General features: G+C 60.4%; 46 protein-coding genes, 1 other RNA gene and 1 pseudogene (2 of these 48 only partly in view). 26 read left to right on the top strand and 22 right to left on the bottom strand.

Annotated features, from left to right (window positions below):
• From fadA to WHX55_RS09145, 3 genes are all read right to left on the bottom strand, one after another.
• A protein-coding gene (gene fadA, locus WHX55_RS09155; RefSeq protein WP_007974051.1) for an acetyl-CoA C-acyltransferase FadA crosses the window boundary here: on the bottom strand, positions 1–951 show its 5' portion. It extends 225 nt beyond the left edge of the window; the window shows 951 of its 1176 coding nt (coding positions 1–951); its start codon is at positions 949–951; its stop codon lies beyond the left edge, outside the window.
• Positions 952–980: 29 nt separating this feature from the next.
• A complete protein-coding gene (fadB, locus tag WHX55_RS09150; protein ID WP_150724700.1) occupies positions 981–3128 on the bottom strand; it encodes a fatty acid oxidation complex subunit alpha FadB in 2148 nt (715 codons plus the stop codon).
• A gap of 606 nt (positions 3129–3734) precedes the next feature.
• Positions 3735–4172 (bottom strand): hypothetical protein, encoded by a 438-nt coding sequence (locus WHX55_RS09145; protein WP_223441998.1) that lies wholly within the window; start codon positions 4170–4172, stop codon positions 3735–3737.
• A gap of 104 nt (positions 4173–4276) precedes the next feature.
• Here WHX55_RS09145 and WHX55_RS09140 point away from each other — a divergent pair, with 104 nt between their 5' ends.
• Positions 4277–4717 (top strand): universal stress protein, encoded by a 441-nt coding sequence (locus tag WHX55_RS09140; RefSeq protein WP_150724698.1) that lies wholly within the window; start codon positions 4277–4279, stop codon positions 4715–4717.
• A gap of 193 nt (positions 4718–4910) precedes the next feature.
• Here WHX55_RS09140 and WHX55_RS09135 read toward each other — a convergent pair whose 3' ends face one another.
• Positions 4911–6830, bottom strand: a complete 1920-nt coding sequence (locus WHX55_RS09135) for an ATP-binding cassette domain-containing protein (RefSeq protein ID WP_150724697.1) — start codon at positions 6828–6830, stop codon at positions 4911–4913.
• Positions 6831–7045: 215 nt separating this feature from the next.
• Between WHX55_RS09135 and WHX55_RS09130 the strand changes: the two genes are divergently transcribed.
• Complete coding sequence (locus WHX55_RS09130) at positions 7046–8974, top strand: transglycosylase SLT domain-containing protein (RefSeq protein WP_150758846.1); 1929 nt, start codon at positions 7046–7048, stop codon at positions 8972–8974.
• Positions 8975–9028: 54 nt separating this feature from the next.
• Here the strand turns inward: WHX55_RS09130 and WHX55_RS09125 are convergent, their stop codons facing one another.
• On the bottom strand, positions 9029–10072 hold the full coding sequence (locus tag WHX55_RS09125) for a Fic family protein (RefSeq protein WP_353742427.1): 1044 nt from the start codon (positions 10070–10072) through the stop codon (positions 9029–9031).
• A gap of 68 nt (positions 10073–10140) precedes the next feature.
• Positions 10141–11916 (bottom strand): ABC transporter transmembrane domain-containing protein, encoded by a 1776-nt coding sequence (locus tag WHX55_RS09120; RefSeq protein WP_353743029.1) that lies wholly within the window; start codon positions 11914–11916, stop codon positions 10141–10143.
• A 251-nt stretch (positions 11917–12167) separates the two neighbouring features.
• Here WHX55_RS09120 and WHX55_RS09115 point away from each other — a divergent pair, with 251 nt between their 5' ends.
• Positions 12168–12347, top strand: a complete 180-nt coding sequence (locus WHX55_RS09115) for a PA1571 family protein (RefSeq protein WP_007987263.1) — start codon at positions 12168–12170, stop codon at positions 12345–12347.
• A 192-nt stretch (positions 12348–12539) separates the two neighbouring features.
• Here WHX55_RS09115 and pdxB read toward each other — a convergent pair whose 3' ends face one another.
• Positions 12540–13682, bottom strand: coding sequence for a 4-phosphoerythronate dehydrogenase PdxB (pdxB, locus tag WHX55_RS09110; RefSeq protein WP_150758849.1), 1143 nt, complete (start codon positions 13680–13682; stop codon positions 12540–12542).
• Between the two features lie 203 nt (positions 13683–13885).
• On the opposite strand from pdxB, the gene WHX55_RS09105 reads away from it, so the two are divergent.
• On the top strand, positions 13886–15295 hold the full coding sequence (locus WHX55_RS09105) for an MATE family efflux transporter (protein WP_150758850.1): 1410 nt from the start codon (positions 13886–13888) through the stop codon (positions 15293–15295).
• Between the two features lie 47 nt (positions 15296–15342).
• Here WHX55_RS09105 and tusA read toward each other — a convergent pair whose 3' ends face one another.
• Together tusA and rlmM are read right to left on the bottom strand one after the other, a co-directional pair.
• Positions 15343–15594: a sulfurtransferase TusA gene (tusA, locus tag WHX55_RS09100; protein ID WP_015095965.1), complete on the bottom strand. Its 252-nt coding sequence runs from the start codon at positions 15592–15594 to the stop codon at positions 15343–15345.
• A gap of 168 nt (positions 15595–15762) precedes the next feature.
• A complete protein-coding gene (gene rlmM / locus WHX55_RS09095; protein ID WP_150724691.1) occupies positions 15763–16836 on the bottom strand; it encodes a 23S rRNA (cytidine(2498)-2'-O)-methyltransferase RlmM in 1074 nt (357 codons plus the stop codon).
• Positions 16837–17058: 222 nt separating this feature from the next.
• Here rlmM and acnA point away from each other — a divergent pair, with 222 nt between their 5' ends.
• The 3 genes from acnA to WHX55_RS09080 all read left to right on the top strand — a co-directional run bounded on the left by acnA (position 17059) and on the right by WHX55_RS09080 (position 22454).
• Complete coding sequence (acnA, locus tag WHX55_RS09090) at positions 17059–19800, top strand: aconitate hydratase AcnA (protein ID WP_353742426.1); 2742 nt, start codon at positions 17059–17061, stop codon at positions 19798–19800.
• 191 nt (positions 19801–19991) lie between these two features.
• Positions 19992–20783 carry a CPBP family intramembrane glutamic endopeptidase gene (locus tag WHX55_RS09085; RefSeq protein WP_150724689.1) on the top strand — a complete coding sequence of 264 codons (792 nt, stop codon included), beginning with the start codon at positions 19992–19994 and terminating at the stop codon, positions 20781–20783.
• Positions 20784–20888: 105 nt separating this feature from the next.
• Positions 20889–22454, top strand: a complete 1566-nt coding sequence (locus WHX55_RS09080; protein ID WP_353742425.1) for a PAS domain-containing methyl-accepting chemotaxis protein — start codon at positions 20889–20891, stop codon at positions 22452–22454.
• 185 nt (positions 22455–22639) lie between these two features.
• Here WHX55_RS09080 and WHX55_RS09075 read toward each other — a convergent pair whose 3' ends face one another.
• The gene (locus WHX55_RS09075; RefSeq protein WP_151213269.1) at positions 22640–23317 is read right to left on the bottom strand and encodes an alpha/beta family hydrolase; all 678 of its coding nucleotides are present in this window, start codon (positions 23315–23317) and stop codon (positions 22640–22642) included.
• A 95-nt stretch (positions 23318–23412) separates the two neighbouring features.
• Here WHX55_RS09075 and ccoN (WHX55_RS09070) point away from each other — a divergent pair, with 95 nt between their 5' ends.
• From ccoN (WHX55_RS09070) to ccoP (WHX55_RS09035), 8 genes are all read left to right on the top strand, one after another.
• Positions 23413–24837, top strand: a complete 1425-nt coding sequence (ccoN, locus tag WHX55_RS09070) for a cytochrome-c oxidase, cbb3-type subunit I (protein WP_150724686.1) — start codon at positions 23413–23415, stop codon at positions 24835–24837.
• Between the two features lie 10 nt (positions 24838–24847).
• Positions 24848–25456, top strand: coding sequence for a cytochrome-c oxidase, cbb3-type subunit II (ccoO, locus tag WHX55_RS09065; RefSeq protein WP_353742424.1), 609 nt, complete (start codon positions 24848–24850; stop codon positions 25454–25456).
• A gap of 3 nt (positions 25457–25459) precedes the next feature.
• A complete protein-coding gene (locus WHX55_RS09060; protein ID WP_353742423.1) occupies positions 25460–25654 on the top strand; it encodes a CcoQ/FixQ family Cbb3-type cytochrome c oxidase assembly chaperone in 195 nt (64 codons plus the stop codon).
• Positions 25651–26604 (top strand): cytochrome-c oxidase, cbb3-type subunit III, encoded by a 954-nt coding sequence (ccoP, locus tag WHX55_RS09055; RefSeq protein ID WP_150724685.1) that lies wholly within the window; start codon positions 25651–25653, stop codon positions 26602–26604. The genes WHX55_RS09060 and ccoP (WHX55_RS09055) overlap by 4 nt, the downstream gene beginning before the upstream one ends.
• Positions 26605–27086: 482 nt before the next feature.
• On the top strand, positions 27087–28529 hold the full coding sequence (gene ccoN, locus WHX55_RS09050; protein WP_008050393.1) for a cytochrome-c oxidase, cbb3-type subunit I: 1443 nt from the start codon (positions 27087–27089) through the stop codon (positions 28527–28529).
• On the top strand, positions 28529–29137 hold the full coding sequence (gene ccoO / locus WHX55_RS09045) for a cytochrome-c oxidase, cbb3-type subunit II (protein WP_009042961.1): 609 nt from the start codon (positions 28529–28531) through the stop codon (positions 29135–29137). Before ccoN (WHX55_RS09050) ends, ccoO (WHX55_RS09045) begins: the two co-directional genes overlap by 1 nt.
• Positions 29138–29142: 5 nt before the next feature.
• On the top strand, positions 29143–29328 hold the full coding sequence (locus tag WHX55_RS09040) for a CcoQ/FixQ family Cbb3-type cytochrome c oxidase assembly chaperone (RefSeq protein WP_003175465.1): 186 nt from the start codon (positions 29143–29145) through the stop codon (positions 29326–29328).
• The gene (gene ccoP, locus WHX55_RS09035) at positions 29325–30302 is read left to right on the top strand and encodes a cytochrome-c oxidase, cbb3-type subunit III (protein ID WP_150758857.1); all 978 of its coding nucleotides are present in this window, start codon (positions 29325–29327) and stop codon (positions 30300–30302) included. Before WHX55_RS09040 ends, ccoP (WHX55_RS09035) begins: the two co-directional genes overlap by 4 nt.
• A 70-nt stretch (positions 30303–30372) precedes the next feature.
• Here the strand turns inward: ccoP (WHX55_RS09035) and WHX55_RS09030 are convergent, their stop codons facing one another.
• Positions 30373–31377 (bottom strand): metallophosphoesterase, encoded by a 1005-nt coding sequence (locus WHX55_RS09030; RefSeq protein WP_151213270.1) that lies wholly within the window; start codon positions 31375–31377, stop codon positions 30373–30375.
• A gap of 241 nt (positions 31378–31618) precedes the next feature.
• On the opposite strand from WHX55_RS09030, the gene WHX55_RS09025 reads away from it, so the two are divergent.
• The 9 genes from WHX55_RS09025 to WHX55_RS08985 all read left to right on the top strand — a co-directional run bounded on the left by WHX55_RS09025 (position 31619) and on the right by WHX55_RS08985 (position 41385).
• Positions 31619–32617 carry a metallophosphoesterase gene (locus WHX55_RS09025; RefSeq protein ID WP_151213443.1) on the top strand — a complete coding sequence of 333 codons (999 nt, stop codon included), beginning with the start codon at positions 31619–31621 and terminating at the stop codon, positions 32615–32617.
• A gap of 255 nt (positions 32618–32872) precedes the next feature.
• A complete protein-coding gene (ccoG, locus tag WHX55_RS09020) occupies positions 32873–34288 on the top strand; it encodes a cytochrome c oxidase accessory protein CcoG (RefSeq protein ID WP_353742422.1) in 1416 nt (471 codons plus the stop codon).
• Between the two features lie 11 nt (positions 34289–34299).
• The gene (locus tag WHX55_RS09015) at positions 34300–34839 is read left to right on the top strand and encodes a FixH family protein (RefSeq protein ID WP_151213272.1); all 540 of its coding nucleotides are present in this window, start codon (positions 34300–34302) and stop codon (positions 34837–34839) included.
• Between the two features lie 144 nt (positions 34840–34983).
• Positions 34984–37434, top strand: coding sequence for a heavy metal translocating P-type ATPase (locus WHX55_RS09010; RefSeq protein ID WP_353742421.1), 2451 nt, complete (start codon positions 34984–34986; stop codon positions 37432–37434).
• Between the two features lie 22 nt (positions 37435–37456).
• Positions 37457–37675 (top strand): cbb3-type cytochrome oxidase assembly protein CcoS, encoded by a 219-nt coding sequence (gene ccoS, locus WHX55_RS09005; protein ID WP_056721958.1) that lies wholly within the window; start codon positions 37457–37459, stop codon positions 37673–37675.
• Complete coding sequence (locus tag WHX55_RS09000) at positions 37668–38351, top strand: sulfite exporter TauE/SafE family protein (RefSeq protein WP_353742420.1); 684 nt, start codon at positions 37668–37670, stop codon at positions 38349–38351. The genes ccoS and WHX55_RS09000 overlap by 8 nt, the downstream gene beginning before the upstream one ends.
• Before the next feature lie 197 nt (positions 38352–38548).
• Positions 38549–39931, top strand: coding sequence for an oxygen-independent coproporphyrinogen III oxidase (gene hemN / locus WHX55_RS08995; protein WP_150724801.1), 1383 nt, complete (start codon positions 38549–38551; stop codon positions 39929–39931).
• A 90-nt stretch (positions 39932–40021) separates the two neighbouring features.
• On the top strand, positions 40022–40756 hold the full coding sequence (gene fnr, locus WHX55_RS08990) for a fumarate/nitrate reduction transcriptional regulator Fnr (protein WP_046041331.1): 735 nt from the start codon (positions 40022–40024) through the stop codon (positions 40754–40756).
• An 80-nt stretch (positions 40757–40836) separates the two neighbouring features.
• The gene (locus tag WHX55_RS08985) at positions 40837–41385 is read left to right on the top strand and encodes an adenine phosphoribosyltransferase (RefSeq protein ID WP_008050206.1); all 549 of its coding nucleotides are present in this window, start codon (positions 40837–40839) and stop codon (positions 41383–41385) included.
• A 142-nt stretch (positions 41386–41527) separates the two neighbouring features.
• On the opposite strand, the gene WHX55_RS08980 is transcribed toward WHX55_RS08985, so the two are convergent.
• The 5 genes from WHX55_RS08980 to dnaX all read right to left on the bottom strand — a co-directional run bounded on the left by WHX55_RS08980 (position 41528) and on the right by dnaX (position 47359).
• Entirely contained in the window at positions 41528–42676 is a 1149-nt protein-coding gene (locus WHX55_RS08980) for an acyl-CoA dehydrogenase family protein (RefSeq protein WP_353742419.1), read from the bottom strand.
• Positions 42677–42867: 191 nt separating this feature from the next.
• Positions 42868–43470, bottom strand: coding sequence for a recombination mediator RecR (recR, locus tag WHX55_RS08975; RefSeq protein WP_150724677.1), 603 nt, complete (start codon positions 43468–43470; stop codon positions 42868–42870).
• A gap of 79 nt (positions 43471–43549) precedes the next feature.
• Positions 43550–44581 (bottom strand): NADP-dependent oxidoreductase, encoded by a 1032-nt coding sequence (locus WHX55_RS08970; protein WP_150724676.1) that lies wholly within the window; start codon positions 44579–44581, stop codon positions 43550–43552.
• 272 nt (positions 44582–44853) lie between these two features.
• Positions 44854–45192: a YbaB/EbfC family nucleoid-associated protein gene (locus WHX55_RS08965; protein WP_007971455.1), complete on the bottom strand. Its 339-nt coding sequence runs from the start codon at positions 45190–45192 to the stop codon at positions 44854–44856.
• 67 nt (positions 45193–45259) lie between these two features.
• Positions 45260–47359, bottom strand: coding sequence for a DNA polymerase III subunit gamma/tau (gene dnaX / locus WHX55_RS08960; protein WP_353742418.1), 2100 nt, complete (start codon positions 47357–47359; stop codon positions 45260–45262).
• A gap of 269 nt (positions 47360–47628) precedes the next feature.
• On the opposite strand from dnaX, the pseudogene WHX55_RS08955 reads away from it, so the two are divergent.
• Positions 47629–47800, top strand: a pseudogene (locus WHX55_RS08955) (amino acid ABC transporter substrate-binding protein); the annotation flags it as partial.
• A 60-nt stretch (positions 47801–47860) separates the two neighbouring features.
• Here WHX55_RS08955 and ffs read toward each other — a convergent pair.
• The 6 genes from ffs to WHX55_RS08925 all read right to left on the bottom strand — a co-directional run bounded on the left by ffs (position 47861) and on the right by WHX55_RS08925 (position 57112).
• Positions 47861–47957: signal recognition particle sRNA small type (gene ffs, locus WHX55_RS08950), an RNA gene on the bottom strand.
• 111 nt (positions 47958–48068) lie between these two features.
• Positions 48069–49235, bottom strand: a complete 1167-nt coding sequence (locus WHX55_RS08945) for a putative zinc-binding metallopeptidase (protein ID WP_150724674.1) — start codon at positions 49233–49235, stop codon at positions 48069–48071.
• 158 nt (positions 49236–49393) lie between these two features.
• Positions 49394–51751 carry an NAD-dependent DNA ligase LigA gene (gene ligA / locus WHX55_RS08940; RefSeq protein WP_353742417.1) on the bottom strand — a complete coding sequence of 786 codons (2358 nt, stop codon included), beginning with the start codon at positions 51749–51751 and terminating at the stop codon, positions 49394–49396.
• A 91-nt stretch (positions 51752–51842) separates the two neighbouring features.
• Complete coding sequence (zipA, locus tag WHX55_RS08935) at positions 51843–52703, bottom strand: cell division protein ZipA (protein ID WP_150724672.1); 861 nt, start codon at positions 52701–52703, stop codon at positions 51843–51845.
• 258 nt (positions 52704–52961) lie between these two features.
• On the bottom strand, positions 52962–56450 hold the full coding sequence (smc, locus tag WHX55_RS08930; protein ID WP_150724671.1) for a chromosome segregation protein SMC: 3489 nt from the start codon (positions 56448–56450) through the stop codon (positions 52962–52964).
• Positions 56451–56452: 2 nt separating this feature from the next.
• Positions 56453–57112, bottom strand: coding sequence for a GntR family transcriptional regulator (locus WHX55_RS08925; RefSeq protein WP_103394962.1), 660 nt, complete (start codon positions 57110–57112; stop codon positions 56453–56455).
• A 278-nt stretch (positions 57113–57390) separates the two neighbouring features.
• Between WHX55_RS08925 and xdhA the strand changes: the two genes are divergently transcribed.
• Positions 57391–57671, top strand: the 5' portion of a protein-coding gene (xdhA, locus tag WHX55_RS08920) for a xanthine dehydrogenase small subunit (protein WP_150724670.1). Its footprint extends 1174 nt past the window's final position; 281 of the gene's 1455 nt are visible here — the first part of the coding sequence; the start codon lies at positions 57391–57393; its stop codon lies off the right edge, out of view.

Here is a 57671-nt window from a genome sequence, read left to right as displayed (position 1 = left end):
TGCGGCGAAAGCTTCGTTGAGCTCGAAGAAGTCGATGTCGGAGATGCCCAGACCCGCGCGCTTCAATGCTTTTTGTGTGGCCGGTACTGGACCATAGCCCATGATTGCCGGATCCACACCTGCCACTGCCATCGAGCGAATCACCGCCATAGGCTGAATGCCCAGGTCCTGTGCGCGTTGCGCCGACATCACGATCATGCATGAGGCACCATCGGTGATCTGCGACGAGGTACCGGCTGTCACGGTGCCGCCCTTTGGATTGAACGCCGGCTTCAGAGCCGCCAGGCTTTCCAGGGTGGTTTCCGGACGAATGGTTTCGTCGTAGTCGAAGGTTTTCAGGAAACCGTTCTCGTCGTAGCCCTGCATCGGGATGATTTCGTCCTTGAACTTGCCTTCCACGGTCGCCTTGTGGGCGAGTTGGTGGGAGCGCACGCCGAAAGCGTCCTGTTGCTCGCGAGTGATGCCGTGCATCTTGCCCAGCATTTCCGCGGTCAGGCCCATCATGCCCGAGGCTTTCGCCGCGTACAGCGACATGTGCGGGTTCGGATCGACACCGTGCATCATGCTCACGTGGCCCATATGCTCGACGCCACCAACCACGAAGACGTCACCATTACCGGTCATGATCGCTTGCGCAGCAGTGTGCAGAGCGCTCATGGACGAGCCACACAGGCGGCTGACGGTCTGGCCGGCCGAGGTGTGCGGGATCTGGGTCATCAGCGACGCCATGCGCGCGATGTTCCAGCCCTGCTCCAGGGTCTGGTTCACACAGCCCCAGATCACGTCTTCGACTTCGCTCGGGTCGACCTTGACGTTACGTTCCAGCAGTTTGCTGATCAGGTGCGCCGACATGTCTTCGGCGCGGGTGTTGCGGTGCATGCCGCCCTTGGAGCGGCCCATCGGAGTACGACCGAAGTCGACAATCACGACGTCTCTAGGATTCAAGCTCATAAGTTCACTCTCACTCTAGTTGGGGGCGCTTAACCGAAGAAGCTCTGGCCGTTCTTGGCCATTTCGCGCAGCTTCGCGGTCGGGTGGTACAGCGCGCCCAAATCAGCGTACTGGTCAGCCAGGGCAACGAACTCTGCCACACCGAGCGAGTCGATGTAACGCAGCGCACCGCCACGGAATGGAGGGAAACCAATACCGTAGACCAGACCCATGTCGGCTTCGGCAGCGGTTTCGACGATGCCGTCTTCCAGGCAACGCACGGTTTCCAGGCACAGCGGGATCATCATCCAGTTGATGATGTCTTCGTCGGTGACTTCGCGCTGCTCGTAAACGATCGGCTTGAGCACTTCCAGTACCGAAGGATCGGCCACTTTCTTCTGCTTGCCGCGCTTGTCGGTCTCGTAGGCGTAGAAGCCCTTGCCATTCTTCTGGCCCAGGCGCTTGGCTTCGTAGAGCACGTCGACGGCCGAGCGACGGTCGTCTTTCATGCGGTCCGGGAAGCCTTCAGCCATCACGTCACGGCCGTGGTGACCGGTGTCGATGCCGACCACGTCCATCAGGTAGGCCGGGCCCATTGGCCAGCCGAATTTTTCCATGATCTTGTCGATACGGACGAAGTCCACACCGGCGCTGACCAGCTTGGCGAAACCGCCGAAGTACGGGAACAGGACGCGGTTGACCAGGAAGCCCGGGCAGTCATTGACCACGATCGGGTTCTTGCCCATTTTCTTGGCGTAGGCAACGGTGGTGGCAACCGCCAGCTCGCTGGACTTCTCGCCACGGATCACTTCCACCAGCGGCATCATGTGCACTGGGTTGAAGAAGTGCATGCCGACGAAGTTTTCCGGACGCTTGAGGGCCTTGGCCAGCAAGGTGATGGAAATGGTCGAGGTGTTGGACGCGAGGATGGTGTCCTCTTTGACCTGGTCTTCAACTTCGGCCAGTACGGCTTGCTTGACCTTCGGGTTCTCGACGACCGCTTCCACCACCAGGTCCACGTGACCGAAGTCGCCGTAAGACAGGGTTGGACGAATGCCGTTGAGTACTTCAGCCATTTTCGCAGCGGTCATGCGACCTTTATCAACGCGGCCAACCAGCAGTTTGGCGGCTTCGGCCAGACCCTGCTCGATACCGTGCTCGTTGATGTCCTTCATCAGGATCGGCGTGCCTTTGGAAGCCGACTGATAGGCGATACCGCCACCCATGATGCCGGCGCCCAGTACGGCGGCCTGCTTCACGTCCTTGGCGATTTCGTCGTAGGCCTTGGCCTTTTTCTTCAGTTCCTGATCGTTCAGGAACAAGCCGATCAAGCTCTGCGCGGCAGAGGTCTTGGCCAGCTTGACGAAACCGGCAGCTTCAATTTCCAGCGCCTTGTCGCGACCGAAGTTCGCGGCTTTCTGGATGGTCTTGATCGCCTCAACCGGCGCCGGGTAGTTCGGGCCAGCCTGACCGGCCACGAAACCCTTGGCGGTTTCGAAAGCCATCATTTGTTCGATGGCGTTCAGCTTGAGCTTTTCCAGCTTCGGCTGGCGCTTGGCCTTGTAGTCGAACTCGCCGGAGATGGCGCGCTTGACCAGTTCCAGCGCAGCATCCTGCAGCTGCTCTGGAGCAACCACTGCGTCGACGGCGCCGACTTTCAGCGCGTCTTCAGGACGGTTTTCCTTGCCGGCGGCAATCCACTCGATGGCGTTGTCGGCACCGATCAGGCGCGGCAGGCGCACGGTACCGCCGAAGCCCGGGTAGATGCCCAGCTTGACTTCCGGCAGACCGATCTTGGCCTTGGTGGACATGACGCGGTAGTCCGCCGCCAGGCACATTTCCAGACCGCCACCCAACGCGATGCCGTTGATCGCGGCTACGGTCGGGACGTTGAGGTCTTCGAAATCGCTGAAAATCTTGTTGGCTTCGAGGTTGCCAGCAACAAGTTCTGCATCCGGCAGCTTGAAGTTGTCGACAAATTCGGTGATGTCGGCGCCGACGATGAAGACGTCCTTGCCACTGCTGACGATCACGCCCTTGATCGAAGCATCTGCCTTGATGGTGTCTACGGCCTGACGCAGTTCGTTCAGGGTTAGACGGTTGAACTTGTTGACGGACTCACCCTTGAGGTCGAACTTCAGTTCGACGATGCCACTTTCAAGAGCCTTAACCGTGATGGCTTTACCTTCGTAAATCATCAACTGATCTCCACGATATGGAAGCTGAACAGTACACGTCGGACGCAGGCGAATGGCTTGGCAGGGACGTTGATCGTCAATGCTACGCCCATTCCCCCGGCACACCCGCCAACGCGATAGTCGGGATTCTGTAGGAGCGATCTGAAATACAAACGCTCAATTCATACGCCCGTTTGATTTGGGTACGTCACCTTCACGGAATTTCCGACAATTGTCAATCGCCTGAAAAACGGGTTGAAACGCGACTTTCCGGTCATTTCCGTACTGCGAAGACCTTAAACACGCCGAAGCATGCAAGGTCATTCATAGAATCAATTGTTAGAAAAGTCGCCCTAATTCGCTGCAGCCCGTGTTTAACAAGCTACGCTGGCGAAACTAGGGGAAAAAGTTGAACGCTTTGGCGAATGCCCAGCGTAAGATCAGCCCACACCGTTTTACCGGCCTGCCTGGCCAACCCCGCCCGATGATTTTGTCGGGCTTTTTATTGCCTGCATGAAAACCTGTAGGAGCGAGCCTGCTCGCGATGAACGTCAACGATGACGCTGTTAGCCTGACACCCAGCGGCGCCCTCAGGTTCATCGCGAGCGGGCTCGCTCCTACAGGGGTTCAGGCGAGGGCTTTGAGGGTGGCATCGATCTGTTGCAACACCTCGGCCTCGCCCTTTTCGCCCCAATACAAGGCGATTATTTGCTTGTCGGCCTCGACCTTGAAGACATTGCCTGGCAATTTTTCGAAATGATCGAGCAGCGGCCGATCTTCACAGATTTCCTGCCATTGATTGACCCAGACACCCGGTGATTTTTGCCAGTAACTCCAGCACGCCGGCTGGCTGCCACGCCGCGGACGATGATACTGGGCGCAGGGGCTCGGCGGCTCCTGGCTGAGCCAGTGCGGCCACTCCTGAGGTGCCAGTTGCATGGCCAGCCCGATGCGCCGGGCCTCCATCCGCAAGGCAATGCGCCCGCTCTGAACTCGCGACGGCCGCAACCATGCCAGCGGGCTCAGCACCACCAACAGGATTGACACCACTATCCAGACCGTCATATCTGTACTCCCGAATTTGAATGAGCCCATTGTGTCACTTTGGAACCAATGCGCTTGAAACCAGCCATACTTACCAATATTGCATCCCTCAGGAGGAGCACCTCATGCCCTACAACCATATTCTGGTCGCTGTAGATCTGACCGAAGAGTGCGACCCTGTCATCCACCGCGCTCGCGAACTGTCGGTGAGCAATGGCGCGAAATTGTCGCTGGTGCACATTGTCGAGCCGATGGCGATGGCCTTCGGCGGCGACGTGCCTATGGACCTGTCACAACTGCAACAGCAGCAGTTCGATCAGGCCAAGGAGCGCCTTGACCGCCTGAAGCACAAATACTCAGAGCTTGAGAGCTCCAATTGCCACCTCACCTACGGCCAGCCACGCCAGGAAATCCATCACTTCGCCAAGGAACAGCAATGCGATCTGATCGTGGTCGGCAGCCATGGCCGGCACGGCCTGGCACTGCTGCTGGGCTCCACCGCCAATGACGTGCTGCATGGCGCGCCTTGCGATGTGCTGGCGGTGCGTCTGCAGAACAAATCCTGACAACACCTGACCCCTGTGGGAGCGAGCCTGCTCGCGATAGCGATCTGACATTCAACATCTTCATCGATTGTCAGTCCGTCATCGCGAGCAGGCTCGCTCCCACATTGGATCTGCAACAGCCCGCAGATCGCATTGCATATGAAAAGCCCGGCATTCACACAAGTGAGCCGGGCTTTTTTTATTGCGGGGTCAATCAGGCATCCAGCTCAGCCCAACGCTCGACCATGATGTCGAGCTCAGCCTGCAACTGCTCCAGCTGAGCAATCACCGCAGCGGTTTCCGCAGCTGGACGCTGATAGAAGCCCGCATCGGCCATCTGCGCCTCAACGGCGGCAATCTGTTGTTCCATGGCTTCGATCTGCCCCGGCAACGCTTCCAGCTCGCGCTGCAACTTGTAGCTGAGCTTTTTCTTCGCCACTGGCACTTCGACGACCGCCGCAACCGGCGCAGGCTCGGCCTTCACTACAGCGGAGTTCAGGTCAGCCTTGCCGGACTTGCTCTCGGTCACACCCAGCAGGCGCGGCGAGCCGCCCTGGCGCAGCCAGTCCTGGTAGCCACCGACGTACTCGCGAACCTTGCCTTCACCTTCGAAGACCAGGGTGCTGGTGACCACGTTGTCGAGGAATGCCCGGTCGTGGCTGACCATCAGTACGGTGCCGTTGAAGGTCAGCAAGACCTCTTCGAGCAGTTCGAGGGTTTCGACGTCGAGGTCGTTGGTCGGTTCGTCGAGTACCAGCAGGTTCGCCGGCTTGCTGAACAGCTTGGCCAGCAACAGACGGGCACGCTCACCACCGGACAGTGCCTTGACCGGCGTGCGGGCACGCTGCGGGCTGAACAGGAAGTCGCCGAGGTAGCTCAGCACGTGGCGGCTCTGGCCGTCGATATCGATGAAGTCGCGACCTTCGGCCACGTTGTCGATCACGGTTTTTTCCAGGTCCAACTGATGGCGCAACTGGTCGAAGTAGGCAACATCGATCCTGGTGCCCTCTTCCACTTTGCCGCTGGTCGGTTGCAGACCGCTGAGCATCAACTTCAGCAACGTGGTCTTGCCGGTACCGTTGGCGCCGAGCAGACCGATACGGTCGCCACGCTGCAGCACCATGGAGAAGTCCTTGATCAGGAACGGCCCGCCCGGGTGAGCGAAGCTCACATTCTCGAGCACCATGACCTGCTTACCGGACTTGTCGGCGGTATCCAACTGAATGTTGGCCTTGCCGGTACGCTCACGACGCTCGCTACGCTCGACGCGCAAGGCTTTCAGTGCACGGACACGACCTTCGTTACGGGTACGACGGGCCTTGATGCCCTGGCGAATCCACACTTCTTCCTGGGCCAGGCGCTTGTCGAACAGCGCGTTAGCAGTGGCTTCGGCAGCGAGTTCAGCTTCCTTGTGCACCAGGAAACTGGCGTAGTCGCCGTTCCAGTCGATCAGGCCGCCGCGATCCAGTTCGAGGATGCGGGTTGCCAGGTTCTGCAGGAAAGAACGGTCGTGCGTGATGAACAGCACGGCGCCCTGGAAATCCTTCAGCGCTTCTTCAAGCCAGGCGATGGCACCGATGTCCAGGTGGTTGGTCGGTTCGTCGAGCAGCAGCAGGTCCGGCTCGGACACCAGGGCCTGGGCCAGCAGGACGCGACGACGCCAGCCGCCGGACAACTCGGCGAGGGTCTTGTCGGCCGGCAGCTGCAGGCGGCTCAGGGTGCTGTCGACCAGGGTCTGCAAGCGCCAGCCGTCACGGGCTTCGAGGTCGTGTTGGACGTGCATCAGTTTGTCCAGATCGGCGTCGGTGACGCAGTTCTGGCTCAGGTGGTGATATTCGGCGAGCAAGGCGCCAACGCCGTCCAGGCCTTCGGCCACCACGTCGAACACTGTCCGCTCGTCGGCCACCGGCAATTCTTGCGGCAATTCGCCGATCTTGAGTCCTGGTGCGCGCCAAACGGAGCCGTCATCGGGCTTCTGGTCGCCCTTGACGAGCTTCATCATGCTGGACTTGCCAGTGCCATTGCGGCCGATGATGCACACCCGCTCACCACGGGCGATCTGCCAGGACACCTTGTCCAACAACGGCATAGCGCCGAAAGCAAGGGACACATCGCTGAATTTGAGCAGGGTCATGAGCTTCTCCAAAAACCGGGCGCGCATTCTACCTGACTTGAGGCTTCAGAAGGCCGGCAATTTCACTCTCGTAGCACTCTGCATGACAAATGTTGCGAACTGACGCGGGAAGACCCGCAAAGCTTTCACCGGCTGCTGGCAAAAGGCTAAGCTACAGACAATTCAGCGCGGGCCTGGCCCGCGCTTGTCATGATTTTTCTCTGCCCGGACGTCTCATGCGCAGTCGCCTTTTCAATCTTTTATCTGCATTTTTACTGTCTGCCGCTGCCGTTCAATCCGCCCAGGCGGTGGACCTGTCCACCCAACGCCAGTATTACGATGAAGCCAAACGCGCTCTGGCCAAGGGCGATAGCGGCCCGTATTTCCGTTACAGCCAGGCCCTCGCCGATTATCCGCTGGAACCCTACCTGGCGTACGACGAGCTGACCGCGCGCCTGAAAACCGCGAGCAACACCGAAATCGAGAAATTCCTCGCCGAACACGGCGACCTGCCCCAGGCCAACTGGATGAAACTGCGCTGGTTGCGCTGGCTGGCGGACCGGGGTGACTGGGCGACCTTCGTCAAGTATTACGACCCGAAAATGAACTTCACCGAACTGGACTGCCTGAATGCGCAGTACCAGATCAGCCACAACCTCAAAGCCGAAGGTTATGCCAACACCGAAAAGCTCTGGCTGACCGGTAAATCCCAGCCCGAAGCCTGCGATGCCCTGTTCGGCATGTGGGCCGCCGATGGCCAGCTGACCGAGCAAAAACGCTGGGAACGCGCGAAACTCGCCGCCCAGGCGCGCAACTACCCGCTGGCCAACAGCCTGGTCAACGGCATGACCACTCTCACCCCGCGCGGTCGCTTGCTGATCGACGTGGCGCAGAAACCGGAACTGCTCAACCAGCCGTCACGCTTCACTCCGGCCGATGAAGCCATGTCCGACGTGGTCAGCCTCGGCCTGCGCCGCCTGGCTCGCCAGGACCCGGACAGGGCCATGAATCTGCTCGACGGTTACGCCAGCAGCATGCATTTCTCCCGGGATGAAAAAGTCGCAATCGCCCGGGAAATTGGCTTGACCCTCGCCAAACGTTTCGACGGTCGAGCCCTGGACGTCATGACCAAATACGATCCGGAACTGCGCGACAACACGGTTTCCGAATGGCGCTTGCGCCTGCTCCTGCGCCTGGCGCGCTGGGACGATGCCTATCAGTTGACCCGCCGCCTGCCCCAGGACCTGGCCAATACCAACCGCTGGCGTTACTGGCAGGCCCGCAGCCTGGAGCTGGCGCAACCGCAGAATCCGGAAGCGCTGACACTCTATAAAAACCTGGCCCGCGAACGCGACTTCTATGGCTTCCTCGCCGCCGATCGCTCGCAGTCACCCTATTCGCTGAACAACAAGCCGCTGGTGATGAGCCAGGCGCTGATCAACAAAGTGCGCAACACCCCCGGCATACGTCGCGCCCTGGAGTTCCACGCTCGCGGGCAAATCGTCGACGGTCGCCGCGAGTGGTACCACGTCAGCCGCCACTTCAGCCGTGACGAGATGGTTGCCCAGGCCAAACTGGCTTACGACCTGAAATGGTATTTCCCGGCCATTCGCACCATCAGCCAGGCGCAGTATTGGGATGACCTGGATATCCGTTTCCCGATGGCCCACCGCAACACGCTGGTGCGTGAAGCGAAGAATCGCGGCCTGCATCCGAGCTGGGCGTTCGCCATCACTCGCCAGGAAAGCGCCTTCATGGAAGATGCCCGCTCCGGGGTCGGCGCCTCGGGCCTGATGCAACTGATGCCCGCCACCGCCAAGGAAACCGCACGCAAGTTCAGCATTCCCTATAGCTCGCCACAGCAACTGTTCAACCCGGACAAGAACATCCAGCTCGGTGCCGCGTACCTGAGCCAGGTGCACAGCCAGTTCAACGGCAACCGTGTCCTCGCCTCCGCCGCCTACAACGCCGGCCCTGGCCGCGTTCGCCAGTGGCTGCGCGGTGCGGATCACTTGAGTTTCGACGTATGGGTGGAAAGCATCCCGTTCGACGAAACCCGCCAGTACGTGCAAAACGTGCTGTCGTATTCGGTGATCTATGGCGAGAAGCTCAACTCACCGCAGCCGATCGTGGATTGGCATGAGCGGTATTTCGACGATCAATGATTCAAATCGACCCGCAAAAAAAGCCCGCATCACAGCTGCGGGCTTTTTTATTGTTCAGAATTTCTTTGCCGACTTGAGCCGTGCGAAGACCTGTTTTCCAAGCTGGGTCAGGCGATACTTTTGTGCCGGACTACTTGGCGACTCAGGATGGGTCATCTCTATCCATTCGACCGCTAATGCAGGCCTGAGATAGTTAGCCCGAAAGGTCGCCTTGTGCACCAATCCGATGTCAGCCATCAATTCGCTGATCTTTCGCGGACCGTTAAGATGCAGTACAGAAAGCAACTTCTCTACTGGGTCGCTTACTGGGTCGGTTACTAGGTCGATTTCTGGCTCACCCCGTACCGCCTCCGATAGTGCAAGGCTCATGGCTTGCAACATGAACTCTACGAAAGGCGTTGATTCGGCCAAATGATCAGCCGCCGACAATGCCGCGTAGTACGCCTCCTGCTGATCCCGAATCACGGCCTCAACCGGCAAATAAGATAATACCGGGCGCCACTGACTGAGTATCAGGGTTTGCCAAAGGCGCCCCATACGTCCGTTACCGTCAGCGAAGGGATGGATGAACTCAAATTCATAATGAAAGACGCAGCTGGTAATCAGGGGATGCCAGTCCGAGGCACCAAGCCACGCCAACAAGTCATCAATCAAGTGCACAACGCGACTCGGCGGCGGCGCCATATGGATCAACTTATCGCCACGATAGATACCCACGCCGGTTCGACGAAACTGCTCGTGTTCATCAATCAATCCGCCCATCAGCAATTCATGGGCACGCAGTAAATCGGTCCGGCTGCTTGGCTGCCAATCAGGCATGGCTTCGTAAGCAGCAAACGCATTTCGTACTTCCTGGATTTCCCGAGGCAACCCCAGCACACGCTGCCCTGCCAGAACGGCAGTCACCTGCTCGATGCTCAGCGTATTGTTTTCGATGGCCAAAGAAGCCTGAATCGTTCGAATCCGATTGCCACGACGTAACTGAGGTGTCTGCAGGCGTTCGTCCATAGCCGTAAGCTGACCGATCTGTTCGCTGATATCGGCGATCAGCGACAACATTTTCGTCTTCAAGGTCAACGGTGGTTGATAACGGCTCATATCCTCATCCGGGCTCATAACAGAGGACGACATAATGCCCGAACCGGGCGTCATTCATCGGTAGTCATTCATGCCGCTTCATGTCCATCACTAAACTGCAACGCCGCCAACCGCGCATACAACGCATTGCTGGCGATAAGCTCCTGATGCGTGCCCACCGCTACCAGCTTCCCCTGATCCATCACCGCGATGCGGTCGGCGTTTTTCACCGTAGCCAGGCGATGGGCAATCACCAGGGTGGTACGGTTTTTCATCAGGCTCGGCAGCGCCTGCTGGATCAGGTGTTCGCTCTGGGCGTCGAGGGCGCTGGTGGCTTCGTCCAGGAGCAGGATCGGCGCGTCCACCAGCAACGCGCGGGCGATGGCCAGGCGTTGGCGCTGGCCGCCGGACAAGCCGAGACCAGCGTCACCCAGATGAGTCTGGTAGCCATTGGGCATGGCTTCGATAAAGTCATGGGCGTAAGCGATTTTTGCCGCTTCCTGTACCTCGGCCAAGGTCGCCTGCGGATTGCCATAGCGAATGTTTTCTTCAATGCTTCCGAAAAACAGCGCCGGGGTTTGCGACACCAGGGCGAAACAGCGGCGCAGGTCCAGCGGATCGAGTTGAGTCAACGGCACGCCATCGAGCAGGATGCGTCCCTCGGCCGGGTCGTAAAAACGCAACAGCAAGTCATACACCGTGGATTTACCGGCCCCCGATGGCCCGACCAGCGCCAGCGTCTCACCGGCATTGACGGTCAGGCTCAACCCGTCGACGGCATAGTTTTGCGGCCGCGACGGGTAGGAAAAGCGCACATTGTGCAGCTGCAGGTGGCCGTCGACCCGTTCCGGCAGTTTCACCGCGCCAGCCACCGGCGCCAGGATGAAGTTTTCCGAACGCAGCAACTCGGCAATCCGCTCGGCCGCGCCGGCTGCCCGCTGCAATTCGCCAATCACTTCGCTCAACGTACCAAACGCGCTGCCGACGATCAGGCTGTAGAACACGAACGCCGCCAGCTCGCCGGCGGAAATTCGCCCGGCGATGACGTCCATGCCGCCGACCCAGAGCATCACCCCGACCGCACCCAGGACCAACACGATCACCAGGGTAATCAGCCAGGCCCGCTGGAAGATGCGCTTGCGTGCGGTGTTGAACGCCTCTTCCACAGTCACGGCAAACCGGCGCTCGTCCTGAGCCTGATGGTTGTAGGCCTGCACGGTCTTGATCTGGCCCAGAGTTTCGGACACATAGCTGCCGATATCGGCAATCCGGTCCTGACTCAGGCGTGAGAGGTTACGCACCCGGCGACCGAAGATCAGGATCGGCGCGATCACCAGGGGCAAGGCAACCACCACGATGCTGGTGAGCTTGGGGTTGGTGACAAACAACAGAACGATCCCGCCGATCACCATCAGCAGATTGCGCAGGAACAACGACAGCGAAGAACCGATGACCGATTGCAGGAGCGTGGTATCGGCGGTCAGGCGGGACTGGATTTCCGAGCTGCGATTGTCTTCGTAAAACCCCGGGTGCAGGTAAATCAGATGATTGAACACGTTGCGCCGGATATCGGCGACGCAGCGCTCGCCAATCCACGACACCAGGTAAAACCGTGCAAAAGTACCGATCGCCAGCCCCATCACCAGCAACATGAACAACGTGATGGACTGATTGAGCAGGTGCGGCGACTGGGTCATGAACCCCTTGTCCACCAGCAGGCGGATGCCCTGCCCCATGGACAAGGTGATGCCCGCGGTGGCGATCAACGCCAGCAAGGCGCCAAAGGCCTGCCAGCGATACGGCGCGATGAAACGGCTGGCCAGGCGAATGGCACGGCGGTGACGGGCAGAGAGCATCGTAATCATCCTGGACAAGGCAGTCATTAGGGTCAGCCTACACCGCTCAATGAGGTGGCTCGCTGCAAATCACAATGAGTCAGGTTAATTATGTCCACCAACACTAGAGGCTAGACGCTATTGGTCTAAAGTTCGGGTAGCCATGCGGAGGCATTTCTGCTGGACTGTTTCTGTCCCCCCGGAAAGATCGCAGGGAGTTGTCATAGCCCGGTCACCTGGCGGTTCTACAGTAAGCAAACAACCTGATGAGGAGACAGGCCATGTCCTTGCAACACAGCAGCGATGACAAGATTCAAGTGATCCGCACGCAACCAGACCAGTCTCTGGGTTGCTCGATTATTGACGAGCAGGGTCGCGAAGTACCGATCACTGAAAAAATGATCCAGAAAGCTTGCAGCGAACTGGAAAAGCGATTGGTCAAACCTGCCGAACAAAAGTGATATAGCCACCGTCTTCTTGACCCGGCCCTTTGTTGGCCGGGTTTTTTATGCCTGCTTATCCAATCCGGGACTGTGGTACGCCCATCGCGAGCAGGCTCGCTCCCACAGGGGATCCGGGTCGTACACAACATTTGTATCCAATAGCGGCTCCTGTGGGAGCGAGCCTGCTCGCGATAGGGCCGCCACGGTCTATCAGACTGCCGTCGCCCCCAACGCCGCCACAATCCTCCGCAACTCAGGCGCATCCCCCTCGATCCGCACCTGCAATCCGTCGATCTCACGGCGCGATGGGTATTGCTTGCGCAGCACATCGAATGCCGCACGCTGCTCGCTGACACTGCCGACAAGGCTGCGACGGAAATCCGCATCGTCACGACGCGGGTCATACACGCCACGGCACAGCATGGCCAACGCCCAGGCCGGGTCGCTTTGCGCATTGAGGGTCACGTGCGACAGCCACGGTGCCGGCAGCAAATCGCTCAAGCTGACGCGGGCCGGCTGCCCGAGGAAATCGCAATACGCCTGATAAATCTGCGCAGTCCCCCGCTGCTTGCCGTCGAGGCTGTAGCCGGCAATGTGTGGCGTTGCCAGCACGCACAGTTCGGCCAGCGCCACGTCGACTTCAGGCTCGCCTTCCCAGACATCGAGCACCGCTTGCAGGTCTTCGCGCTCCAGCAGCACATCGCGCAGGGCCGCGTTGTTGACCACCGGCCCGCGACTGGCATTGATCAGCCAGGTGCCGGACCTGAGCTGGTTCAGACGTTTTTCATCGAACAAGTGCCAGGTCGATTGCTGACCCTGTTTCGTCAATGGCGTGTGCAGGCTGATGACGTCGCACTCGTCGATGATCTGCTCGAGGCTGACGTAGTCTCCACCTTCAGCAGCTTGCCGTGGCGGATCGCACACCAGCACCTTCCAGCCCAGGCCTTGCAGGACCTTGACCAGTCGGCCACCCACTTCGCCGGCACCGACCACACCGTAGGTACGCCGGGTCAGGTCGACACCTTCGATTTCGGCCAGGGTCAGCAGACTGCCGAGCACATAGTCGACCACACCGCGGGCATTGCAGCCCGGCGCGCTGGACCACTTGATGCCGGTCTGCTGCAAGTAATTCAGGTCCAGATGATCGGTGCCGATGGTGCACGTACCGACAAAGCGCACCTTGCTGCCCTCGAGCAGCGCGCGATTGACGTTGGTCACCGAACGCACCAACAGCACATCGGCCTGCTCGACCGTGGCACGGTCGATGGCGCGACCCGGTACCCGGCGGATTTCACCGAAACCTTCGAAGAAGGCATCGAGCAGGGGGATATTTTCGTCGGCAACAATCAGCATGGCAGGCTCCTTTGGCGGATCGGCAGTGTAGGCGTAGATGCTGGTGAACGGCCAGCGGGAAGCAACATCATTTGCCTTGTAGCGAGGGGACAGGTTCACGCTCAAACTTTGATTACAAATCCACAACACGGGTCTTTTCCTGACTGCCGCGTCAACGCGTAGAATGCGCGACTGCTCTTCGCAAACTTTTGGACGTTTCGCCCTTGAATTCCGTAACTGACCGCCCTGCTGCCCTCACCCTCTCCCGCCCGGCCCGGGTTCGCCTGGAGCTCAAGACGCTGCTTGGCCTGGCGCTGCCGATCATGATCGCGCAGCTCGCTACTACGGCGATGGGTTTCGTCGATGCGGTGATGGCGGGCCGATTCAGTCCTCGCGACCTCGCGGCGGTTGCCTTGGGCAACTCGATCTGGGTGCCGGTCTTTCTGCTGATGACCGGCACCCTGCTGGCCACCACCCCCAAAGTCGCCCAACGTTTCGGTGCCGGTACCCACAGTGAAATCGGTCCGCTGGTTCGACAGGCGTTATGGCTGGCGTTACTGGTCGGGCTCCTGGCAACGACTGCATTGCTGAACGCCGAACCCATTCTGCACATCATGAAGGTTGACCCGCAGTTGATCGGTCCGTGCATGCAATACCTGAACGGAATTGCCAGCGGCCTTCCCGCCACAGCTTTCTATTGCGTATTGCGCTGCTTCAGTGACGGCCTGGGCCGCACCCGCCCGGCCATGGTGCTTGGCCTGTGCGGCCTGGCCCTGAACATTCCACTGAATTACATCTTCATCTATGGCCACTTTGGCGTACCGGCCATGGGTGGCGTCGGCTGCGGCTGGGCCACTGCCATCGTCATGTGGGTGATGACCCTGGGCATGGCCGGATGGGAGCGTTGGGCGCCAGCCTATCAATCGAGCCAATTGTTCAGCCGTTTCGACTGGCCGCAGTGGTCGGTGATCAAACGCCTGCTGGGCATCGGCCTGCCTATCGGCATCGCGGTATTCGCCGAATCGAGCATCTTCGCCGTGATCGCCCTGTTGATCGGCAGCCTCGGCGCCACTGTCGTGGCCGGGCACCAGATTGCACTGAACTTCAGCTCACTGGTGTTCATGATCCCCTACTCCCTCGGCATGGCCGTGACGGTACGGGTCGGCCAGGCCCTTGGGCGTCAGGAACCGCGTGAGGCACGCTTCGCGGCCGGGGTCGGCATGGGCACTGCGCTGGCCTACGCGTGCCTTTCGGCGAGCATGATGCTGTTGTTGCGCGAGCACATTGCCGCGATCTACACGGCCGACCCGACCGTGATCCGGGTGGCGGCGATGCTGATTGTGTATTCAGCGCTGTTCCAGTTTTCCGACGCGATCCAGGTGACCGCCGCCGGTGCATTGCGCGGCTATCAGGACACCCGGGTGACGATGTTCCTGACATTGTTCGCGTACTGGGGTATCGGTTTGCCGGTGGGTTACGCCCTCGGCCTGACCGACTGGTTCGGTGCACCGAGTGGCCCGAGCGGGCTGTGGCAAGGCTTGATCGTGGGCTTGAGCTGCGCGGCACTGATGCTGTCGTTTCGCCTGACGCGCAGTGCGCGCAAACGGATTCGTATCAGTCATTCACTGGGCTGATCGCACATGAAAAAAGACCTGCATATGCAGGTCTTTTTTGGGTGCCGTTAAACGGACTTCTTGCGAATCCAGTAGAGGTAGGTGCCCTCCTCTTCGTGCTGCGCCACCAGTTCATGATCGAGAAACACGCAGAACTTGGGAATGTCGCGACGGGTCGACGGGTCCGTGGCGATCACCTTGAGCAGGCCGCCGGGCACCAGGTCACGGATGTGCTGGTGCAGCATCATCACCGGCTCGGGGCAGTTGAGGCCGGTGGCGTCGAGGGTGCCGTCTACCGGCGTATCAAGCATTTCACTCATGATTCACTCCTGAAACTGGCCGGCATTGTCGCGCATTGCCGGGTGTAACGTCATCTGTGGCACCTGTGGGAGCGAGCCTGCTCGCGATGGCGGTGGGTCAATCAACAAAGATGTTGAATGTGATGGCCTCATCGCGAGCAGGCTCGCTCCTACAGGGGTATCTTTGACTCAGCGGGATTTCGGCTTCTTCACATCCATCCGACGCAAATGACAGGTCACTTCCTCGCGGTCGTGGTACAGCTGCTTGCAGCCGATCTCGACCTTGATGCCCCGGGCCTTGAAGCCATCGGCAATACGCTCGAGCAAGCGCTTCACTTCGGCATAACGCTGTTTCATCGGCAGCTTGAGGTTGACCACCGCCTCACGGCAATGGCCGTCGCCGATCCACTCTTCCAGCATCGCGGCGTTGCGCGCCGGCTTCTCGACGATGTCGCAGACCATCCAGTCCACCGGTTGCTTGGGCTTGAAGGTGAAACCGTCGGCCATCAGATGTTGCACCAGACCGGTGTCCATCAGGCTTTCGGCCATCGGGCCGTTGTCGATGGCCGTGACCAGCATGCCACGGTTGACCAGTTGCCAGGTCCAGCCACCGGGGGCGGCCCCCAGGTCAACGCCGGTCATGTCGCCGTGCAGGCGCTCGTCCCACTGGTCGCGCGGGATGAAGTGGTGCCAGGCCTCTTCCAGTTTGAGGGTCGAGCGGCTCGGCGCCTCGCGGGGGAACTTCAATCGCGGAATGCCCATCGGCCACATCGCCGAGTTGTTCGACTCCGCCAGGCCCATGAACACTTCGCGGCCGCTCTTGAAGGTCAGCAGCAAACGCGGCTTTTGGGCATCTTCCACCAGTTTGCCGGCCGCCATCAACGCCTTGCGCAGATGCACTTCGAATTTCTTGCAGAAGTTCGACAGTTCCTTGCCGTCATTGGTGTCGACCATTTCCAGCCACAGGCTGCCGCACAGCGGAAAGTCCGCCATATGCGCGAGGATCACGCTGATGCGGTCGGTTTCCGGCAGATCGATGAAGATCCCCCGGGCCCACTGGCGCGGGAAGATCAGCTCGGCAAAACGCTGCCCGCGCATCAGGCGCTCGGCGCCGTCTTCTTCGGTGCAGACAAACTCGGCACAGGCAGTTGCCGCCTTGGCCTTGGCATAACCGGCCACGTTCAAGCGCGCGGCGAGGTCGGAAATCTCGGAACAGACTTCGCCTTCGAAGCCCGGCCGGCAATGCATAAAGAGGGTGTTCATTCTTACTCCTGGGCAATGACGAGGAATTTCGGCCACTGCGCGATGCCCAGGCTTGCGTTGAAGCAAAGCCTGTCACGAAAACCCGCGCATGATAGCCGACTTCGGAACCTCGGACTTAGCGATAGAGTCCAGTTATTAGCCAGCTACTTAAAACAGGGCTAGGTTTAATGCTCTGCCCGTCCCCTCAGTCCGTAGCCGTGCGGACTCAAAGGAGTGATCGCAATGCCCTCCGTTAATAGTCTGAACACCCTTAAAACCCTGCAAGTCGGTAGCAAGACCTACCACTATTTCAGCCTGCCCGAGGCCGCCAAAAGCCTGGGCGATCTGGACAAGCTGCCGATGTCGTTGAAAGTCCTGCTGGAAAACCTGCTGCGCTGGGAGGACGAAAAAACCGTCACCGGCGCCGACCTCAAGGCACTGGCCGCGTGGCTCAAGGAGCGTCGTTCCGACCGCGAAATCCAGTACCGCCCGGCGCGGGTGCTGATGCAGGACTTCACCGGCGTACCGGCGGTGGTCGACCTGGCCGCCATGCGCGCGGCGATGGCCAAGGCCGGCGGCAATCCGCAGCGGATCAACCCGCTGTCGCCGGTGGACCTGGTGATCGACCATTCGGTGATGGTCGACAAGTTCGCCAGCAGCAGCGCCTTCGAGCAGAACGTCGACATTGAAATGCAGCGCAATGGCGAGCGTTATGCGTTCCTGCGCTGGGGCCAGAGTGCCTTCGACAATTTCAGCGTGGTGCCACCGGGCACCGGCATCTGCCACCAGGTGAATCTTGAATACCTCGGCCGCACGGTCTGGACCAAGGACGAAGACGGCCGCACCTACGCCTTCCCCGACACCCTGGTGGGCACCGATTCCCACACCACCATGATCAACGGCCTCGGCGTGCTTGGCTGGGGCGTCGGCGGTATCGAGGCGGAAGCGGCGATGCTCGGGCAACCGGTGTCGATGCTGATTCCCGAAGTCATCGGTTTCAAACTCACCGGCAAGCTCAAGGAAGGCATCACCGCCACCGACCTGGTGCTGACCGTGACCCAGATGCTGCGCAAGAAAGGCGTGGTGGGCAAATTCGTCGAATTCTACGGCGATGGCCTAGCCGACCTGCCCCTGGCCGACCGCGCGACCATCGCCAACATGGCCCCGGAATACGGCGCCACCTGCGGTTTCTTCCCGGTGGACGACATCACGCTGGAGTACCTGCGCCTGTCCGGCCGCCCCCTGGAAACGGTGCAACTGGTCGAGGCCTACAGCAAGGCCCAGGGCCTGTGGCGCCTGCCCGGCCAGGAACCGGCGTTCACCGACACCCTGGCGCTGGACATGGGCCGCGTCGAAGCCAGCCTCGCGGGGCCGAAACGCCCGCAGGACAGGGTATCGCTGCCGAATGTCGCCCAAGCCTTCAGCGACTTCGTCGACCTGCAATTCAAACCCACCAGCAAGGAAGAAGGCCGCCTGGAAAGCGAAGGCGGTGGCGGCGTCGCCGTTGGCAACGCCGATCTGGCCGGCGAAGCGGATTACGACTACGAAGGCCAGACCTATCGGCTGAAAAACGGCGCCGTGGTCATCGCCGCGATCACCTCCTGCACCAACACTTCCAACCCGAGCGTGATGATGGCGGCCGGGCTGGTGGCGAAGAAGGCCGTGGAAAAAGGCCTGAAACGCAAACCCTGGGTGAAGAGTTCGCTGGCCCCCGGCTCGAAAGTGGTCACCGACTACTATAAGGCGGCCGGCCTGACCCGTTACCTCGATGAATTGGGCTTCGCCCTGGTCGGCTATGGCTGCACCACCTGCATCGGCAATTCCGGGCCGCTGCCGGAGCCCATCGAGAAAGCCATCCAGCAAGCCGACCTCACCGTGGCCTCCGTGCTCTCGGGCAATCGCAACTTCGAAGGCCGGGTGCATCCGCTGGTGAAAACCAACTGGCTGGCCTCCCCGCCACTGGTGGTCGCCTACGCGCTGGCCGGCACAGTGCGCACCGACCTCAGCCGCGAGCCGTTGGGCGATGACAAGGACGGCAAACCGGTTTACCTGCGGGACATCTGGCCAAGCAGCAAAGAAATTGCCGACGCCGTGAGTCAGGTCAACACCGCCATGTTCCACAAGGAATACGCCGAAGTGTTTGCCGGAGACGCGCAATGGCAGGCGATTGAAGTACCGCAGGCGGCGACCTATGTCTGGCAGTCCGACTCGACTTATATCCAGCACCCACCATTCTTCGACGACATCGGCGGCCCGCCGCCAGTGGTCAAGGATGTCAATGGCGCCAGGATCCTCGCACTGCTCGGCGACTCGGTGACCACCGACCACATCTCCCCGGCCGGCAACATCAAGGTCGACAGCCCTGCAGGGCAATACCTGCGCGACAAAGGCGTGGAACCGAGGGATTTCAACTCCTACGGTTCGCGGCGCGGCAACCATGAAGTGATGATGCGCGGCACCTTCGCCAACATTCGCATACGCAACGAAATGCTTGGCGGCGAAGAAGGCGGCAACACCCGCTACCTTCCCACCGGGGAAAAAATGTCGATCTACGACGCCGCCATGCGCTATCAGGCTTCAGGCACGCCGCTGGTGGTGTTCGCCGGCCAGGAATACGGCACCGGTTCGAGTCGCGACTGGGCGGCCAAAGGCACCAATCTGCTGGGGGTGAAAGCGGTCATCGCCGAAAGCTTCGAACGGATTCACCGCTCCAACCTGGTGGGCATGGGCGTGCTGCCGCTGCAGTTCAAGCTGGATCAGAACCGCAAGAGCCTGAACCTCAATGGCAGCGAAACCCTGGACATCTTCGGCTTGACCGGCGTCGAGCTGACGCCACGGATGAACCTGACACTGGCCATCACCCGCGAAGACGGCAGCAGCGAGAAGATCGAGGTGTTGTGCCGCATCGATACACTCAATGAGGTGGAGTACTTCAAGTCCGGAGGGATTCTGCATTACGTGTTGCGGCAGTTGATCGCTTCGTAACGGACGACCGACACAAACACCGCCTTCGGGCGGTGTTTGTGTTTGGGTCACGAAAATTTATGTGGGAGCGAGCTTGCTCGCGATATGGACATAACATTCAACATTGTTGCCGACAGTCAGTAAGCTATCGCGAGCAAGCTCGCTCCCACAGGGTTTGGGATGCATCGCAAATTCCGACTCAAGGACTTCAAATGATTGCCCTGCCATGGATGTCTCTGGCCCTGCTTTCCTTCGGCTACGGCCTGGCACTGACCTACGGCCATCTCGGCTGGCTCTCGGCAATCTCGGTGTTTTTGTTGCTGGTCGCGGGTGTCGCCGTCCGCCAACGCGAGATCCCTTTTGTCCGCTACCTCGGCCACGGCCTGTTCATCGTCCTGGCCCTGGCCCTGGCGACGCATTGGTTACCCGGCTTCTACAACGGTCGCGTTATCGATCCTCAGCGTTTCACCGACAACGCCGCGTCATTCGCCATGCACCTGAATCTGGACAAACCGCTGATCGGCTTCTGGCTGTTACTGGTGTGTCCGTGGATTGTCGGCCGCCGTTCACTTCGGCTATCGCTGTATGCCACCGCACTGGCACTGACCTTGAGCGCCCTGCTGGCGTTGGGCGGCGCACTGTTGCTCGGGGTCATCGCCTGGGCGCCGAAATGGCCGGATCAAGCCTGGTTGTGGTTGCTGAACAATCTGCTGCTGGTGACGCTGGTCGAGGAAGCGCTGTTCCGTGGCTACATCCAGGGCGGCCTGAGCCGGTACCTGAAAGACCGGCCCTACGGTGAACACCTCGCCCTGCTGCTGGCGTCATTGGTCTTCGGCCTGGCCCATATCGGCGCAGGATGGCAGTGGGTGTTGCTGGCGACGCTGGCCGGGGTCGGCTATGGCCTGGCCTACCGGTTCGGCGGGCTGGGCGCCGCCATCGCCAGCCACTTTGGCCTGAACCTGCTGCACTTCGGCCTGTTCACCTATCCGATGCTCGCCGGCTGATGCAAGGGCCACTTTGCGACGCATCACTGATAATCAAAAAATAATCTCAACAATCCGCCGGCCTTGCCGATACAGCACTTGAAAGCCTTGCGGATTAAAAAAGCCATGCGTAACAACCAGCCTATTACACAACGCGAGCGGACCTTCCCGGCTCAGCAACGGTTGATTTCCACCACCGATGCCAAGGGCATGATCACCTACTGTAACGACGCTTTCGTCGAGATCAGCGGGTTTCCCCGAGAGGAACTGATCCGTGCACCGCACAACCTGGTCCGTCACCCCGACGTCCCGGCCGCGGTGTTCGCACACATGTGGGACACGCTGAAACAAGGCTTGCCATGGATGGGCATTGTCAAGAATCGCTGCAAGACCGGTGATCATTACTGGGTGAACGCCTATGTGACACCGATCTTCGAAGGCAATCAGGTGATCGGTTACGAGTCGGTGCGGGTCAAGCCCAGCGCCGAACAGATCCGCCGCGCCGAAGCGCTCTACCAACGCATCAACCAGGGCAAGTCGGCCGTTCCCTCCTCGGATAAATGGTTGCCGATCCTGCAGGACTGGCTGCCGTTCATCCTGGTCAGCCAATTGAGCTTCATGATCGGTGCATCGCTGAACTCCCATTGGGGGTTTGCCCTGGCTGCCGGTCTTTCGGTGCCGCTGGGCCTGATGGGTCTCCAGTGGCAACAGCGTGGCCTCAAGCGTTTGCTGCGCCTGGCCGAGCAGACCACCTCCGATCCGTTGATCGCACAGATGTACACCGACAGTCGCGGCGCCCAGGCGCGTCTGGAAATGTCCATCCTCAGTCAGGAAGCACGCCTGAAAACCTGCCTGACGCGTCTGCAGGACACGGCCGAACACCTGACCGATCAGGCCAGACAGTCCGATGCCCTGGCGCACAACAGCTCCAGCGGCCTGGAACGTCAACGGGTCGAGACCGAACAGGTGGCCACCGCGGTCAACCAGATGGCCGCGACCACCCAGGAAGTCGCCAGCCACGTGCAACGCACCGCCGACGCTACCCAGGAAGCCAATCGCCTGACCGGTCGTGGTCGTGACATCGCCGGGGAAACCCGCGAAGCCATCCAGCGCCTGTCGGTGGTGGTCGGTGAAACCGGCGTGACGGTGACCCAACTGGCCAAGGACAGCAACGAAATCGGTGGTGTGGTCGACGTGATCAAAGGCATCGCCGACCAGACCAACCTGCTGGCGCTGAACGCCGCCATCGAAGCAGCCCGCGCCGGTGAGATGGGGCGTGGTTTTGCGGTGGTGGCCGACGAAGTCCGTCAGCTGGCGCAACGCACCAGCGAGTCCACCGGGCAGATTCATGCGCTGATCGCCAAGCTCCAGCAAACCGCCGGCACCGCCGTGCAAACCATGGAAGCCGGACATCGTCAGGCGGAAGAAGGCGTGGCGCGGGTACTGGAAGCGGACCAGGCACTGGTAGGGATCAGCGAAGCGGTGGCCAACATCACCGACATGACCACCCAGATCGCCGCCGCGACCGAAGAGCAAAGTGCCGTGGCCGAAGAAATCAGCCGCAACATCAGCAACATCTCGCAACTGGCGGACCAGACCGCGGAACAGGCGCAGAACTCGGCGTTGCTGAGTGAAGAGCTGACCAGGACTGCCAATACCCAGTATTCGTTGGTGGAGCGGTTTAACCGCTGATAGAGGCTGGAATGACAAAAAACCGGACAGTGAGAGCTTCCGGGTTTATTGAGTCTGTGAAAGTGATGTTGCCTGATAGTCCCTCATCGCGAGCAAGCTCGCTCCCACAGGGTTTTGAGCCACACCAAAAATCACTGTGGGAGCGAGCTTGCTCGCGATGGGGCCATCACAGCCTGCACAAAACCTCACTGAAGAAATGAAACCACCTTCCCAGCCGCAGCCGCCAAATGCTGCTCATGGCTAAACCCCGAAGCCTTCAACGGTTTCAGATCATGATCCCCCGCCACCAGCCAGAACACCTCGATACCCGGCGATAGCGCATACCCCTCGACCGCCTCCCGGTTGCCCAACGCATCGCGCTCACCCTGCACGATCAAGGTCCGTGTCTTCAGCCCCGCCAAATGCTCAACCCGCGGTTTCTCCGGTTTACCCACCGCATAAAACGGATACCCCAGGCACACCAGCCCATCCGCCCCCAACTCATCGGCCAGCAAACTGGCCATGCGCCCGCCCATGGACTTGCCGCCGATGGCCAGCGGCCCAGTGACATGGCGTCGCACCTGGGCATACACCTCACGCCAGCATTCCAGCAGTTTCGGCGCCGGGTTCGGCGGGCGCTTGCCGCCATCGAGGCGCCGCTGCGCCATGTAGGGAAACTCGAAGCGCAACACGTTGACGCCTTGCGCGGCGAGGCGTGCAGCCATGTCGCTCATCCACTCGCTGTCCATCGGTGCACCGGCGCCATGGGCGAGGATCAGCGTCGCCGCAGCCTTGCCAGCGGCGGCATTCCACAACCATCCATGATCCCGCACGCACTGCGCCCATTGATCCTCGTCAATACCGGCCTTGTGCCCTTTGTCCATGCTTGCCTCGCTTTTAGTCTGCCTATAACTCCGGCCGAAGGGTGCGCTGCCTTGCGCGAGTGCGCTCACTTCGGCTGAACCGTGGATGGGGAACCATGAACACTTCTATCAGTACCGCCTACAACTACAAGGTGGTCCGCCAATTCGCCATTATGACGGTGGTGTGGGGCATCGTCGGTATGGGGCTCGGGGTTTTTCTCGCTGCCCAGTTGGTCTGGCCCGAACTCAACTTCAATTTGCCGTGGACCAGCTTCGGCCGCTTGCGCCCGCTGCACACCAACGCGGTGATCTTCGCCTTTGGTGGCTGCGCGCTGTTCGCCAGTTCGTTTTATTCAGTACAACGTACCTGCCAGACTCAGCTGTTCGCACCGAAAATCGCCGCGTTCTGTTTCTGGGGCTGGCAGCTTGTGATTCTGCTCGCGGCCATCAGCCTGCCGCTGGGCTACACCAGTTCCAAGGAATACGCCGAGCTGGAATGGCCGATCGACATCCTGATCACCATCGTCTGGGTCGCCTACGCCATCGTGTTCTTCGGCACGATCATGCAGCGCAAGACCAAGCACATCTATGTCGGCAACTGGTTCTTCGGTGCGTTCATCGTCACCGTGGCGATCCTGCACATCGTCAACAACATGGAATTGCCGGTCAGCTTCACCAAGTCCTACTCGCTGTACTCCGGCGCCACCGACGCGATGGTGCAATGGTGGTACGGGCACAACGCCGTAGGCTTTTTCCTCACCGCAGGTTTCCTCGGGATGATGTATTACTTCGTGCCGAAACAGGCCGAGCGCCCGGTTTACTCCTATCGCTTGTCGATCGTGCACTTCTGGGCACTGATCACCCTGTACATATGGGCTGGCCCGCACCACTTGCACTACACCGCGCTGCCGGACTGGGCGCAGTCGCTGGGCATGGTGATGTCGCTGGTCCTGCTGGCACCGAGCTGGGGCGGGATGATCAACGGCATGATGACCCTGTCGGGCGCCTGGCATAAGTTGCGCAGCGACCCGATCCTGCGTTTCCTCGTGGTGTCGCTGGCGTTCTACGGCATGTCGACCTTCGAAGGGCCGATGATGGCGATCAAGACAGTCAACGCCCTCTCCCACTACACCGACTGGACCATCGGCCACGTACACGCAGGTGCCTTGGGTTGGGTGGCGATGATTTCCATCGGCGCGCTGTACCACATGATCCCGAAAGTCTTCGGCCGCGAGCAGATGCACAGCATCGGCCTGATCAACGCGCACTTCTGGCTCGCCACCATCGGCACCGTGCTGTACATCGCCTCGATGTGGGTCAACGGCATCGCCCAGGGCCTGATGTGGCGTGCGGTGAACGAGGACGGCACGCTGACTTACTCCTTCGTCGAAACCCTGGTGGCCAGCCACCCTGGCTTCGTCGTGCGGCTGGTGGGTGGCGCGATCTTCCTCAGCGGCATGTTCCTGATGGCCTACAACACCTGGCGCACCGTGCGGGCCTCGCAGCCTGCCGAAGCCGCCGCTGCCGCGCAGATGGCCTGAGGAGTCCGCCATGAAACACGAAACTATCGAGAAAAACGTCGGCCTGTTGCTGCTGCTGATGATCCTGGCCGTGAGCATCGGCGGCTTGACCCAGATCGTCCCGCTGTTCTTCCAGGACGTGACCAACAAACCGGTGGAAGGCATGAAGCCCTACACCGCGCTGCAACTGGAAGGTCGCGACATCTATATCCGCGAAGGCTGCGTCGGCTGTCACTCGCAGATGATCCGTCCGTTCCGCGCCGAGACCGAACGCTACGGGCACTACTCAGTGGCCGGCGAAAGCGTCTGGGATCATCCGTTCCTGTGGGGCTCGAAACGTACCGGGCCGGATCTGGCCCGTGTCGGCGCGCGCTACTCGGATGACTGGCACCGCGCGCACTTGTACAACCCGCGCAACGTCGTGCCGGAGTCGAAGATGCCGGCCTATCCATGGCTGGTGGCCAACCAGGTCGACAGCAGTCATACCGAAACCAAGATCAAGGCCATGCGCACCCTGGGCGTGCCGTACACCGACGAGGACATCACCGGCGCCGTCGCTTCGCTCAAGGGCAAGAGCGAAATGGATGCACTGGTCGCCTACCTGCAAGTGCTCGGCACTGCGATCAAGAGCAAGAGGTGAGCAATGTTTGAATTGAGCACTGGAATGATCCGTGGCCTTGGCACCGTCGTCGTATTCGTGGCCTTCGTCGGCATGACGCTGTGGGTGTTCAACGGCAAGCGCGGCCCGGAATTCGCCGAAGCGCGCCTGCTGCCGTTCGCCGACGAACCACAACCCGACATCACTGAAGAATCAGCAACAAGGAGTACCCGGCCATGACCACCTTCTGGAGTACGTGGATCTGCGTACTGACCATCGGCAGCCTGATCGGCCTGACCTGGTTGCTGCTCAGCACCCGCAAGGGCGAAACCAAGGGCAGTGTCGACCAGACCATGGGCCACAGCTTCGACGGCATCGAGGAGTATGACAACCCGCTGCCGCAATGGTGGTTCATGCTGTTCGTTGGCACCCTGGTGTTTGCCGTCGGCTACCTGATCCTCTATCCGGGCCTGGGCAACTGGAAAGGCATCCTCCCCGGCTACGAAAATGGCTGGACCGGCGTGCACGAATGGGAAAAGGAAATGGCCAAGGCCGACACGAAGTTCGGGCCGATCTTCGCCAAGTTCGCGGCGATGCCCGTGGAAGAAGTGGCCAAGGACCCGCAGGCACTGAAAATGGGCGGCCGCCTGTTTGCCTCCAACTGCTCGGTGTGCCACGGCTCGGACGCCAAGGGTGCATTCGGCTTCCCCAACCTGGCCGACAGCGACTGGCGCTGGGGCGGCAATGCAGAAACCATCAAGACCACCATCATGGGTGGCCGGATGGCGATGATGCCGGCATGGGGTGAAGTCCTGGGGGAAGACGGTGTGAAGAACGTCGCCGCTTATGTGCGCCATGGCCTGGCCAAGCTGCCATTGCCTGCCGACAGCAAAGCCGACCTGCAGGCCGGACAGCAAGCGTTCAGCACCACCTGCGTCGCCTGTCATGGGGCAAACGGCCAGGGCACCGAAGCCATGGGCGCGCCGAACCTGACGCATCCTGCCGGCTTCATTTACGGTACAAGCCTGACGCAGCTTGAACAGACGATTCGGCATGGTCGCCAAGGCCATATGCCGGCGCAGAATGAACTGCTGGGCAATGACAAGGTGCAATTGCTGGCCGCGTATGTGTACAGCCTGTCCCACGGTTTGAATACCGAGCGCCTGCAGGCTGAAGACAACCGCAAATAAATCCCGACCGCTCTGCTGCCGCATTCTCCCGGATGCGGCAGTTCCCTGCCCCTTTGCGACCCATTGTCGCACCCCCGCACAGACTTTCTTTCGGATCACCTGATTCGGGTCTAAGCTTCCCCCGATGCGGACTGGCCGGTGCCGGTTCCAGGTCGACCCTGAACGATGTGTTCGACGAATCTGCCCGATGACAGGCCGCAAAGGCTGGTAGATACCGGCTGTCGCACCAATTGCCTTCGGTCAGCCAAACGTTGCGTTTGAACACACCCCGTTACATCCGACCTGACCCCCTCGCCTGATCAGTCCGCCGGGATGTTTTGCCCGCGGGCAAATTTGTCCTTACGCGGCGCATGGAAAGGCCGCAGAATCAGCTTTTGAAAGCATTGACCCAGGTCATGGCGCGTTGCAATGACCCCTTGCTTTCTCCATACTTGCGGCCGATTTTTAATCCTAATAAAACACCCAAACCGTGGAACCTTAGAATGAGCACAGCAATCAGTCCGACTGCTTATAACTATAAGGTAGTCCGCCAGTTCGCCATCATGACGGTGGTCTGGGGGATCCTTGGCATGGGGCTCGGTGTCTTCATTGCCTCGCAACTGGTCTGGCCGGAGTTGAACTTCGGTCTGGCATGGACGAGCTTTGGACGCCTGCGCCCGCTGCACACCAACCTGGTGATTTTCGCCTTCGGTGGATGTGCACTGTTTGCCACTTCTTATTACGTCGTGCAGCGAACCTGCCAAACGCGACTGATTTCCGACAGCCTCGCCGCCTTCACCTTCTGGGGATGGCAAGCGGTGATCGTCGGCGCGATCATTACCTTGCCGATGGGTTTCACCACCACCAAGGAATACGCGGAACTGGAATGGCCCCTGGCTATTCTGCTGGCCATTGTCTGGGTCACCTACGGTCTGGTGTTCTTCGGCACCATCGTCAAGCGCAAGACCAAGCACATCTATGTGGGTAACTGGTTCTACGGCGCGTTCATCGTCGTGACCGCGATGCTGCACATCGTCAACCACATGTCGCTGCCGGTCAGCCTGTTCAAGTCCTACTCGGCCTACTCGGGTGCGACGGATGCGATGATCCAGTGGTGGTACGGCCACAACGCCGTGGGTTTCTTCCTGACCACCGGCTTCCTGGGCATGATGTACTACTTCGTGCCGAAACAGGCCGAACGCCCGATCTACTCCTATCGCCTGTCGATCGTGCACTTCTGGGCACTGATCACCCTGTACATCTGGGCCGGTCCGCACCACCTGCACTACACCGCACTGCCGGACTGGGCACAGTCCCTGGGCATGGCGATGTCGATTATCCTGCTGGCGCCAAGCTGGGGCGGCATGATCAACGGCATGATGACCCTGTCGGGCGCCTGGCATAAGCTGCGCACCGACCCGATCCTGCGCTTCCTGGTCGTCTCCCTGGCGTTCTACGGCATGTCGACCTTCGAAGGCCCGATGATGGCCATCAAGACCGTGAACTCCCTGTCGCACTACACCGACTGGACCATCGGCCACGTACACGCCGGCGCTCTGGGCTGGGTTGCGATGATCTCGATCGGCGCCATCTACCACATGATCCCGAAACTGTTCGGTCGTGCGCAGATGCACAGCACCGGCCTGATCAACACCCACTTCTGGCTCGCGACCATCGGTACCGTGCTCTACATCGCTTCGATGTGGGTCAACGGCATCACCCAGGGCCTGATGTGGCGTGCAATCAACGATGACGGCACCCTCACCTACTCGTTCGTCGAAGCGCTGCAAGCCAGCCACCCGGGCTTCATCGTCCGTGCCCTGGGCGGTGCATTCTTCGCCACCGGCATGCTGTTCATGGCCTACAACGTATTCCGTACCGTACGCGCCTCGAACCCGGCTGAAGCCAAAGCCGCCGAACAGATTGCCGTAGTTGGAGCTCACTGATGAAGCATGAAGCAGTCGAGAAGAATATTGGCCTGCTGGCCTTCTTCATGGTCATCGCCGTCAGCATCGGCGGCCTGACCCAGATCGTTCCGCTGTTTTTCCAGGATGTCACCAACAAGCCGGTCGAGGGCATGAAGCCCCGCACCGCCCTTGAACTGGAAGGCCGGGACGTTTATATCGCCAACGGTTGTGTCGGCTGCCACTCGCAGATGATCCGTCCGTTCCGTGCCGAAACCGAACGCTACGGCCACTACTCGGTCGCCGGTGAAAGCGTCTGGGACCACCCGTTCCTGTGGGGTTCCAAGCGTACCGGTCCGGACCTGGCCCGTGTCGGCGGTCGTTACTCCGATGACTGGCAGCGTGCGCACTTGTACAACCCGCGCAACGTAGTGCCCGAGTCGAAAATGCCGGCCTACCCGTTCCTCGTGGAAAACAAGCTCGACGGCAAAGACACCGCCAAGAAAATGGAAGTCTTGCGCACGCTCGGCGTCCCTTACACCGACGAAGACATCGCCGGCGCCAAGGATGCTGTGAAGGGCAAAACCGAAATGGACGCGCTGGTGGCCTATCTGCAAGGCCTGGGCACCATCATCAAAAGCAAACGGTGAATTGGATGGATATCGGGATGATTCGTGGCCTGGGCACCGTTGTCGTGATGGTGGCCTTCATCGGACTGGCACTGTGGGTGTTCAGTCCCAAGCGCAAGTCGGAGTTTGAAGACGCGACCTTGCTGCCTTTCGCGGATGATCCCGAAGCCATCAAGCACGTCGAGCAAGCTTCTAGGAGTAACAAAGAATGACTACATTCTGGAGTCTGTACGTCACAGTCCTCAGTCTCGGCACCATCTTCGCCCTGACCTGGCTGCTGCTGTCCACCCGCAAGGGCCAGCGCGCCGAGCAAACCGACGAGACGGTTGGTCACTCCTTCGACGGGATCGAGGAGTACGACAACCCGCTGCCGAAATGGTGGTTCATGCTGTTCGTGGGCACCATCATCTTCGCCCTCGGCTACCTGGTGCTGTACCCGGGCCTGGGCAACTGGAAAGGCCTGCTGCCGGGTTACAACTACCTCGATAACGAGAAGCAGACCGCGTTCGCCAACGGCCAGACCGGCTGGACCGGCGTTCACGAGTGGGAAAAGGAAATGGCCAGGTCGGACGCCAAGTTCGGTCCGATCTTCGCCAAGTTCGCGGCCATGCCAATCGAAGAAGTGGCCAAGGATCCGCAAGCCCTGAAGATGGGTGGCCGCCTGTTCGCCTCCAACTGCTCGGTTTGCCATGGTTCCGACGCCAAGGGCGCCTACGGCTTCCCTAACCTGACCGACACCGACTGGCGCTGGGGCGGCGACGCGCAAGCCATCAAGACCACCATCATGGGCGGCCGTCACGCGGTGATGCCTGCGTGGGCTGAAGTGATCGGCGAGCAAGGCGTGGCCGACGTGGCCGCGTTTATCCTGACCAACCTCGATGGCCGCAAGCTGCCGGAAGGCGCCAAGGCCGACCCGGTTGCCGGGCAGAAACTGTTCGCTTCCAACTGCGTGGCGTGCCACGGTCCGGAAGGCAAGGGCACGCCAGCGATGGGCGCACCTGACCTGACTCACCCGGCAGCGTTCATCTACGGTTCGAGCTTCGCTCAGCTGCAGCAGACCATCCGTTACGGCCGTCAGGGCCAGATGCCTGCGCAAGAGGCAATGCAGGGTAACGACAAGGTTCACCTGCTGGCCGCTTACGTCTACAGCCTGTCTCACGGTGAGAAGGCAGCGGACGCCAAGTAAGGCAAACGCTTGAAGCAACAAAAAACGGCCCCGCCAATGTGAATTGGCGGGGCCGTTTTGTTCTCGATGCCTATTTCATGACCGGTATCGTCTGGACGACCTTGCGACTTGGCCAGTTGTTGCCTCTAACAACGCTAATGGCGAGCGACTGCCTGTCATCGGAAAAACTGGCAATAAGATACGTTTGCTGAGAAGCCGAACCGCTAAGAAATACGGGCACATCACCAAAACGCTCAGATTTTCCCCAATCGAACCAGCTGCCGGCACCCCAGTGATCGTGTCCACCAAAAATCGCCGTCACCCGGTACGTTTCGATCATCTGCTGAAACCTGGCGATCTGCTCGCTCGTTCCGTTCCAGTCATACACCTTGTGCATATTAAGAATAATGACCTTGTCCTGCTGGCGGGCACTTCTTAAATCCCGCTCAAGCCAATCGAGTGCAGGCGTGATCTCAAAAGCGGTCGGTCCCAGTGGATTTCCGGACGAAAACTCCACAGCGTAGGTCGGCTCGTTATGCAACTGCACCATATGCACATCACCGAAGCTCTTCGAATAGGCAAGGCTGCCATAATAAATCTTTCCCAGACCTGAGCTTCTAATTCCAAGATCCATTGAATCGACCTTCCCCCAATAACGTTCCTTGAGTTCGACGATACTGCCCGCGGCGCAATCATTCAGAAAACAGTCGTCAACGTTATTCGCGTAATCATGATTACCCAGCCCATAATCATAAATACCTTCAAGTTTCCTCTCGAATACCGCTTTCATATACGAGCGTTCACCACCATGACCGAACGCAGTGATATCGCCATTGATCATCACGGGGATACGGGATGCACCGCCATTGTGCCTCCTGAAATCTGCAATGTCGGAATATTGCAACTCTACCAACTCCTTCGCCCGCGCATCGTTGCTTGGAAGCCCTTCATCGGTGAGATCGGTCCAGGGGTACTGCGGATCGGAGACCAGAACCAGATGCTTCGGTGTTTCGGTTGCTGCAACGGCAAGAAGCAGGGGACATAGCAACGAGAACGCAGTCGCCACCAGCAAACCATATTTTCCATGTAAGTTCATAAAAATCCATTTCATCAATAATTAATAGTTAGTCCGCAGCAGCGGCGTCCTGCCAGACACTAACCACCTACACGAACAAACCAAATGACAAAACCAATAGAGCAGATTTCCAGTAAATAATGGAAACATGTCTTATCAACAAAACATCAACGCCAGATTGCTTCAGCAAAAACCGTCACATACATTCACCTGCCCCCGTGCTGCAAAACAAACAACCTCAATAAAACGGAAATGGACTTCCATGAGCATTTCAAATAGCTGCAAACTACTTTCCTTACTGGTATTAGCCTGTGCTCCCGTCATGTACTCGACCGCCAGCCAATCCCAGCCACAACACCTGGTGTTTGCTTCGGAGCCGAAGTATCCCTCCAGTGAAAAATCCGATAACAAAGAACACGAATCCGCGGCGGACAAGGAAGCGCGATCAAAATGGCTGATCGACGCCCAGTACAGCAGCATCGCCGACTTCAGGAACCAACTTGGGGGAGCTGCCACCGTCCCGGTGATGATCAATGGCAACCTGACCGCTTCCGGGCATCCCGGAGAACGCGCCTACGTCCATTCGGTACTGCAAGACAAACTCAACAACCTTTACGACTATGGCCTGGGCAATCACGACTATGACTTCAATGTCGCAGCTTGCCCCGATTGCGCCGCCGGGAGCGTCGAAGACCTGAAGAATCGCTACTGGGGCAAAGTCGCCACCATGGACCTTTCCGCCAGGGCATCTGTTTTCACGAAGACCTGGTACGGCAGCCTGGCGTATTCCAGGGACTACGGCGATGTTCACCTGGTCCAACTGCACAACGAGCCCACCTACTCCATCAACTTTTCCACTCAGTCGCTTTTCAATACGACCGCCTACGAGATCAACGCCTCACTGGACTGGCTGGAGCGCGACCTGCAACGTGCTCGTGCCCAGGGCAAAATCATTCTGCTGAACTTGCACCAGCCGTTTAACTGGCCGGTCCAGGAGCGCGAAATCATGAGGTTTTCCCGGATGCTCGAGGACTATCGCGTGACCGCCGTGTTTTCCGCCGATGCAAACAGGCAGAACGGAAGGTACCCGGCCAGCAACTACATCTATGGTGATACGCCACTCTTCATGAGTGGCTCGGCGACCAGGCAAAGCTGGTTGTCGGCCAGTTTTTCCCCCGACAGAAAGCACCTCACCGTCAACGTCATCGCCGGCAATGACTGGCGCAATCCGGTTGCCAGCCATACCGTCCCGGTTAAATAAAACCGCCGCGACGCCATCGGAGGACCTGATGGCGTCGATGCCCGACAACCGGGCAGCTATACTGCGGATGTCAATTGACCTGCATCATGTTTTGTTACATTCGCTACACCATCCGCGGCTTTCTCCCAACGCGACCAAAGGTCGCACCCGCAGGCTAGAGCGACAGGCGTATCATTGCGCCACTGCAACACCCCTTTTTGACCGCGGTCGGCACGTACTGACCGAGGCACTTTTCCACTGCCGTGGGATGCAATGATGAGCAACCAGATTCCGGTACACGACGTCACTCCACCCGCCAGGAACGCGAACAACAGCGTCGACCTCTACGCCTCCAGGGAAAAAATCTACACCCGCGCCTTTACCGGCCTGTTTCGCAACCTGCGGATGACCGGCGGAGCCCTGTTGTTCCTGCTGTATTTCGGCACGGTGTGGCTGGACTGGGGCGGTCATCAGGCGGTGTGGTGGAACCTGCCGGAGCGCAAGTTCTTCATTTTCGGCGCCACCTTCTGGCCCCAGGATTTCATTCTGCTGTCCGGCATGTTGATCATCGCCGCGTTCGGCCTGTTCTTCATCACCGTGTACGCCGGACGGGTCTGGTGCGGTTATACCTGCCCGCAAAGCGTCTGGACCTGGATCTTCATGTGGTGCGAAAAAGTCACCGAGGGCGACCGCAACCAACGCATCAAGCTCGACAAGGCGCCCATGAGCGCCAACAAGTTCCTGCGCAAGTTCAGCAAGCACACCATGTGGCTGCTGATCGGCTTCGTCACCGGCATGACCTTCGTCGGCTACTTCTCGCCGATCCGCGAACTGGTGTTCGAATTCTTCACCGGCCAGGCGGATGGCTGGTCGTACTTCTGGGTCGGCTTCTTCACCCTCGCCACTTACGGCAATGCCGGCTGGTTACGCGAACAGGTGTGCATCTACATGTGCCCGTACGCACGCTTCCAGAGCGTGATGTTCGACAAGGACACCCTGATCGTTTCCTACGATCCGCGCCGTGGCGAAGGCCGTGGACCGCGTAAAAAAGGTATCGACTACAAGGCCCAGGGCCTGGGTGACTGCATCGACTGCACCATGTGCGTCCAGGTCTGCCCGACCGGCATCGACATCCGCGACGGCCTGCAAATCGAATGCATCGGTTGCGCCGCCTGCATCGATGCCTGCGACGCCATCATGGACAAAATGGAATACCCGCGCGGACTGATCAGCTACACCACCGAGCACAACCTGTCCGGGCAGAAAACCCATAAACTGCGTCCGCGCCTGATTGGTTATGCCATCGTGCTGCTGGCGATGATCAGCTTGCTGGTGACGGCATTCTTCATGCGTGCGCTGGTGGGTTTCGATGTCAGCAAGGACCGCGTGCTGTACCGCGAGAACGCCGAAGGCCGGATCGAAAACGTCTACAGCCTGAAGATCATGAACAAGGACCAGCGCGACCATACCTACCTGCTCGAAGCCTCCGGCCTGCCGGATCTCAAAATGCAGGGCCGACGCGAGATCAAGGTCGCGGCCGGCGAGATCGTCAGCCAGCCTGCCGAGCTGTCCGTCGCACCGGAAAAACTGCCGTCGAGCACCAACGAGGTGAAATTCATCCTCAAGGACGCCGATGACGACAGCGTCCACATTGAAGCCAAGAGCCGGTTCATCGGCCCACAGAATCGTTGAGAGAACTGAACATGCCCGCAGCAACTGCCGCAAGTCCCTGGTACAAGCACCTCTGGCCGTGGATCATCATCGGGATCCTGGCCTGCTCGGTGACCCTGACCTTGTCCATGGTGACCATCGCGGTGAAGAACCCGGACAACCTGGTCAATGACAACTACTACGAGGCCGGCAAAGGCATCAACCGCTCCCTCGACCGTGAGCTGCTGGCCCAGACCCTGAAAATGCGCGCCAGCGTTCATCTCGACGGCATGACCGGCGAGGTTGACCTGCGCCTGAGCGGCGACAGCCAGCCCGGGACCCTGGAGCTGAACCTGATCTCGCCGACCCAGCCGGAAAAGGATCGCAAGATCACCCTGACCCGCAGCGAAACCGAACAGGGCCGCTACATCGGCCAGTTGAGCGACAAGATCGAAGGCCGGCGTTTTGTCGAATTGCTCGGTACTCAAGACGAGCACATCTGGCGCATGTTCGAAGAAGAACTGGTCGGCCATGACAAGGATCTGCTGCTGGGTGACGAACCGCTGCAAGGTGCCGAAGATCTGAAGAAATAAAAAAGCCTGCGCTTCGCGCTTCGCGAGCAGGCTCGCTCCCACAGTGGATCTCCTGTGCACCCGAATCCTGTGCACGACACCGATCAAATGTGGGAGCGAGCCTGCTCGCGATGAGGCCCTCCCGGACGATGTAGACTCCACCTCATGACCACCCCACTCCCCTGCTACCACTGCGCCCTGCCCGTCCCGGCCGGCAGCCGCTTCACCGCTGCGGTCCTCGGGCAACCCCGCGAATTCTGCTGCCCGGGTTGCCAGGCCGTGGCCGTGGCCATTGTCGCCGGCGGCCTGGAGAGCTATTACCAGCACCGCAGTGAAGCCTCGGCCAACCCCGAAGCGCTGCCGGTGCAACTGGTGGATGAACTGGCGCTGTACGACCGTGCCGATGTGCAGCAACCCTTCGTTCGCCACGAAGGCGAACTCGCCGAAACCACACTCTTGATGGAAGGCATCAGCTGCGCCGCCTGCGGCTGGCTGATCGAAAAACACCTGCGCACTTTGCCGGCCGTGGCCGAAGCGCGCCTGAACCTGTCCAACCATCGCCTGCACGTGCGCTGGGCCGACGGGCAATTACCGCTGAGCCAGGTCCTCAGCGAACTGCGTCACATCGGTTACGCCGCACACCCGTATCAGGCCGACCGCGCCAGCGAACAACTGGCCAGCGAAAACCGCCTGGCCCTGCGCCAGCTCGGCGTGGCCGGGCTGCTGTGGTTCCAGGCGATGATGGCAACCATGGCCACCTGGCCTGAATTCAACATCGACCTCAGCCCCGAACTGCACACCATCCTGCGCTGGGTCGCGCTGTTTCTCACCACCCCGATTGTGTTCTACAGCTGCGCGCCGTTCTTCAAAGGCGCCATGCGCGATCTGCGCACCCGCCACCTGACCATGGACGTTTCGGTGTCGCTGGCCATCGGCAGCGCCTACATTGCCGGGATCTGGACGTCGATCACCGGGGTTGGCGAACTGTATTTCGATGCCGTCGGCATGTTTGCCCTGTTCCTGCTGGCCGGGCGTTATCTGGAGCGGCGCGCCCGCGAGCGCACTGCCGCCGCGACCGCGCAGCTGGTGAATCTGTTGCCCGCCTCGTGCCTGCGATTGACAGCCGATGGCCAGAGCGAACGCATTCTGCTCAGTGAACTGCGCATTGGCGATCAGGTGCTGGTTCATCCTGGCGCCATTCTCCCGGCTGACGGCAAGATCCTCGACGGCCAGTCGAGTGTCGACGAGTCGTTGCTGACCGGCGAATACCTGCCACAACCACGCACCCTCGGCGACGCGGTCACCGCCGGCACCCTGAACGTCGAAGGCGCACTGACCGTCGAGGTCCAGGCCCTGGGCCAGGACACTCGCCTTTCGGCCATCGTTCGCCTGCTCGATCGTGCCCAGGCCGAAAAACCGCGCCTGGCGGAAATCGCCGACCGCGCCGCGCAATGGTTCCTGCTGTTGTCGCTGATCGCTGCTGCGGCCATTGGCCTGTTGTGGTGGCAGCTGGATGCCTCACGAGCCTTCTGGATTGTGTTGGCGATGCTGGTGGCGACCTGCCCGTGCGCCCTGTCGCTGGCGACGCCGACTGCACTCACTGCTGCCACCGGTACATTGCACAAACTAGGGCTGCTGTTGACGCGCGGCCATGTCCTGGAAGGCCTGAACCAGATCGACACGGTGATTTTCGACAAGACCGGCACCCTCACCGAAGGTCGCCTGGCGCTGCGTTCTATCCGCCCCCTCGGCACGCTCGACAGCGATCAATGCCTGAGCCTCGCCGCCGCCCTGGAAAACCGCTCCGAACACCCGATCGCCCGCGCTTTCGGTCGTGCGCCGATGGCTGCCGAAGAAGTCCACAGCACACCGGGCCTTGGCCTGGAGGGACTGGTTGATGGGCGACGCCTGCGCATCGGCCAACCGCGTTTCGTCTGCGAACTGAGCGGCGCCGTGGTGCCGTCGATGCCCGAAGAAGCCGGCCAATGGCTGCTGCTTGGCGACAGCCAGGGGCCGCTGGCCTGGTTTGTCCTCGATGATCGCTTGCGGGCCGATGCGCCCGCGCTGCTGGCCGCGTGCAAGGCGCGAGGCTGGCGCACGCTGCTGTTGTCTGGCGACAGCTCGCCGATGGTCGCCAGCGTGGCGGCGGAACTGGGCATCGATGAAGCCCGTGGCGGCTTGCGTCCGGACGATAAACTGCAAGTCCTGCAACAACTGCACAAAGAAGGCCGCAAGGTGTTGATGCTGGGGGACGGGGTCAATGACGTGCCGGTGCTGGCGGCTGCGGATATCAGCGTCGCCATGGGTTCGGCCACCGATCTGGCGAAAACCAGTGCCGATGCCGTGTTGCTGTCCAACCGCCTCGACGCGTTGGTGCAAGCCTTCAGCCTGGCACGACGCACCCGCCGGGTCATTATCGAGAACCTGTTGTGGGCCGGGCTGTACAATGGCCTCATGTTGCCCTTCGCCGCCCTCGGCTGGATCACCCCGGTATGGGCGGCGGTGGGCATGTCGATCAGTTCGTTGACCGTGGTGTTGAATGCGCTGCGCCTGACTCGCATGCCGAGCGCGCCCGCCCTCTGCGCCACGCCAGAAACCCGCCCGCTGCCGGCCTGAGCCGCGCGGGCATGGAGTCCAGATGCCAGCTCTTTACGTGATGATTCCCGCTGCGTTGCTGATCGTGGCCATCGCCGTCTATATCTTCTTCTGGGCGGTGGACAGCGGTCAGTACGACGACCTCGACGGCCCGGCCCACAGCATCCTGTTCGACGACCAGGACCCGAACCACACCGCCGCCGTCGATGAGGCCAGCGGCCAACCGGCCAAAACGGACGACAAGGCCCCGCCCCATGCTTGAATTGGCGCCACTGCTGGTGTCTGCGGTGATCCTCGGTTTGCTCGGCGGCGGCCATTGCCTGGGGATGTGCGGCGGCTTGATGGGTGCGCTGACCCTGGCGATTCCCAAGGAGCAACGCAGCCGCCGCTTTCGCCTGTTGCTGGCCTACAACCTGGGCCGGATTCTGAGCTATGCCTGCGCCGGACTGCTGATCGGCCTGGCCGGATGGGCCGTGGCCAGCAGCCCGGCGGCGATGTTCCTGCGTATTCTCGCCGGGTTGCTGCTGATTGCCATGGGCCTGTACCTGGCCGGCTGGTGGAGCGGCCTGACCCGTATCGAAAGCCTCGGTCGCGGCCTGTGGCGGCATATCCAGCCAGTCGCCAACCGGTTGCTGCCGGTGTCGAGCGTTCCGCGTGCGCTGCTGTTGGGCGCGCTCTGGGGCTGGCTGCCGTGCGGTCTGGTCTACAGCACCTTGCTATGGTCGGCCAGCCAGGGCAACGCGCTGGACAGTGCATTGTTGATGCTCGCGTTCGGGCTCGGCACCTGGCCGGTGCTGCTGGCGACAGGCCTTGCCGCCGAGCGCACCACCGCATTGTTGCGCAAACGCAGCGTACGGATGGCGGGCGGATTGCTGGTGATGCTGTTCGGCATCTGGACCTTGCCGGGGCCGCATCAGCATTGGCTCATGGGGCACTAGATCGGCGGCGCGCCCTTCGCGAGCAAGCCCGCTCCCACAGGGGTCGCTGTGTACACAAAACCTGTGGGAGCGAGCTTGCTCGCGATGAGGCCCTCACAAACGACAAAGATTCTGACCTTGATGCAAATCAAGATGCCCCACCCCGCCCTCGCATAAAGTGGCTGACACTGCCAGCCTATCCGGGGAATGCCCGCATGATGCTCGACGCCATTCGTTGGGACACCGATCTGATCCGCCGTTACGACCTGGCGGGACCACGCTACACCTCGTATCCGACTGCCGTGCAATTCAACAGCCAGGTCGGCACCTTCGACCTGTTTCATGCCCTGCGCGACAGCCGCAAGGCCCAACGCCCCTTGTCGCTGTACGTGCACGTGCCGTTCTGCGCGAACATTTGCTATTACTGCGCCTGCAACAAGGTCATCACCAAGGATCGCGGGCGGGCGCAGCCGTATTTGCAGCGCCTGGAACAGGAAATCCAGTTGATCGCCTGCCACCTCGACCCCACGCAGAAAGTCGAGCAACTGCACTTCGGTGGCGGCACGCCGACCTTTCTCAGCCACGACGAACTGCGCCAGTTGATGGCGCAGTTGCGCAAACACTTCAATTTGCTGGACGACGACTCCGGCGACTACAGCATCGAGATCGACCCGCGCGAGGCCGACTGGTCGACCATGGGCCTGCTGCGCGAACTGGGTTTCAATCGGGTCAGCATTGGCCTGCAAGACCTCGACCCGGCGGTGCAGCGTGCAGTCAATCGCCTGCAAAGCCTGGAAGAAACCCGCGCGGTGATCGATGCCGCCCGCACCTTGCAGTTTCGCTCGATCAATATCGACCTGATCTACGGCCTGCCGAGACAGACGCCGGAGAATTTCGCCCGCACCGTCGAAGAGGTCATCAACCTGCAACCGGACAGGCTATCGGTGTTCAACTACGCCCACTTGCCGGAACGCTTCATGCCGCAGCGGCGCATCAACAGCAATGAACTGCCCACGCCTGCGCAGAAACTGGAAATGCTGCAGAGCACCATCGAGCAACTGATCAGCGCTGGCTACCGCTACATCGGCATGGACCATTTCGCCCTGCCCGACGATGAGCTGGCGATTGCCCAGGAAGAATCGACGCTGCAACGCAACTTCCAAGGCTACACCACCCACGGTCATTGCGACTTGATCGGCCTCGGCGTGTCGGCGATCAGCCAGATCGGTGACCTGTACTGCCAGAACAGCAGCGACCTGACCGAGTATCAGAACGTCCTTGCCACGTCGCAACTGGCCACCAGCCGCGGCCTGCTGTGCAATGCCGATGACCGGCTGCGGCGCGCGGTCATCCAGCAATTGATCTGCAATTTCAGTCTCGAATACGCTGACATCGAACAGGCCTTCAACATCGACTTCCAGGGCTATTTCGGCGTTCTCTGGCCCCAACTGCAAGACATGGCCAAAGACGGGCTGATCGAACTCGATCGCGACAGGATCACCATCCTGCCCGCCGGGCGACTGTTGGTGCGCTCGGTGTGCATGGTGTTCGACGCATACCTGGAACAACACAGTCGCCAGCGCTTTTCACGGGTAATCTAATTCTGCAAGCAAGCGCCCCAGACTGGCCTCGATATCCTATGGTGAGTTACCCTTACGTCTTATGTGTGAATTCCCACAAGGATTGAAGAAATGTCCGAGCCAGTAAAACTGCGCGCTCATAATCAAGCCCATTGCAAGGATTGCAGCCTGGCCCCTCTTTGCCTGCCACTTTCGCTGAATCTGGAAGACATGGATGCGCTGGACGAAATCGTCAAACGTGGCCGGCCGCTGAAAAAAGGCGAATTTCTGTTCCGCCAGGGCGATACCTTCGATTCTGTCTACGCAGTCCGTTCTGGCGCCCTCAAGACCTTCAGCCTGAGCGACACCGGTGAAGAACAGCTCACCGGCTTCCACCTGCCCAGCGAACTGGTCGGCCTGTCGGGCATGGACACCGAAAAGCACCCGGTGTCGGCACAAGCCCTGGAAACCACCTCGGTGTGTGAAATTCCTTTCGAACGCCTCGACGAACTGGCCCTGCAATTGCCGCAGTTGCGCCGTCAGTTGATGCGGGTGATGAGTCGCGAAATCCGTGACGACCAGCAAATGATGCTGCTGTTGTCGAAAAAGACCGCCGACGAACGCATCGCCACCTTCCTGGTCAACCTCTCGGCACGTTTCCGCGCCCGGGGTTTTTCCGCCAATCAGTTCCGCCTGAGCATGTCGCGTAACGAAATCGGCAACTACCTGGGCCTGGCAGTGGAAACCGTGTCCCGGGTCTTTACCCGCTTCCAGCAAAACGAACTGATCGCGGCAGAAGGCAAGGAAATCCGGATTATCGACCCGATCCAGCTGTGCGCCCTGGCCGGTGGCTCGCTGGAAGGCTGAAACAAAACGTTGCGGCTGAGCGAAAGGGTTCAGCCGCCGTTATACTTCGTTGTTTGCAGCCCTGCCAGGACACCACGACGATGGTCTTCGACTCCTTCGACATCAAATCCCTCATCCGCCCTGTCATCGACTTCCCGAAACCGGGTGTGATCTTTCGCGACATCACCCCGCTGTTCCAGTCGCCCACCGCCCTGCGCCTGGTGATGGACAGCTTCGCCCACCGTTACGTCGAGGCTGACTTCACCCACATCGGCGCGATGGACGCCCGTGGCTTCCTGATCGGTTCGGTACTGGCCTATCAGTTGAACAAGCCGCTGGTGCTGTTCCGCAAGCAAGGCAAACTGCCGGCTGAAGTGTTGGCCGAGGGCTATGCGACCGAATACGGCGAAGCCTTCCTGGAAGTGCACGCCGACAGTCTGTGCGAGGGGGATTCGGTGGTGATGTTCGATGACCTGATCGCCACCGGCGGCACCCTGATTGCCGCCGCCAACCTGATCCGCCGCATGGGCGCCCGGGTGCATGAAGCGGCGGCGATCATCGATCTGCCGGAGCTGGGTGGCTCGCAGCGTCTGGAAGACATGGGCATTCCTACGTTTTGCCTGACGCAGTTTGCGTTGAGCGACAAGTAAGCGGCGCCTGTCAGACCGCCATCGCGAGCAGGCTCGCTCCCACATTCGACCGCGTTCTGTCAGAAAGAATGCAATCCACTGTGGGAGCGAGCCTGCTCCGGGCGGCGATCCGACGAAAGCGTCGGTCGCTACACCGCCAAACTCAAAGCCCCATCTGCTTGCTGATGATCTCGTTCATCACTTCCCGCGTCCCGCCGCCAATCGACAGGATCCGGCTGTCGCGGTACAGCCGCTCCACCAGACTCTCGCGCATGTAACCCAGCCCACCGAGTATCTGCACCGCATCGGTGACGATCCGGTCCGCGGTATCCGTCGCAAAATTCTTCGCCATGGAAATCTCCTTGATCACGCTCTGCCCCGCCGCCATTTTCGCCGCCTGGCGGTAAGTGAATTCCCGGGACACTTCCAGCGCGGTCGCCATCTCGGCGAGGCGATGCTTGATCACCTGAAACTTGCCGATCGGCTTGCCAAAGGCTTCGCGCTGGCGCGCCCATTTCAGGCTCTCTTCCATCGCCAGTTGTGCGGTCATGTTGGCCATCAACGCCAAGGCCAGGCGTTCGCTCTGGAAGTTGCCCATGATGCAGGCAAAGCCCATGTTCTGTGTGCCGATCAGGTTTCCTGCAGGCACCCGGCAATCATCGAAGAACAGTTCAGCGGTGTCTGACGCCCACCAGCCCATTTTCTTCAGCTGTCGTCCTACGGTGAAACCGGGTGTGCCTTTCTCGATCAGTAACAGGCTGATGCCAGCGAAACCTGGCTCGCCCGTTCGCACTGCAACAGTGTAGAAATCCGCACGCACGCCGCTGGTGATAAAGGTCTTGCTGCCACTGACCCGGTAAAAATCACCTTCGCGCACGGCACGGGTTTGCAGGTTGGCGACGTCGGAGCCACCACCGGGCTCGGTAATGGCCAAGGCACTGATCTTCTCTCCCGACAGCACCCGGGGCAGCACACGATCACGCACTTCGGGCCGGGCCCACTTGAAAATGGGCGGCAGGCCGATATCCAGCGAGCCCAGGCCGGCAACCAGCCCGCCTGAGCCGCAGCGCATCAACTCTTCACTGGCGGCAACCTTGGCGAACAGATCCCCTTCGTGGCTGCCTCCGTAAGCCTCCGGGTAGCCGATGCCGAGAATCCCTGCCGCGCCGGCCTTGAGGTAGAGCTCGCGAGGAAAGCTTTCGGCCTCTTCCCACTGCTCGATATCAGGAAGGATCTCGCGCTCGACGAAACGTCTGACGCTGTCGCGGACCAATTGGTGGCTGGGGTCGAAGTATTCCTGAAAGGCTGACATCGGCGAGCTCCACTGAAGGGGTCAGTGAAGTTAACCGAGCGCTTGCTTGGTTTTCAACAGGATTGTGTGAATCAGCGAGACCGAGGTGCGCCCTTCGCGAGCAAGCCCGCTCCCACAGTTGATCTGCGAATACAGGTCACATTGTGGGAGCGGGCTTGCTCGCGAAGGCGTCAGTCAAGACACCACAAGACTCAGAGCGAAATCGGCTTACGCCCGGCAAACGAATGCGCCAGCGTCCCGCCATCCACCAGCTCCAGCTCGCCACCCAGCGGTACGCCATGGGCGATACGCGAGGCGATCAGGCCTTTGCTGCTGAGCAATTGGGCGATGTAGTGCGCCGTGGCTTCACCTTCCACGGTCGGGTTGGTGGCCAGGATGACTTCGGCGAACGTGCAGGCTTCTTCGATCCGCGCCATCAACTGCGGAATGCCGATGGCTTCCGGCCCCAAGCCGTCGAGCGGCGACAGATGCCCCTTGAGCACGAAATAGCGCCCGCGAAAACCTGTCTGCTCCACGGCATAGACGTCCATCGGGCCTTCCACCACGCAAAGCAAGGTGTCGTCGCGACGGGTATCGGCGCATTGCGGGCACAGATCATCTTCCGTCAGCGTACGGCACAAGCGGCAGTGACCGACCCCTTCCATGGCCTGGCTCAGGGCCAGCGCCAGTCGCGAACCGCCGCTGCGGTCGCGCTCGAGCAACTGCAACGCCATGCGCTGGGCGGTTTTCTGACCCACGCCTGGCAAAATTCGCAGGGCGTCGATCAGTTGGCGAATCAAAGGGCTGAAGCTCATGGTGGAAAAGTCCGACAAAACAACGAGACGCGGTTTATACCCGCGCCTCGGTTGAGCGTCAAATTGCAGCGTCAATTACTCAGTCCCGGGAAACCCGAACCACCAGCTTGCCGAAGTTGCGCCCCTCCAGCAGGCCGATGAACGCATCGGGCGCCTGCTCCAGGCCATCGACCACATCTTCGCGGAACTTCACCTTGCCATCGCGTACCCAGGGCGCCATGGCGCTGAGGAATTCCGGCTGGCGATCACCATAGTCATCGAACACGATGAAGCCCTGGATGCGCACCCGCTTGGTCAACAAGGTGCGCTGCAACAGTGGCAGGCGATCCGGGCCGCTCGGCGCTTCATGGGCGTTATAGGAGGCAATCAGGCCGCAGAGTGGAATCCGCGCCTTGGGATTGAGCAACGGCACCACGGCGTCGAACACTTTGCCGCCGACATTTTCATAATAAATATCGATGCCCTTGGGACAGGCTTGCGCCAGTTCCTCAGCAAAATCCGGGCTCCTGTGATCGATGCAGGCGTCGAAACCCAACTCGTCGACCACATAACGGCACTTTTTCGCACCACCCGCCACACCAACCACCCGCAGGCCCTTGATCTTCGCCACCTGGCCGACCACCGAGCCCACCGCCCCGGACGCCGCTGCAACTACCAAGGTTTCGCCGGCCTTCGGCTGGCCGATGTCCATCAGGCCCATGTACGCGGTCATGCCCGGCATACCCAGTACCCCAAGAGCCATCGAAGGGCTTGGCAGCACGGGAATCGGAATGATGCTGCGACCGTCATTGACACTGTGGCTTTGCCAACCGGTGGCACCGACCACCAGATCACCCTCCTGAAACTTCGGATTGAGCGACCGCTCGACCCGGCTGACAGCGCCCCCGGTCATCACTTCGCCGATTTCCACTGGTGCGGCGTAGGAAGGCGCGTCACTCATGCGTCCGCGCATGTAGGGATCCAGCGACAGGAAAACGGTCTTGAGCAGCACCTGACCGTCGGCCAGGTCCGGCAGCGCCACTCGTTCCATGCGGAAGTTTTCCGGCGTTGGCGCGCCTACCGGGCGAGAAGCCAGGACAATGCGTTGATTGAGGGTCATGGGGTCGGACATGGCAGCGTCTCCTGTGATCGTTGAGGTTCAGTGATATAGGGAGCAGACCTTTGTGGCGGTATGGCGTTCGATGTGTTTTCAGTTGGACCGGGGTGAATTCTTCGCGAGCAGGCTCGCTCCCACAGTGGATTTGTGTACGACGAGAATCCCCTGTGGGAGCGAGCCTGCTCGCGAAGGCGACTTCACAGGCACCGCATCCCTGTCAGCCAGAAACAAAAATGCCAGGCGCTATGCCTGGCATTTTTGTAACTCATCTGCCGCCTGAAGGCGAATCAGAATGGCAGTTTCATGCCCGGCGGCAGTTGCATGCCGGCAGTCATGCTGCCCATTTTGTCCTGGCTGTTGGCTTCGATCTTGCGCACGGCATCGTTGACCGCGGAGGCGATGACCGCTTCCAGCATTTCCTTGTCGTCTTCGCTCATGCCTTCGACCAGGCTCGGGTCGATGGTCACGCTCTTGACGTCATGACGACCGGTCATCACCACGGTGACCATATCGCCACCGGCCTTACCGGTGACTTCGGCGTTGGCCAGCTCTTCCTGCATCTTGGCCATTTTTTCCTGCATCTGCTGCGCCTGCTTCATCAGGCCGGCCATGCCACCTTTCATCATGGTAATCACCTCAAAAGTACTTGGATTAAAACAGCGCCCGGCCCATGTGGCCGGGCGCCTTCAGTTATTAGCCCTGAGTGACCAGGGCGTCGACAGGTTCAATAGTATCGTTACGGACCACCGCACCGAACTGCTGCATCATTTGCTGGATGAACGGATCACCGTGGATCGATTCCTCCGCCTCGCGCTGACGGTTGGCGCGGCGGCGCGAAGCCGCTTGTGCCGGGGTTTCCTGCTCGGGCTTGATCAGCTCGATGGTCAGGGTCAGCGTGCGCTGGTGAAACTGGTTCAGCGCATCGTTGAGGCGACGCTGTTGAGTGGCGTTGAACAAGGCACTGTGGGCCGGGTCCAGATGCATCAGCCAATTGTCGCCATCCACCGCGATCAGCGTGCAGTTGGCGGCGATGCTGCCGGTCATGCCGGAAATCGGCAATTTCGGGAACAGCTCCAGCCATTGCAGGGCCAGGCCGGTGGCCGGCATTGCCGCGGGCTCAGGCTCGGGCTCCGGAGCCGGGTCGGCGGCATGCTCGCTGGCCAGTTCGTCGAGGTAACTGTAGGCCGAATCCATGTCCGGCTCGATGTAATCCTCGTCCAGCGGCGGCTCGTCATCCAGGTCCATGCCCGGCGTCGCGGCATCGACGTCGGCCACCGAAAGTTCCGGGATCGGCGCGGCGGCCCATTCAGGCGCGTCCGGCACCACGCTGTCCGGCGTCGGCAACGGCATCGGCGGTAATTCGGGTTGTTCGCTGGCGGTTTCCAGCACCGGCTCGACCGCCGGTTGCTGGACGGGCGCCGGCTCGACCGGGTCATTCCACGGCAGGTCGACAACCTCTTCGACCACGACCGCTTCAACCACAGGCGCAGGCACAGGCACAGGCACAGGTTCCGGCACAGGTTCAGGCACAACGACCGGCACAACCGGTTCCGGTTCCGGAGCCGCCATTGGCGCAACCGCTATCGGTGCAACAGCCGCAGCGACTACCGGCGCAACAACCGGCGCGGCAGCCACTGAGTTTGCGGAATCAACTGTGGCCTGGCTGATCCCCACTGGCTTTAGCGGTTGCCTCGGGGCATCCGCGGTGTCTGCGGGCCGGAACGCCAGCATCCGCAGCAACACCATTTCAAAACCGCCCCGGGGATCCGGTGCCAGCGGCAGGTCGCGGCGACCGATCAGGCCCATCTGGTAGTAGAACTGCACGTCTTCGGCCGGCAAGGCCTGGGCCAGTGCCAGCACGCGATCACGGTCGCCGTGACCGTTGTCGACACCTTCCGGCAAGGCCTGGGCGATGGCAACGCGGTGCAGCACATTGAGAATTTCCGAAAGCACGCCGTTCCAGTCCGGCCCTTGTTCGGCCAGGTGGCGGACGGCTTCGAGCAACGCCTTGGCATCGCCTTCGATCAGGGCATGCAGGACGTCGTAGACCTGCCCGTGATCGAGGGTCCCGAGCATCGCCCGCACGTCGGCGGCCATGACCTTGCCTTCACCGAAGGCAATCGCCTGGTCGGTCAGGCTCATGGCATCACGCATCGACCCGTCGGCGGCGCGGCCCAGCAACCACAGCGCATCGTCCTCGAACGGCACGTTCTCGACACCCAGTACGTGGGTCAAATGCTCGACAACGCGTTCCGGCGTCATGTTCTTCAGGGAGAACTGCAGGCACCGCGACAGAATCGTTGCAGGAAGTTTCTGCGGGTCAGTGGTCGCCAGGATGAACTTGACGTAGGGCGGCGGCTCTTCAAGGGTTTTGAGCAGTGCGTTGAAGGAATGGCTGGAGAGCATGTGCACTTCGTCGATCAGGTAGACCTTGAAGCGCCCGCGGCTCGGGGCGTACTGCACGTTGTCGAGCAATTCGCGGGTGTCTTCGACCTTGGTGCGGCTCGCGGCGTCGATCTCGATCAGGTCGACAAAGCGGCCTTCGTCGATTTCGCGACACACCGAACACTCGCCACAGGGGGTCGAAGTGATACCTGTTTCACAGTTCAGGCATTTGGCAATGATCCGCGCGATGGTGGTCTTGCCGACCCCACGGGTACCGGTAAAGAGGTAGGCGTGGTGCAGCCGCTGGCTGTCCAAGGCATTGATCAGAGCCTTGAGCACATGGGTCTGGCCGACCATTTCGCGGAACGAGCGCGGACGCCATTTACGTGCAAGAACCTGATAACTCATCGAAAACCGTCGCAGCGAAGGAAGCAGAAGCGGCTAATGCTAGCGGAGCAAGGCACAAATTGCATCCGGTGCGCTCGTGTATTGTGGCCAAGCTGCACATCGGGGGCTTTTAACCGAGTGTTTATGCGGCTGGCCTTGGGGAATTTACTGTTGATCAGCCTGGACAGCGTGGCCGCGCAATCGTGGCTGCCCGATCAGCCTGGCGATTATCTCTGGAGCATCCCGCTCTTCACTCAACCCGACGTGTTGATCACCCGGCATGCGCCGCCGTGCGCAATGACCCACAAGTGCCGGTGCAGCGCATTCTGCGCCCCCTGGTTCGGATGAAGATGTCCGGGGGAGATCGATGAGATTGTCCGACTGTACATCGGTGGCGAGCCTGCTGCTGTGGATAAACCGCAAACGGCAAAAAACCGCCCCGGACAAGATCCTGGCAGCTAGCGAAAGTCTGATTTCAGAAAGATAACGCGAGAGAACACTCGCGTGGCGTTAAGGTGGTAACCCCACCAGCCACACCCCGGCACACAATGTCACCGCTGCGGCTGCTCCCTTCCAGGCCTGACCGGGTTCACGGTTGATCGTTGCGGGGGGACCGATGGGGTCACCATAACGACGCTCACCTGTCGGCGAGCCGCGCCATTGTACCTATCTGAGGCGAAGTTACAACCGTTGGTTTCGGATTAAAAACATGAGGGGGTTCAAGCACTTGCTATTGCTCCTCAAGCACCTCATCCGCCCTGCCGCCCTCCTGCTGAATCACCAGGTGAATAAAGTGCAGCTTGGCAATGACCGCTGATGGCAGGACGAACGGATAGAAATCCGGCTGCCCCATGCTGCGCGATAACTCGTTGAGCATGCCGGCCAGCTCGATCCACGCATTGACGAACGACAGGAACGCCGCGCCGCCGGGATGCTGTGGATCGTAGAGGGTATCCAACGGAAACGGCTGATAGTCGAAGTCCATTTCCCGGGCACTCATGCCAAAGCCCAGCGCGGTATCCACTGCGTCCATCATATGCAGGTAATGCGCCCAGGTTTCGGCCCAGTCTTCCCACGGGTGCATGGTGGCGTAGGCGCTGACGTAGTGCTGCTGCCAGTCGAGCGATGCGCCCTTCTGATAATGCCGCTCGAGGGCTTCAGCATAGCTGACGCTTTCATCGCCGAACAATCCGCGAAAAGGCTCAAGCCATTGGCTATCGGCGATCAATCGATCCCAGTAGTAGTGCCCGACTTCGTGACGAAAATGCCCGAGCAACGTGCGATAGGGTTCGTGCATTTGCACCCGTACCTGCTCACGGTGCGCATCGTCGGCTTCCTTGATATCAAGAGTCACCAGGCCATTGGCGTGTCCTGTGGTAGGCGATTGGCCTTCGAGGTCCACGCCGATGAAATCGAAGGCAAGGCCCGTGTCTTCATCGACGGTTTTGGGAATTACCTGCAACCCCAGACTGAGCAGTTGCGCGACCAGACGCCGCTTGGCGGTTTCCACCTTGCGCCAGCGCTCGTGGTTGTCAGTGATCGTCAGATCAGGAATGGTGCGATTGAGGCTGCAGGCAATGCACAAGACGTCATGGTCTTTGGCAGGCAGCAACCAATTACAGGCCGCCGGGGAGTCGAGGTTGGCGCAGCGTCGAAACAGGCCAGCCCCGGGATCGGCATCAAGCAGCCAGGTGCCCACCTGCACACCCGGTTGCAGCGCAGACAAGCGACTCTGCTCCGGCTGATAACCCAACGCCGCCGAACAGGCCAGGCACTGGCTGTTGCGAAAGAACAGCGACTGCCCGCAACGACAGGACCAGACCTTGCTGTTGCGCAAATTTTCGGCCATGAACGGCGCGGCGATGCGCGAGCTGAGTTGCTCGAAGAAAGGGTACATGGTGATCTCTCCCTGGGGTTTGCAGAGACTAGATCATTACCGAGAGATGATCGTTCCCCTGCTTTTTGTGGGAAAAATCAAAAGATCGCAGCCTGCGGCAGCTCCTACAGAGAAATGCGCTCTCCTGTAGGAGCTGCCGCAGGCTGCGATCTTGGGCGTCAAACCTGAATACCGTGACCTTTCAAGAACTCCACAAACGCCTCTTCATCCAGCACCTTCAACCCCAGCTCATTGGCCTTGGTCAACTTCGAACCAGCACCCGGCCCTGCGACCACGCAATGGGTCTTGGCCGACACCGAGCCGGCGACCTTGGCGCCGAGGCTTTCGAGTTTGTCCTTGGCCACATCGCGGCTCATCAACTCCAGCGAACCGGTCAGCACCCAGGTCTGCCCGGCCAACGGCAAGCCTTCGACGACTTTCTTCTCGCTCTGCCAGTGCATGCCGAAATCGGCCAGTTGCTTCTCCGCCGCTTCAGCCAATTGGCGATTGTCCTCGACCGCAAAGAACTCGCGCACCGAATTGGCCTGTTTTTCCGGCAGCGCCTGGCGCATATCCAGCCAATCCGCGCCGATCACCGCCTGTAGCGAGCCAAACTTGTCCGCCAGTTTCTGCGCCCCGCCCGGCCCGACCAAGGGGATATGCAGCTTGTCGAGGAAGCCACCCAGCGTGGTGCTCGCCGAAAACTCGGCGCCCAACTCGCCCTGATCCTGAATCTGCAGGCCATGCCTGAGCAAATCAGCGATCACCTGCTGGTTATGCGCATCCTCGAAAAAGCTGTGGATCTCGTGCGCGACTTCCAGACCAACATCCGGCAAGTACGTCAGCACCTGTGGCAAAGCCTGCTGCACCCGCTCCAGCGAACCCAGGGAGCGGGCCAGAACCTTGGCCGTCTCCTCGCCGACATCGGGAATCCCGAGGGCGTAGATGAACCGCGCCAGGCCCGGCTTCTTGCTGTCTTCGATGGCGCCGAGCAGGTTCTTGCTCGACAGTTCGGCAAAGCCTTCCAGATCGACGATCTGCTCAAAGGTCAGGGCGTACAGATCGGCCGGCGAGCTCACCAGGCCTTCGTCGACCAGTTGCTCAACGCTCTTCTCACCCAGGCCCTCGATGTCCATGGCGCGACGGGAAACGAAATGGATGATCGCCTGCTTGAGCTGCGCACCGCAGGCCAGACGACCGACGCAGCGATATACCGCACCTTCGCTGACCGTCTCGCGACCCTTGCTGCGCTTGATCAGCTGCGTGCGCTCGACATGGGAACCACACACCGGGCACTGCTCGGGAATCAGCACCGGCCGGGCGTTTTCCGGACGACGCTCCATGACCACTTGCACCACCTGCGGAATCACGTCACCGGCGCGGCGGATGATCACCGTGTCGCCGATCATCAGGCCCAGGCGCGCGACTTCGTCCATGTTATGCAGTGTGGCGTTGGCCACCGTGACACCGGCGACCTTGACCGGTTTCAGACGCGCCACCGGCGTCACCGCCCCAGTGCGGCCGACCTGGAATTCCACATCGAGCAGCTCGGTGAGCTCTTCCATCGCCGGGAATTTGTGGGCGATGGCCCAACGCGGCTCACGGGCGCGAAAGCCCAGTTCGCGCTGGGAGGCAATGCTGTTGACCTTGAACACCACTCCGTCGATTTCATACGGCAGCGCGCTGCGACGCTCACCGATATCGCGGTAGTAGTCCAGGCACTCGGCAATACCGTGCGCCAGTTTCAGCTCATGACTAATCGGCATGCCCCAGGCCTGGAGTTGCTGTAAATTGCCGATGTGCGTATCGGCAATGTCCGCCGACACCTGACCGATGCCGTAGCAGCAGAACTCCAGCGGACGGTTGGCGGTGATCTTCGAATCCAATTGGCGCAGGCTGCCCGCCGCCGCGTTGCGCGGGTTGGCGAAGGTCTTGCCGCCTACTTCCAGTTGCGTGGCGTTGAGCCGCTCGAAACCGGCCTTGGACATGAACACTTCGCCGCGCACTTCCAGGGTCGCCGGCCAGCCGGTGCCGTGCAGCTTGAGCGGGATGTTGCGCACGGTGCGCACGTTGACGCTGATGTCTTCGCCAGTGGTGCCGTCGCCGCGGGTCGCGCCGCGCACCAGGATGCCATCCTGATACAGCAGGCTGACGGCCAGGCCATCGAGCTTGGGCTCACAGCTGTACTCGACTGTCGCGCCGCCACCGAACAGGTCACCGGCCGGCAGGTCCAGGCCTTCGGTCACCCGGCGGTCGAACTCACGCATGTCGGTTTCTTCGAAGGCGTTGCCGAGGCTGAGCATCGGCACTTCATGACGCACCTGGGTAAACGCCGACAGCGCCGCACTGCCCACTCGCTGCGTTGGCGAGTCGCTGGTGATCAGTTCGGGATTGGCCGCTTCCAGAGTCTTGAGCTCGTTGAACAAGCGGTCGTACTCGGCGTCCGGAATGCTCGGCTCGTCGAGCACGTGGTAACGATAGTTGTGCTGATCCAGCTCAGCGCGCAGCTCTAAAATACGGTTCTTGGCGGCGGTCATGGGTGTTCTCTCATAAAGCAAAAGAGCAGCCGAGGCTGCTCAATCTGTTTTGCCGATTATCCCGCGCACCGCGCGGGAATAACCATTTCAATCAACGCTTCTGGGTCAGGGCGCGGCGTTCGAATTCCACGATGCGCTGACGGTAGTGCTCGATCGTCTGGGCGGTCAGCACGCTGCGCTGGTCGTCTTTCAATTCGCCGTTCAGCTCCTGGGACAATTTACGCGCCGCTGCCACCATGACGTCGAAAGCCTGTTTCGGATGGCGAGGGCCTGGCAGACCCAGGAAGAAGCTCACCGCCGGGGTGCTGAAGTGGTCGATGTCGTCCAGGTCGAATACGCCAGGCTTGACGGCGTTGGCCATGGAGAACAGCACTTCACCGTTGCCGGCCATGCTTTCGTGACGGTGGAAAATATCCATTTCGCCGAAACGCAAACCGCTCTCCAGAATGTTCTGCAACAGCGCCGGGCCCTTGAAGCCGGCAGCGTCGCGGCAGATCACGCTGATCACCAGCACTTCTTCAGCTTGCGGTTGTTCTTTGTCGTTGACCGCTGGCGAAGTCTTGGTGTCATCCGGGAAGTCGTCGTCACGACTGCTGAAGCTCGGGCCGCCGTCCAGATCCAGGCTGAGGTTCATGTCACCCTGGGAAGGCTCGCTGTGGCCACGCTTGCCGCGCTTGGAGCCCGACTCGCGAGGCTCGCGGGCCGGCATGCTCACCGACGGCAGATCGTGCTCGTCCAGTTGCGGCTCTCTATGCGTGTCCAGCACGCGCGGCGGGCCCAACAGCTCGGCGCTGGCGCTGCTGTCCTCGTCCGGCAGATTGGACAGACTTCGATCAAGACGGAACTTCAGTTTTCCCTTGCCGCCGCGCATACGGCGCCAGCCATCGAAAAGAATACCGGCAATGACAATAATGCCGATGACGATCAGCCACTCGCGCAGACCGATTTCCATGTAATCCCGTGCCTCTATAAAAAATGCTGAAAAATAAGGGGTTTACAACCTGCAAACCGCTTTAAAACGTGGCGCCAACTCTATGTTCTGACAGGCGTTTTGCCCACGTATACGAAAAATTGACATTAAACTAGCACGACCAAAGGCAACTTTACACCGTCTACCACCTTGGCTAGCGCGAATATGTCGATTGGCCAGCAAGTCGAAGCAAGGAAAAGAGTCCTACATACCGTAAACACCCTTTCCTGCAACCACGACTCAGGCATCCACCATCGCCATCGCCTCCTCGACATCCACGGCCACCAGACGTGAACAACCGGGTTCATGCATCGTCACACCCATCAGTTGTTCAGCCATTTCCATGGCGATCTTGTTGTGGGTGATATAGATGAACTGCACTGTCTGTGACATCTCTTTTACCAATCGCGCGTAGCGTCCAACGTTAGCGTCATCCAGTGGCGCGTCAACCTCATCGAGCATGCAGAACGGCGCCGGGTTCAATTTGAAGATCGCAAAAACCAGGGCCAATGCGGTCAGGGCTTTTTCGCCGCCGGAGAGCAAATGGATGGTGCTGTTCTTCTTTCCTGGCGGCTGCGCCATGATTGTTACCCCTGTATCGAGTAGATCTTCGCCCGTCAGTTCCAAATACGCGCGGCCTCCACCGAAAACTTTTGGGAAAAGCGCCTGTAAACCGCCATTGATCTGATCAAAGGTATCTTTGAAACGGTTGCGGGTTTCCTTGTCGATCTTGCGAATCACGTTCTCAAGGGTATCGAGCGCTTCCACCAGATCGTCGTTCTGCGCATCCAGATAACGTTTACGTTCCGATTGTTGCTGGTACTCATCGATGGCCGCCAGGTTGATCGCGCCCAGACGCTGGATCCTCGCGGCGATGCGCTCGAGTTCTTCCTCGGCATCCTTCTCGCTGGCCTCGGCAGTCAATGTTGCGAGTACGCCGTGGAGATCGTAGCCGTCTTCCAGCAATTGGTCCTGCAAGGTCTTGCGGCGCACGGTCAGGGCTTGCCATTCCATGCGCTGGGTTTCGAGCTGACTGCGAATCAACTGGGATTGTTGTTCGGCCTGGCTGCGGCGCTTCTCGGCGTCGCGCAGTTCGCGGTCGGCGTCTTCGAGGGCGATCTGCGCGGTCTTGAGTTCTTCGTCGACGGTCATGCGCTTGTCGAGCAACTCCTCGAGCTTCAAACGCAGCTCTTCCAGCGGTGCTTCGCCCTCCTCCAGATTGAGGCTCAGTTGCTCGCGCTTTTCGGTCAGGCGTTCGGACTGCATCTCCAGACGCTCCAGCGCCTGGCGCGTCGAATCATGCTGCGCCTTGAGCGAGCCCAGACGCACCGCCAACTGGTGGGCGTGATCCTTGTGCTGCCGCGCTTCCTGGCGCACCCGGTCCAGACGCTCACGCAGGCTGTCGCGCTGGGCCAGCAGTAACTCACGCTGCTCGGTGTCCAGCGCCATGCTGTCGAGGGCTTCTTGCAATTGCAGGCGCGCTTCACCGATGTTTTCGTGTTCCAGCGCTCGCTGCTCGTCGAGTTCGATAAGCTCTTCGTCGAGACGGGTACGGCGCAGGGTCAATTGTTCGGCCTTGGCCTTTCCGGCGGAAAGTTGAGCCTTCAATTCACCTTGCTGACGCGCTTCGTCCTGCAGCAAACGGCGCAAATGTTCGCGACCGTTTTCCTGCTGACGCTGCTGCGCCCTGAGATTTTGCAGTCGGGTTTCCAGGGTTTCGACAGCGGTTTCACGCTCTTCGCGCTCAAGGCCCAGTTGCTGGATTTCCTGACCGCGGGCGAGCACGCCGCTTTCCGCTTCACTGGCCCGACGCACACGCAGAAAATGCCGACCGACCCAATAACCGTCACGGCTGATCAGGCTCTGCCCGGCAGCCAATTGAGCCCGCAGGGCCAAGGCCTGTTCGAGACTGTCCACCGGCTTGACCTGCCCCAGCCACGGCGACAGATCGATCTGCGCCTCGACCTTGTCCAGCAGGCTGCCCGGCACCCGTACACCATCGCTGGACGGGCTGAGCAAACGCAAGTCGCCCTGGGCAAAGCCCGACAGATCGAAGTCGTTGAAGTCATCCACCAGCACCGCTTGCAGGTCGGCGCCGAGCACGGTTTCCACGGCCAGCTCCCAACCGGCCTCAACCTTCAGGCCTTCGGCCAGGCGCGGGCGATTCGCAAGATTCTGTTCGCGTAGCCATTCGGCGGTGCCGGTACCCGGATCGAGCGCCGCTTGCTGCAAGGCTTCGAGCGAAGCCAGCCGACCGTTGAGGCGCTGCAAATCGCCCTGGGCGTGCTGCTGCGCGGTCAGCGCTTGCTGCAGTTCCTGACGCAACTGCTCGAGCTTTTCGACCTGAGCTTCTTCGCTGGTCTGCAAATCCTCAAGGGTCGCTTCGGATTCGGCGAGCTGCTCGCTGAGCTCCATGATCGCCGCATCTTCCGGGTCCGCCGAGAGCAAGGCGCGTTCTTCGCCAAGACGCTTCTGGCGATCGGCCAGGCGCTCGAGGCTGGTTTCCAGCTGCTGGATCCGCGATTGCTGCACTTCGGCCTGACGGCGCGGCTCGGCGGCGGTGAGGTTGAACGTATCCCACTGCTCTTGCCAGCCGTGCATGGTGGTTTCGGATTCTTCCAGCGCGGCAGCGGCCTCTTCGGCGGCGGCGCTGGTGACTTCCTGCTCCGGGGTGAGCATGTCCAGCTCTTCGCCGAGGGTCAGCAGCAGCGTGCGGTCGTGGCCCAGGTGCGATTCGGTTTCCAGGCGTGCGCGCTCGGCCTCTTTCAGGTCATCCTGCAATTGGCGCAAACGCTGCTGACCGTGCTGGATGCTCTGCTCGACCCGGGCAATGTCGCCGCCAACCGAGTAGAAACGCCCCTGCACCAGGTTGAAGCGTTCCGAGAGGTCGTGGTGTCCGTCACGCAGGCGTTCGATGCTTGCGTCGGCATTGCGCTGTTCGGCCACCAGGGCTTCGAAAGAAACTTCCTGGTTGCCGATGATCGCTTCACGCTGGCCGACCTGATCGTTCAGCGCCTGCCAGCGCAGGGCTGACAGCTGGGCCTTGAGCTGACGCTCCTCGCCCTTGAATTCCTGATACTTCTTGGCGGCCTCGGCCTGGCGGTGCAAGCGTTCGAGCTGACGCTCGAGCTCTTCGCGCAGGTCGGTCAGGCGCTCAAGGTTTTCGTGGGTGCGGCGGATGCGGTTTTCCGTCTCGCGCCGGCGCTCCTTGTACTTGGAGATGCCTGCGGCTTCTTCGATGAAGTTGCGCAGGTCTTCGGGCTTGGACTCGATCAGCTTGGAGATCATCCCCTGCTCGATGATCGAGTAGCTGCGCGGGCCAAGGCCGGTGCCGAGGAAGATATCGGTGATGTCGCGACGCCGGCATTTGGTGCCGTTGAGGTAGTAGGTGGTCTGGCTGTCGCGGGTCACTTTGCGGCGGATGGAAATTTCCGCGTAGGCGGCGTACTCGCCGAGCAAGGTGCCATCGGAGTTATCGAACACCAGTTCAATGCTCGCCTGGCTTACCGGCTTGCGGCTGGTGGAGCCGTTGAAGATGACGTCGGTCATCGACTCGCCGCGCAGGTTCTTCGCCGAACTCTCGCCCATCACCCAGCGTACGGCGTCGATGATGTTCGACTTGCCGCAACCATTGGGCCCGACCACCGCCGCCATGTTACTGGGGAAGTTCACCGTGGTCGGGTCGACGAAGGACTTGAACCCCGCCAGCTTGATGCACTTGAGCCGCAAGATCAGGCGTCCGTCAGGGCGGAGATCACCAGATCGCAACTGCGCTGGGCATAAGCCGTCAGCACCACGCGAATCTGTGCAAAATCACGGGCCAGCACGGCAGCGAGCAAGCGTTCGAACAGTTCGAGGAATTCGCTCATCGACGCTTTGCGCAGGTCCAGCGCGAGGAAATACGCACGGCTCATGGCCGGCTGCAGATTCTCGACGGTTTCCTGCAAGTACGGGTTGTTGGCGAACGGGTACGCGGCGCGCATCACATTGAAGCTGTCGTCGACGAAAGTACGGATGTCCTGACGCTCGTAGCTGGCAGTCAGGCGTTGCTGGATCTGCACGAACGGCGCCATGTCGGCCTGGGTTTTCCAGCCGCTGGCCACCGAGTTACCGAGCAGGATATAGAGCTCGCTCATCAGCGTGCACAGGCTCTGCACCTTGTGCGGCGTGAGTTCGGTGACGTGTGCACCACGTCGCGGCAGGATCGCGATCAGGTGCCGACGCTCGAGGATCAGCAAGGCCTCGCGGACCGAACCACGGCTGACGTTGAGGGCCAGCGTGACCTTCTGTTCCTGGATGCGCTCCCCGGGCTTCATTTCGCCGCGAATGATGCGTTCGGCGAGGTGGTGAGCGATTTGCTCGGCGAGGCTGTCCGGCGCCTTGAACGTCATGGTTGTCCTTCAAACTCTTTGATCTGTACAAGCGGCGCAGTGTAGCGCAATTGCTGCGTCAGGGCGGAGTGCCCGCCCGGAGGTTTTTTGGCACGATTCAAGCAAATTCAAGCAAAAAGGCAGGCTATCGAACCAACGACAATAATTAAGGAACAGGTGGTTAATCGACAAATTGCAATTTCCTGACCTTTAGGTCAGAAAATCATTGACCGAAAAGTCAGACCTGCTAAATTCAGTTCCTATCGGTTAACAACAATAATGAGTCTGCGAGGCCTTCCGTGATCCAGTTTTTACTAAACCAGGAACTCCGTAGCGAGCACGCCCTGGACCCGAACCTGACCGTGCTCAATTATCTGCGCGACCATGTGGGCAAACCCGGCACCAAAGAAGGCTGCGCCAGCGGTGACTGCGGCGCCTGCACCGTGGTGGTCGGCGAATTGCAGACCGAGGATGACGGCCGCGAACACATTCGCTATCGCAGCCTCAACTCGTGCCTGACCTTCGTGTCGTCCCTGCACGGCAAACAACTGATCAGCGTCGAAGACCTCAAGCACAAGGG

This window comes from Pseudomonas fluorescens, assembly GCF_040448305.1.
GTDB classification, from domain to species: Bacteria; Pseudomonadota; Gammaproteobacteria; order Pseudomonadales; family Pseudomonadaceae; genus Aquipseudomonas; species Aquipseudomonas fluorescens_BH.
This window is presented reverse-complemented; position numbering and strand designations above follow the sequence as displayed.

Coding starts and splice junctions, on each gene's coding strand:
- tusA (WP_015095965.1), bottom strand. CDS start 15,594: ATGAGTGAAATGCTTGATACGCCGGTAGACGGCACCCTCGACGCCACC.
- ccoS (WP_056721958.1), top strand. CDS start 37,457: ATGCCAGCTCTTTACGTGATGATTCCCGCTGCGTTGCTGATCGTGGCC.
- WHX55_RS09120 (WP_353743029.1), bottom strand. CDS start 11,916: ATGATTACGATGCTCTCTGCCCGTCACCGCCGTGCCATTCGCCTGGCC.
- WHX55_RS08970 (WP_150724676.1), bottom strand. CDS start 44,581: ATGTCCGACCCCATGACCCTCAATCAACGCATTGTCCTGGCTTCTCGC.
- WHX55_RS09015 (WP_151213272.1), top strand. CDS start 34,300: ATGCCCGCAGCAACTGCCGCAAGTCCCTGGTACAAGCACCTCTGGCCG.
- WHX55_RS09115 (WP_007987263.1), top strand. CDS start 12,168: ATGTCCTTGCAACACAGCAGCGATGACAAGATTCAAGTGATCCGCACG.
- WHX55_RS09010 (WP_353742421.1), top strand. CDS start 34,984: ATGACCACCCCACTCCCCTGCTACCACTGCGCCCTGCCCGTCCCGGCC.
- WHX55_RS09135 (WP_150724697.1), bottom strand. CDS start 6,830: ATGACCCTGCTCAAATTCAGCGATGTGTCCCTTGCTTTCGGCGCTATG.
- ccoP (WP_150758857.1), top strand. CDS start 29,325: ATGACTACATTCTGGAGTCTGTACGTCACAGTCCTCAGTCTCGGCACC.
- WHX55_RS09060 (WP_353742423.1), top strand. CDS start 25,460: ATGTTTGAATTGAGCACTGGAATGATCCGTGGCCTTGGCACCGTCGTC.
- zipA (WP_150724672.1), bottom strand. CDS start 52,703: ATGGAAATCGGTCTGCGCGAGTGGCTGATCGTCATCGGCATTATTGTC.
- WHX55_RS09030 (WP_151213270.1), bottom strand. CDS start 31,377: ATGAACTTACATGGAAAATATGGTTTGCTGGTGGCGACTGCGTTCTCG.
- ligA (WP_353742417.1), bottom strand. CDS start 51,751: ATGACCGCCGCCAAGAACCGTATTTTAGAGCTGCGCGCTGAGCTGGAT.
- WHX55_RS08945 (WP_150724674.1), bottom strand. CDS start 49,235: ATGTACCCTTTCTTCGAGCAACTCAGCTCGCGCATCGCCGCGCCGTTC.
- WHX55_RS09025 (WP_151213443.1), top strand. CDS start 31,619: ATGAGCATTTCAAATAGCTGCAAACTACTTTCCTTACTGGTATTAGCC.
- ccoG (WP_353742422.1), top strand. CDS start 32,873: ATGAGCAACCAGATTCCGGTACACGACGTCACTCCACCCGCCAGGAAC.
- hemN (WP_150724801.1), top strand. CDS start 38,549: ATGCTCGACGCCATTCGTTGGGACACCGATCTGATCCGCCGTTACGAC.
- WHX55_RS09000 (WP_353742420.1), top strand. CDS start 37,668: ATGCTTGAATTGGCGCCACTGCTGGTGTCTGCGGTGATCCTCGGTTTG.
- rlmM (WP_150724691.1), bottom strand. CDS start 16,836: ATGAACACCCTCTTTATGCATTGCCGGCCGGGCTTCGAAGGCGAAGTC.
- WHX55_RS08965 (WP_007971455.1), bottom strand. CDS start 45,192: ATGATGAAAGGTGGCATGGCCGGCCTGATGAAGCAGGCGCAGCAGATG.
- WHX55_RS09130 (WP_150758846.1), top strand. CDS start 7,046: ATGCGCAGTCGCCTTTTCAATCTTTTATCTGCATTTTTACTGTCTGCC.
- fadB (WP_150724700.1), bottom strand. CDS start 3,128: ATGATTTACGAAGGTAAAGCCATCACGGTTAAGGCTCTTGAAAGTGGC.
- ccoN (WP_150724686.1), top strand. CDS start 23,413: ATGAACACTTCTATCAGTACCGCCTACAACTACAAGGTGGTCCGCCAA.
- ccoO (WP_353742424.1), top strand. CDS start 24,848: ATGAAACACGAAACTATCGAGAAAAACGTCGGCCTGTTGCTGCTGCTG.
- ccoO (WP_009042961.1), top strand. CDS start 28,529: ATGAAGCATGAAGCAGTCGAGAAGAATATTGGCCTGCTGGCCTTCTTC.
- WHX55_RS09140 (WP_150724698.1), top strand. CDS start 4,277: ATGCCCTACAACCATATTCTGGTCGCTGTAGATCTGACCGAAGAGTGC.
- recR (WP_150724677.1), bottom strand. CDS start 43,470: ATGAGCTTCAGCCCTTTGATTCGCCAACTGATCGACGCCCTGCGAATT.
- dnaX (WP_353742418.1), bottom strand. CDS start 47,359: ATGAGTTATCAGGTTCTTGCACGTAAATGGCGTCCGCGCTCGTTCCGC.
- acnA (WP_353742426.1), top strand. CDS start 17,059: ATGCCCTCCGTTAATAGTCTGAACACCCTTAAAACCCTGCAAGTCGGT.
- WHX55_RS09080 (WP_353742425.1), top strand. CDS start 20,889: ATGCGTAACAACCAGCCTATTACACAACGCGAGCGGACCTTCCCGGCT.
- WHX55_RS09145 (WP_223441998.1), bottom strand. CDS start 4,172: ATGACGGTCTGGATAGTGGTGTCAATCCTGTTGGTGGTGCTGAGCCCG.
- WHX55_RS09125 (WP_353742427.1), bottom strand. CDS start 10,072: ATGAGCCGTTATCAACCACCGTTGACCTTGAAGACGAAAATGTTGTCG.
- WHX55_RS09085 (WP_150724689.1), top strand. CDS start 19,992: ATGATTGCCCTGCCATGGATGTCTCTGGCCCTGCTTTCCTTCGGCTAC.
- ccoN (WP_008050393.1), top strand. CDS start 27,087: ATGAGCACAGCAATCAGTCCGACTGCTTATAACTATAAGGTAGTCCGC.
- WHX55_RS09040 (WP_003175465.1), top strand. CDS start 29,143: ATGGATATCGGGATGATTCGTGGCCTGGGCACCGTTGTCGTGATGGTG.
- WHX55_RS08980 (WP_353742419.1), bottom strand. CDS start 42,676: ATGTCAGCCTTTCAGGAATACTTCGACCCCAGCCACCAATTGGTCCGC.
- pdxB (WP_150758849.1), bottom strand. CDS start 13,682: ATGCTGATTGTTGCCGACGAAAATATCCCCCTGCTCGATGCCTTCTTC.
- fnr (WP_046041331.1), top strand. CDS start 40,022: ATGTCCGAGCCAGTAAAACTGCGCGCTCATAATCAAGCCCATTGCAAG.
- WHX55_RS08925 (WP_103394962.1), bottom strand. CDS start 57,112: ATGACGTTCAAGGCGCCGGACAGCCTCGCCGAGCAAATCGCTCACCAC.
- ccoP (WP_150724685.1), top strand. CDS start 25,651: ATGACCACCTTCTGGAGTACGTGGATCTGCGTACTGACCATCGGCAGC.
- WHX55_RS09075 (WP_151213269.1), bottom strand. CDS start 23,317: ATGGACAAAGGGCACAAGGCCGGTATTGACGAGGATCAATGGGCGCAG.
- WHX55_RS08985 (WP_008050206.1), top strand. CDS start 40,837: ATGGTCTTCGACTCCTTCGACATCAAATCCCTCATCCGCCCTGTCATC.